Origin of the sequence: Sneathiella sp. (assembly GCF_029233945.1) — a bacterium.
Taxonomy (GTDB): Bacteria; Pseudomonadota; Alphaproteobacteria; order Sneathiellales; family Sneathiellaceae; genus Sneathiella.
This window is the reverse complement of record NZ_JARGOQ010000001.1, coordinates 9,115-66,086: the sequence shown is the minus strand read 5'-3', so window position 1 is coordinate 66,086 and position 56,972 is coordinate 9,115. Positions and strand designations below refer to the sequence as shown.

Below are 56,972 nucleotides of genomic sequence, written 5' to 3'. Positions count from 1 at the left end.
GATCTCGATATCCTGCTGGTCGCCATTGGCGGCGGGGGCCTTATTTCCGGCGTGGCATCGGCGGTCAAGGCCATCAAACCCGGCATCAGAGTGATCGGTGTCGAGGCTATTGGTGCCCCGACCTTGAAAACAAGCCTCGACGCGGGCGAACTAACCACATTGGAAAAAATCGAGACCCAGGCCGGCACCCTTGCTCCGCGCCGGTCGGAAGAGATCAACTACCGGACTATCTCCCGTCTCGTTGACGACATCGTCCTCGTTTCGGATGGGGAGATGAAGAAAGCTGCGGAATGGCTCTGGCAGAACGTCGGTCTCGGGCTTGAACTTTCCGCCGCCGCAGCCGTTGCGGCGCTGCAGTCCGAACGGTTCAGCACCGACCCTTCTGCGAAAATCGGTGTCATAATATGCGGCACCGGACCGGACGGGTTTGACCATTCCGGAAAGTGAATCTCCAGTGCACGGTTTCGATTGACCCCCCTCCCCTCGCGACGTAACCTGAGCTTAAACAGGGAAAATAATATGTTCTGGGGAGATGCATGTCTGAATTTGTATGGGAGAAGTCCTACCCAAAAGGGGTAAAGTGGGAAATCGAAATCGAGGAGAAGCCGGTCTACAGCCTTCTCGATGAAGCGGTTAAGAAATGGCCCAATCAATACGCCATTGATTTCATGGACAAGCGCATCACCTATGCGGAACTTGATGATATGGTCGATCGGGCCGCAAAGGGGTTTCGGGAACTCGGCGTGAAGAAGGGGGTCCATGTCGGCCTGTACCTGCCGAATACACCCCATTACATTGTCTGCTTCTTCGGTATCTTGAAGGCTGGCGGCACGGTGGTCAATTATTCGCCGCTCGATGCAAAGCGCGAATTGCTCCACAAGATTGAAGACAGCAATACGGATTTCATTGTCACGCTGGATTTGGAGGTTCTATATCCGAATATCGCGGCGATGCTGCAGGAGACGCGACTTAAAAAGATCATTGTCGGCTGTATCAAAGAAGTCCTTCCGTTTCCGAAAAACCTGCTCTATCCGCTGGTCAAATCGAAGGAGATTTCGAAAATCCCGAATGATGACCAGCATCTTACCTTCAAGCAGCTTCTGGCGAATGACGGCAGCGGCGAGGCGAGCCCTGTAAATGATCCAGCGGAACGAGTTGCTGTTCTGCAATATACCGGCGGCACCACAGGCCTTCCCAAGGGCGCCATGCTGACCCACAAGAACCTGATTGCGGCCTGTCAGCAACTCCGTGCAATGCAGCAGGGGGAGGATGCGGTTCTCGTCGACGGTACCGAGAAGGTTCTCGCTGTCCTGCCACTCTTTCATATCTATGCCCTGACAGTCATCATGAATTTCGGGATCGCGGGCGGCGCGGAGATTATCCTTCATCCGAAGTTCGAACTTGATGACGTGATGAAGGACATCAACAAGAAAAAGCCGACGATGTTTCCGGGTGTGCCCACCATGTATATGGCAATCGCGAATCATCCGGAAATTGCCAAATATGATCTGTCATCTCTGAAATTCTGCGCTTCCGGCGGTGCGCCCTTGCCGGTCGAGGTGCAAGATCTCTTCCAGAAGGTGACGGGATGCCGTCTGCTCGAAGGCTGGGGCATGACGGAAACCTCGCCGTCCGGTACGTCTACACCGATGACGGACAAACGAATTCCGGGCGCAGCGGGCGTGCCGGTTCCCGGCGTTGAAATCCGCATCCTTGATGTGGATGACAAAAGCAAGGTCATGCCCACAGGAGAAATCGGGGAAATCACGATCAAGGGTCCGAATATCATGAAGGGCTACTGGAACAAACCCGAGGCCACGGAGGCGAGCTTTATCGGCGACTTCTTCCTGACCGGCGATACCGGCTTTATCGATGAAGATGGCTATATGCATATCGTCGACCGGACCAAGGACATGATTACGTCCGGCGGCTTTAACGTTTATCCGCGCATCATTGAGGAAGCGATATTCGAGCATCCCTATGTGGCGGAAGTGACAGTTGTCGGCATTCCTGATGACTATCGGGGAGAGGCGGCCAAGGCCTTTATCAAACTGACGCCGAACGGCGAAGAATTCACCTTGGAAGAGTTGCGCGAGTATCTGAAGGACAAGCTTGGCAAGCATGAGCTGCCAACGGCGGTGGAATTCCGGCCCGAGCTGCCGAAAACCCTCGTCGGTAAGCTTTCCAAGAAGGAGCTTGTGGAAGAAGAAAAGCTGAAGTATGAGGCGCGTAAAAAGGCGGAAGCCTCTACCTGAGTAAGAGAGAAGGAGCGCAAGAGGCGTGTATGAGTAAATTTCTTGCGATTGACTTTGAGACGGCGAATAACGCACCCGATAGCGCCTGCGCCATCGGGCTCGTCCGGGGGGAAAACGGAAAGATTGTTCATGAGGAGGCTTTTCTGATCCGCCCGCCGAGCCCGGAGTTCTTTTTCACTCATATCCATGGCCTGACATGGGAACATGTAATGGATGCGCCGGACTTCGGGTTGCTCTGGCCCGATATCGAACCCCTTTTTGAGGACGTGGATTTTCTTGCCGCGCATAATTCGGGTTTTGATTCCCGTGTCCTCAAAAGCTGCTGCTCCCGCTATGGCCTCGGCATGCCGGAGCCGGAATTCACCTGCACGGTCAAGCTCGCCCGAGGGATGTGGGAAGTGCGCCCGACAAAGCTTCCCAATGTCGCTCATTTCTTAGGATTGGATCTTAATCACCATGACGCCCTGTCCGACAGCCGGGCCTGCGCGAATATCATTCTCGCTGCTGAGCGGGACGGCTGGTCATATGAGGCCGGATACGACAATGTAGGCGAGCGCTATATCGCCATTGATCAGCTCTAAATTGCCAAAATATATTGCGAATGATTCTTAATATCTATTGACGTGATCGTCTGGCTGTTATTTAATAATGCAAATCATTTGCAATATGGAAATGCCCAATGATCCGAATCAGATGCCTCTCCCCTGCTGCGATGGCCTCTCTTCTCATAAAGACCGCAGAAGAGCAACGTGCCACCAGCGGACAGCCCTGCAAACACTCATATGAGGGGTTTGGAGATCCGCATATTTTATATTTTGCCAAGGCACAAAAAGAAGGGCGGCCCCGGTAACACCGGAACCGCCCTGATCTTTTTACTGCATAATACTCAGGCCGCGGCGCGTGTCGCTGCCTGGACTTTCTTCAACTGACGCCGGGCCGCGTGACGACCATGGGCTTTCAGATTCATTTTACGGGCAGCGCGCTGCATATTGGACCGGCTGTTCTTCGTCAGGCCGCTCCCGCTTCCGCCGCCGCCTTTTTTACGGCTCTTGCCGCCCTGATTGCGGCCATTCCGTGCTGATCTCGCTGTCATGTGACTAGCTCCACTCGCTTCCAACTAAAATTCGAAGCGCCTTACATAATAGCTCATGGTCAAAAGGTACAGAAAAAATTTCACCTTCCGACGCAAAAAGCCGAATAATCAGGAAAAAACGCTCTGCAGCTTCATGGCGATCCCCATGTTACCGGCGATTTTCAACTTACCCATCATAAAGGCGGTCGTCGGGTCCAGCTCGCCGTTCGCAAGGGCTTCGAAATTCTCTTTTGTGATGGTAATGGTGCAATCGGCCTCTTCGTCTTCGTTAGAGACAGTGTTCGGCACGGACGCGGCATCGAGAAAAACAATCCCGTCATCCCCAAAATCAAATTTCAGCGTCGCATCAAGACCACTATCTTCCCCAACGCGCTCCCGCATCCCTTCGGTAATCTCTTCAAGCGTCGCCATCTCTCTTTTCCTTTCAGCATTAGACCAAAACTGTCTATAAATTAGGGTGGAAGGCCTATCGAAGCCCTCAGCAACTAAATTGACGTTAACGTAAACGTCAAGCAAAGGTCTGTCAAATACTGATCCTGCGCAACGTTGAATTGTCAGGAGCTGAGCGGGACCGCAATAAGAAGAAAAAGAAACGTGGGAGACATGAATGAGCTATCGATCCATTTATCGACCGGGACTGTTTGACGGACAATCCATAGTCATTACCGGCGGCGGCAGCGGGATTGGCCGCTGCACGGCGCATGAGCTTGTCTCACTCGGCGCGAAGGTCGCCCTCGTCGGCCGCTCACTGGAAAAGCTGGAGACGGTGCAGGCCGAATTGTCCGAGGCTGGCGGCAAGGCCACCATCCATACCTGCGACATCCGCGATGAAGACGCCGTAAAGGCAACGGTGGCCGAGATTATCACGCAACAGGGCGCCATTCACGGCCTGATCAATAACGCGGGCGGTCAGTTTCCGGCGCTGCTTGAGGAAATCACGCTCAAAGGCTGGGAAGCAGTGATCAAAACGAACCTCACCGGTGGATTTCTGTTTGCCCGGGAATGCTATGTCCAGTGGATGAAGGAAAATGGCGGTGGCCCGATCGTGAATATGATTGCGGACATGTGGAATTCCATGCCGGGCATGGGACATTCCGGTGCCGCCCGCAAAGGCATGGTGAGCTTTACCGAAACGGCGGCACTTGAATGGGCGGCGGCGGGTGTCCGGGTCAACGCCATCGCCCCCGGCATGATTGTCTCGTCGGGCATGGACACCTATCCGGATTGGTGGAAGGAACGAGTGACGGCCCGCATCGCCTCTCACCCCGTGAAACGAATGGGAACCGAATCGGAAGTTTCCGCGGGTATTGTCTTCCTGCTCTCGGAAGCGGCCACCTTCATAACCGGAAGCTGCCTGCGTATCGACGGCGGCGCCCCGAATATCCGCATGAACTGGGATATGCCAGATCACAAAAATAACAAAGCCTTTAACGGATTTCACCTGACAGAAGTACCTGCATTTTTACGGGAGGACGGGGAATGATTTATGGAGCCGAACATCGGGAGCTGATCCGCTCCCTCAGCAAATTCATTGATCAGGAGATCAACCCGCATGTCGACGAGTGGGAGAAAGACGGCGCCTTTCCCGCACATGAACTATTCAAAAAGCTGGGCGATCAGGGATTCCTGGGTGTCTGCAAGCCGGAGGAATATGGCGGGCTCGGTCTTGATTACTCCTACAGCCTTGCAATTTCGGAAACTCTCGGCCAAATCACTTGCGGCGGCGTCCCCATGGCGATCGGCGTGCAAACCGATATGGCAACGCCCGCACTTGCACGCTTCGGCTCAGACTATGTGCGGGAGACATACCTCAAACCCGCGATCGCTGGCGATTATGTGGCCTGTATTGGCGTTTCGGAACCCGGTGCGGGATCCGACGTTGCCGCGATTAAAAGCCACGCCCGCAAAGACGGCGATGACTACATCATCAATGGGCAGAAAATGTGGATCACCAATGGCGCGCAGGCCGACTTCATGTGCATGCTGGTCAACACCAGCGATGGCGCCATGCATGAGAGCAAGTCGCTAGTCGTTGTTCCGATGGACAGCCCCGGCATCACACTCGCGCGCAAGCTCGACAAGATGGGCATGCGGTCTTCTGATACGGCGCAGCTCTTTTTTGAGGATGTCCGCGTGCCGCAACGCAACCTGATCGGCGAAGAGGGCAAGGGCTTCGCCTATCAAATGCAGCAGTTCCAGGAGGAGCGTCTCTGGGCGGCGGGCGCAGGCCTGAAGCCACTAGAAAAAGCGATCAATGATGTCATCGACTATACCCGGACGCGCGAGGCATTCGGCAAGCCGCTGATCGACAACCAGTATATTCATTTTCGGCTGGCCGAGTTGCTGACTGAGGTGGAGCAGCTTCGGTCCCTCGCCTACCGCGCAGTGTATGACTATGTCCGCGGGGAGGATGTGACGATGCTCGCCTCCATGGCAAAGCTCAAAGTCGGACGCCTGACACGGGAGATTGCCGATGCCTGCCTGCAATATTATGGCGGCATGGGCTTCATGAACGAAACGCCGATCACGCGGCTCTATCGCGACGGACGGCTTTCGTCGATCGGCGGCGGCGCGGACGAGGTTATGCTCGGCATTATCTGCAAATATATGGATACCCTGCCCAAGCAGCGGCGGGGTTAACGCGGGAACATATAAAACGAAAGGCCCGCTCTTCCAATGGAGTAAAGAAAAGCGGGCCCCGGTTACGCGATGACAAGGTATCGCGTCTCAAAAATCAGCCTTTTTTCTCACCGTGCTTTTTCGGGCCCATTTGCTGAAGTTCATCGGCAGATAGAACGCCGTCGTTGTTGCCGTCAGCCGCGTCGAAGCGCTTGTCTGACGCGGCGGCGAACTCTTCCTTGGTCACCGTGCCATCTTTGTCCGTATCCAGAATTTCCAGCATCCGCGTAGCGTGGCGCTCTTTACGCTTCTCACGCTTCATTTCGTGAAAGGCACTGGCTTCTTCCTTGCTGATGGAGCCGCTGCCATCCGTATCGAGCTTATCGAAGAATTCCTGCTTGCGAACGGTCATTTCCTCGATACTGATCGTACCGTTACCGTCCTTATCAAGCTTGGAAAAGCGCTCTGTGGATTTCGCGGTCATCTCCTCCAAGGTAATTTCGCCATCCTTGTTGGTATCCAACCGTTCAAATATCCCGCCTTTATGCGGACCTTTCGGTGCACCGTCCGTTGCGGCATAGGCAAGGGCGGGAATCGCCAGGGCGGCAATCACCGACCCAATAATAATCTTCCGTTTCATTCCTCAAGTCTCCTTCACTGGTTTGACTTATCCATTCAACGAACCGGGGAAATTATTTCCGTCGCAAAAAACAAAATTATTTTTACAAGCTGATGGCAGAAATATATTGAACATTGTTCATTTATACAGATAATGTTTATTATCCGGAGACATACTTATGAATGACGGGCATAGAAAGCAAGGCCGCACAGAAAGTCTCGCAAAGTTCAAGCGGCAGCATATTCTTGCCGCAGCGCGCCGGATTTTCGATGCTGACGGGACGGACGGTCTCAATATGCGAGCCATCGCCGAGGAAGCCGGTTACTCACTGGGGGCGGCGTACAACTATTTCCGCACGAAAGAAGAGATCGAGATCGAATTGCTGGCGGGCATCCTCGGTGACTTAACGCGTCATATCAGGGTGGCTCTCCAGCAGGACGTTGCGACGGACAATCAAGGCGCGCGAGCCTTTTCAATATTTGCGTCCCATTTCCGGGACCATCCGGAAGAAAGGCGGCTCCTCCTCTTATCTCTTGCCGATCTCGGTGAAACATCAGGCGACGTCCCTGCGCCCGCACGGAAAGAACTGGATAGCCGTCTGCTTAACCTGATGGGCCTGCTGGCGAATGAGCTGCATCAACGAACCCCGGCCTCCGCCGCCGAAGCGCAGGAAGAAACGACGGACTTCACCGCCTCTCTCCTCGGGATGATGCTGCTGGAAAGCGGCGGCCGCCTTCAATTGCTCAATCAGGACAGTCAAGAAATGGTCGACCGCCACAGCAAACGAATGTTATTAAGGGTGGCGCAACAAGAAGATCAACAATAATTGCAAAACAGGAGTTCCCCGTACATGAGCGGTTATATGGAGAGCTATCGCGGTCAGGTGCTGATGCGAGAATGCGACCTTCTGGGACATATGAATATACAGTATTATGGCTCCCGTATCAGCCTGGCGATGTGCAACATGTTTCACATCATCGGCATGGACCCGGATGACTTGAAGAACGGCAAGCGAGGCCTTGCCGTTGTCCAGCAGGACTCCCGTTATGTCGCGGAGCTTCACGCAGGCGACATTATCCATATGGAAAGCGCGGTTGTCGGCAGCTCAAAGAAAACAGTGACCGTCGATCACCGCCTCTATAACAGTGTGGACGATGGGCTTGTCTTTGCCAGCAGGATGACCGCAGCTTATATGGACCTTGAAAGCCGCAAAGCCATTCCGTTGAGCGACGCCATTCGACTAAAGCTGGTTGATTTAATAACCGATGGGGAGGACGTAGCATGAACAAGCTCCTTCCTCTCTATCGCGGCGGGGTCGAGGCATGGGAATGCGATCAGATGCGCCATATGAACGTGCAGTTCTATATGTCGAAAGGCTCAGACGCCTTTGCCCACCTGCAGAACGCGCTCGGCCTGTCACCATCGACTATCCGCGCAACCCGCAAGGGCCTCCGCTTCAAGACCATCCGCACACAATATAAGTCGGAAGTCCATGCAGGTACCGCTCTTTATGGCATGGGCGGCATTCGGGAAGTATCCGGCGATATCCTCACGGGCTTTATTCATATCTTTGATGCCATTCATGGCAGGTTATCGGCTGTTTATGAATTTACCGCCGACTATGCGGATTATGATACGGATGCGTCACTCCCCCTGCCAGGGGATATAAGAGCCGCCGCCGAGGAATTGACCGACCCGCATCCGGATGTTTTCCACCCCGAGCCCTTTGCCGGAACGTTGATGCCGAACCGCCCACTCGATCACATGTTCGAAAGCACACGCGGGTCCGTCGATGTCTGGGAATGCGATCAGTTCGATCACATCGAAATGCGGCACGTGGTTGGCTATTTCTCCGATGCGGCGACGCATATTATTAATGCGGTCGGCCTGACGCGGGAAATTATCCGCAGCCGCAATTTAGGATCGGCGGCGCTCGATTACTATTCCGAATTTCATGCGCCAATCCGGAAATCCACCGCGATTTTGCTGAAAAGCGGTCTTATCGGCGCGGAGAAGAAGATTTTTCGTTTCGGCCATAACCTGATCAATATGGACACTGGCGAACTGGCGGTCACGACCACCGTTATCGGTGTTTATTTCGATATGACAACGCGGAAATCCGTTCCCTTGCCCAAGGAATTTACGGATTACCCCGCAGAAAAACTTCTCAAAGCACAGATGTGAATCACGACGGGCGGGGACTGAAAAGCAGCTTGATATAGGAGCGGAGCAGAATAACTTGAGCGGCAAGTTTTTCAGGCTCCCGCAGGGCCTTTGACATAATTATGCCGCCTTCGACAATGGTAGAGATCAGGTCGGCAACTTCCACCAGGTCAACATCGTCATTCGGCGGATAAATCTCGCTAATCTCCTCCAGCACCCTGACAAATCTCGCGCGCCAGGCAAGGGCCCCGCCCCGGGTCAGTTCATGGATATCCTTGTCGAACAGCCGCTCCTGATAACAAATCGTTGCAACGAGGCAGCCCGGATGTCCCTCCGGCAGGTCCGCCATCATTTCCGCCAGAAGTTTCAGGCCAATCAGGAGTGAATGGAGGGGATCGTCGTTTAATTCTCTGGCCCGCTTAAAAAGATCATCAAGCAGAACTTCATCAGCTTCGAGGTATCGGACTATGAGGGCCCGGGCGAGCTCCGTCTTATCCTTGAAATGATAGAAGAAGCCACTTTTGGTGATTTCGGCTTCAACAATCAATTCCTCGATAGAAGTCGCGCCAAAACCCTTTGCGAGAACTGCCGTCTCGGCAATGGAAAGCAGTCGCTCTCGTGTTTCAGCGCCTTTTCTCATTGTCCCCTCGAAATTCCATACTGCGAGTACTGTACCGCCAGTACAGTTTTGTCTATGTGGAGTGCCATTCTATCATAGTTTGTATTAGTTGGAAATAGCTTAACATCTTGAAATAAACGGCATTTCAACTTTTCCGCCCAACTGTACCATAGTCCTACTATTTCAAAGAGCGCGATATTCATATGTTCCTGCCATCTAACATGATGGAGAAACTTATGAGACAGGCAAAATACCGGCATCACCTGCCGCAGTCGAAAGACAAGATATATCTGACCGATGGCGGGCTGGAAACCACGCTGCTGTTTTTGGAAGGCTTTGACCTGCCACACTTCGCCGCCTTTGATCTTTTGCGCGATACTAAAGGCAAACAGGCGATTGAAAATTACCTGCTGAAATATGTCAGCATCGCCAAAGACAATGGCACGGGAATTATTCTCGATACACCGACATGGCGCGCCAGCCAGGATTGGGGCGATCTTCTCGGTTATAGTCCTGAAGCCCTGGATGTGATCAACAGAGAGTCTGTTGAAATGCTGCATGGCATTCGCGACGCCCATGAGACGGAGACAACGGCCTGCGTCCTTAATGGCGCCATCGGGCCACGCGGTGACGGCTATAACCCGGAGTTCCTTATGTCCGTGGAAGAGGCGACCGATTATCACCGGGCGCAAGTTACCTCCTTCGCGGAGGCCGGTGCAGATATGATCACGGCTGTTACCATGAACTATCTCAATGAAGCGATCGGCATCGCGCGGATCGGTGCCGATATCGGCATCCCGACGGTCATTTCCTTTACCGTCGAGACCGACGGCAGACTACCAACGGGAGAAACCCTGGAAGAAGCTGTCCGCAGAACGGATGATGCAAGCAGTAATAGCCCTGCCTATTACATGATCAACTGCGCCCATCCGACGCATTTTGTGGATGTCCTGAAATCGGGCGGCGACTGGCGGAGTCGGATTGGCGGGCTGAGAGCCAATGCATCGGCCCTGAGCCATGCGGAGCTGGATGAAGCGGAGGAGCTGGACGACGGCAACCCTTCGGAATTCGCCGCACAGCATGTGGATCTTGCGCAGTATCTGCCGAACCTCGCCGTAATCGGCGGATGCTGTGGTTCCGATCATCGGCATATCGCCGCCGTTCATCAGCATTTCCACTGATGAAGAATGTCAAGCCGGGAGCCTTTTCTTACAGGCTCCCGGTTAACTGGCAAGGCACAGAGCGATGTATTTCAGGTATGACTGGGCAGAACCGGGTGTTTCACATGAAACAATAAAACACCCGCATAAAGTGTCAGAAAGAGGGGTCCAGAGGCCGATATCACCAACCGACCCGGCCCATGCCAGGGCGCGCCATCAGCTGTTGACCATCCTTATGGCCCTTATAATCCTCGGGCGATAAGCTCTTTCATGATTTCATTGGTGCCGCCATAGATGCGCTGCACCCGGGCATCGGCATAAGAGCGCGCAACGCGGAATTCCCACATAAAGCCATAGCCGCCATGAAGCTGCAGGCATTCATCAATGACTTTGTTTTCAATCTCGGAGCACCAGTATTTCGCCATGGCCGCCGTATCGACCTTAAGCTCGCCCTTCAGCAGCTCCTCGATACATTTATCGACAAAGACGCGGGCAATCTGCACCTGGGTCTTTTGCTCAGCCAGCTTGAAGCGGGAGTTCTGAAACTCGATGATATTCTTGCCGAAGGCACTGCGGTCTTTCGTATATTCAATCGTCTCGTCGAGGACAGCTTCCATCGTCGCCGTGGCGCCGATAGCGATCTGCAACCGCTCCCAGGCAAGTTCCTGCATCAGGCAGAAGAAGCCTTTGCCTTCCCCGCCCAGCATGTTGCTCGCCGGGACGCGCACATCATCAAAGAAAAGCTCCGCCGTGTCCTGCGCCTTGAGGCCCAGCTTATCTAGATTGCGACCCTTCTCAAATCCAGGCGTATCCGCTTCCACCAGAAACAAGGACGTTCCCTTCGCGCCCGCCGTCGGATCCGTTTTGGTCACGACGATCACGAGATCGCACATATAGCCATTTGTGATAAAGGTTTTGGAGCCATTGATGATATAATCATCCCCGTCCTTCACGGCACGGGTTTTCACGCCCTGCAGGTCGGACCCTGCGCCCGGTTCCGTCATGGCAATCGCGCCAATCATCTCACCGGTTGCCAGTTTTGGGAGGTACTTTTTCTTCTGCTCTTCGGTGCCGTAGTTGAAAATATACGGGGCAACGATTTCAGAATGTAGGCCAAACCCCGGGCCCGTCGTGCCCGCGCGCGACTGCTCCTCCATCATGATGATGCTGTAGAGTTTATCGGCCCCGGCCCCACCATATTCCTCGGGGATCGGCATACAGAGAAGCCCCTGCTTGCCCGCCTCACGCCAGGCATCGCGGCTCACCTGGCCGTCCTTCTCCCATTGGGCGTGATGCGGAGTGATATGCTCCTCATAAAACCGGCGAACCGATTCCCGGAATATATTATGTTCTTCGCTGAAAATGCTTCTTTCGATCATCTCGCCACCTTTGTTTTTAGTTTTCGTGCGACTTTTTCCCTGCAATTGACAATTTGTCAATTTCTCCATGAAGTTTAGCGAACTGCCCTGTCAGATACCACTAAAAAGTAGATAGCCCACCGCGTTTCACACTTCACGAAATAAAGGCGGGAACAACGTCCCGCCTTCATATTATAGATCGTCGGCCCTAAAAGGCTTCCGCATCCAGTTCCATCATGGTTTTTGACCCCGCACTCATTTTCACAAGGAGAGAAGAGACGTCCGGAATCATGCGTTCAAAGAAGAAACGCGCTGTGACCAGTTTGGTCTTGTAGAACTCGGGATCGTCGGTTCCCTCGGCCAGTTTCGCTTTCGCAATCTTCGCCATCTGCGCCCACATAAAGCCGAGCGCGACGAGGCCGAACATCCGAAGATACTCGCTAGAGCCGGCACCTGCTTCGTCCGGATTTTTCATGCCTTTCTCGCCGAGCAATGCGGTGCCCTGTTGGAGCTTCGCAAAGGCTTTGGCGAGCGGCATGACAAATTCCTTCTGTTCCGGGTCCATCATATTCTCCTGAATGAAGGCGTCCACCGGATGGAAGAACTGACGGAGATTGCGGCCCAGATTCTGCGGTAGCTTACGCCCGACAAGGTCGAGAGCCTGAATACCGTTCGCCCCTTCATAAATCTGGGTAATGCGGGCATCGCGGACGAACTGCTCCATTCCCCATTCGTGGATATAGCCATGGCCGCCGTAGCATTGCATCGCAGTCGCGGCGAGTTCGAACCCCATATCGGTGAAATAAGCCTTGATCACTGGCGTAAGCAGACCAAGCGCCTCATCGGCGGCGCGGCGCCCCTCTTCTTCGGGGTGTTTTTCCACCATATCGACCTGCAGTCCCGCCCAAAGGCCGAGCGCCCGTGCGCCTTCGGTAAAGGCGCGGATCATCAGCAAGTTCCGGCGGATATCCGGATGCACGATAATCGGATCAGCCGCTTTTTCCGGTGCCTTAACGCCCGATATCGAGCGGCCCTGCAGCCGGTCTTTTGCATAGATGACCGCATTCTGATAAGCAACCTCGGCCTGAGAAAGCCCCTGGATACCCACACCGAGACGCGCGGCATTCATCATGGTGAACATGGCACGCATGCCCTTATGTTTCTCGCCCAAGAGCCAGCCCGTCGCGTCCTCATAGTTCATGACGCAAGAGGAGTTGCCGTGAATGCCCATCTTGTGCTCGATGGACCCGCAAGCGACACCATTACGTTCTGAAGGATTCCCATCGGCATCCAGCAGGAATTTCGGCACGATAAAGAGGGAGACGCCCTTGATTCCCTCCGGTCCGCCGGGAATTTTCGCCAGCACGAGATGAACGATATTGTCCGCCATGTCATGCTCACCGGCGGAGATAAAGATTTTCGTGCCCGTTACCTTGTAGCTGCCATCGTCCTGTGGCACTGCCTTGGTCCGCATAAGGCCGAGGTCCGTTCCGCAATGCGGCTCGGTCAGGTTCATGGTCCCGGTCCAGTCCCCGGTGACCATTTTCGGAAGCCAGGTCTGCTTCTGCTCATCCGTGCCATGCTTATGGATCGCCGCATAGGCACCGTGGGTCAGGCCCGGATACATGCCGAACGCCATGTTCGCCGCACTCATCATCTCGGCAAAGGCAATCCCGATAACATGGGGCAAGCCCTGCCCGCCATATTCCGGATCGGCATCAAGGCCCATCCAACCCGCGGCACGGTATTCGTCATAGGCGTCCTTGAAACCGGTCGGGGTTGTCACCTCGCCGTCCTTCCAGGTGCAGCCTTCCTTGTCGCCAACCAGATTGAGCGGCTGGATAACCTCGCTCATCAATTTACCGCCCTCTTCGAGGATGGCGTCAATCATATCGGGCGTCGCATCTTCGAACCCCGGCATGTTGGTCATCTTGTCGAGACCCAGAAGGTCGTTGAGGACAAATTTGAAGTCTTTTACCGGTGCGTTATAAACAGGCATCTCGATACTCCCTTCTAGTTTCTGAGCGGCTTGCCGGTGGTGAGCATATGCTCAATCCGGTCAAGCGTCTTATGATTATGGATCAGGGTCATGAAGCCTTCGCGCTCCAGCTGTAGCAGCTTCTTCTCGGTCACCGGCTGGGTGATGTCCGTATCCCCACCTGTGAGGACCCGGGCGACTTGCTCACTGACCACACCGTCATAGGCGGTTGCCTTACCCATGGTTACGAAGCCGGAGACCGCCATATCGAAAGCCGCCGCCGCCGTCGCGCCGGGAAGGTTGACGTCCACCGGTTCCGGTGCCGTATAGCCTTCCACCATACCCAGAGCACGCGCCTTCGCATCGGCGAGGACCCGCTTGCGGTTCATGGTCACCCGGTCACCGTCGCGCAAGATCATCATATCCCGCGCTTCCGCGGCGCTGGTGGCGACCTTGGCGGTGGAGATGGCTTCGAACACGCCAGAAATCGCAGGCATCGCACCACCCGGACGTTTCTTGTTCAGCATCGCGCGCATGACCAGTTCCTTGCAGCCGCCAAAGCCGGGGATCACCCCGACACCGACCTCGACAAGGCCCATGTAGCTTTCTGCATGCGCCTGAACAGCCGCTGCGGCGAGAACAATCTCGCAACCGCCGCCAAGGGCCATGCCAGCCGGCGCGGCAACCACCGGGAAGGGCGCGTATTTCAACTTCATCAGCGCATTTTGGCCTTCAGAGATCGAGTTTTCGATCACTGGCCACATCGCCGCGTTGGCGGCGAAAAGCGCAAGGCCGACATTCGCACCAACGGAGAAGTTGTCCGAGTCGTTGCCGATAACCAGCGCCTTGAAGCCTTTCTTGTCGATCTTGCCGGCTTCCACCAGCATGGTGACCACGTCCTGATCGATGGAATTCATCTTGGTGTGGAGTTCAAGGCAGGCAACACCATCCCCAAGGTCCCAGATGCTGGCGCCCTTGTTGGACATGACAGGCTCGCTGCCCCGCTTGATATCGGCAAGCATCCAGGCGCCTTCGGCAATTGGCACAACGGCATAGTCGCCATCCACCGTCATGAAGTAGGCATCCTTGCCCTCTTCCTTGTAAAGCGGGCGATCACCGACTTTTTTGAGGAACTCCGGCACCGGCAGACCTTCGGCTTCCAACCGGTCGATGAAATACTGGTTGCCGAGCTGATCAAGTTGTTCGAACGGACCATATTTCCAGGCATAGCCGGTTTTCATGGCCGTATCGATGGCGATGATATCGTCGGCAATCTCACCCACAAGTGATGCCGCGTAGGAAATCGTCTTTGAGAGGATCGCCCAAGCATACTCTGCGCCCTTATCCTCAAACTCAACGAGAGCACGCAGGCCTTTCTTCGCCGCCTTGACGGATCCGAGCTGCGGCTTTTCGGCCATGGCATATTCCCCGGTCCTGAGGTTACGAGCTTCCTTGACGAGCTTACCGCCCTCCTTATTCATGCGGTAGAAGCCACCCTTGCCTTTACGGCCTGTATAACCTTCCTCAATCATCTTGGCGGTCATGGCGACCAAAGGATGGTTGGGGTCATACTCTTTCGAGAAGGCATCGCTTGCAGGGAGTTCGGATAGCATAGAGGCAATGACTTTGGGGCCGAGATCAATCCCGGTCAGGTCGCCGAGACCGAATATCCCGGTGGAGGGAATGCCCATCGGCTTACCGCAGACCGCATCAGCTTCCTCAACCGTAAGGCCGAGGTCATAAGCTGAACTCGTGGCGACGGAAGACCAGTATATACCGATCCGGTTACCGACAAAACCCGGCGTGTCGTAACAGTCAACGACTTCCTTGCCGAGCGCAATATCCGCGAACTGCCGCAAATCCTCCAGCGCCTCTTTGCGGGTATGTGTACCCCCGACCAATTCAAACAGCCGCATATAGCGCGGCGGGTTGAAGAAATGGGTGATGGCAAAATCCTTCTGCAGGCTTTCCGGCAACCCCTCCATCAAAGTTTTAAGCGGAATGGTGGAGGTATTTGACGTGACGATAGAGCCCTCTTTGCGCACACCGTCGAGACGTTTGTAGAGATCCTGCTTGAGGCCGGTATTTTCGATAATCGCTTCGCAGATCCAGTCGCAATCGGCGACGAGGTCGAGGTTGTCTTCAAGGTTTCCGGTCGTGACAAGCCGCGCATTCTTTTTGTGCATAAAGGGCGCAGGCTTGGTTTTCAGCATGGCCGCGACCGCGCCTTCGGCCAGCATATTCCGGTTTTTCGCGTCCTTCGGAACGATATCCAGCAGCACGACCGGAACGCCCGCATTGGCGACATGGGCGGCAATCGCCGCACCCATGACGCCCGCGCCGATAACGGCAACTTTTTCAATAGCCATGATTAGCAGGCCTCCAGAACCGTGGCGATGCCCTGACCGCCGCCGATGCACTGGGTAGCCAAACCAAGCGCCTTGCCTTCCCGCTGCAACAGGCTGGCGACCTTGCCGGTAATGCGGGCACCTGTCGCGCCCATCGGGTGACCAAGCGCGATGGCGCCGCCATCAAGGTTGGTCTTGGCGAAATCCATGCCGGATTCCTTCAGGACTGCCAAGGCTTGCGCCGCGAACGCCTCATTCAGTTCAATGATATCAATATCTGCGAGGGTGACGCCCGCACGTTCCAGCGCCTTCTTGGTGGCCGGAACCGGGCCGATGCCCATCAATTCCGGCGCACAGCCTGCGACGGCAATCGACTTGATCCGGGCAAGCTTTTTAAGTCCGTTCGCATCGGCATATTCCTCGGAACAAACGAGCGTAGCAGAAGCACCGTCGGTGAGTGGTGAGGAGGTGGCTGCTGTTACGGTACCGCTCTCATCAAAGGCCGGTTTCAGACCCGCAAGGGTTTCCATCGTTGTTTCGGGGCGGATACAACCATCCTGCTCGACGCGCGTATTGCCATCGACAATCGGAATAATCTCGTCATTAAACTTGCCGGAATCACGAGCGGCGGAGGCGCGAGCATGGCTTTCAACAGCCATTTCCTCCTGTTCTTTACGGGAAATATTATATTGCTTGGCAAGGTTTTCCGCCGTAATGCCCATGGAGACGTAAGCTTCCGGGTAAGACTTGTATAGACCGGGGTGTGGTGCGGGATTAAAGCCCCCCATGGGAACGCGCGTCATGCTCTCGATCCCGCCGCAGACGAAAACCTCGCCCGCGCCCATCTGGATCGCCCCCGCCGCCATATGGATCGCCTGCATGGAAGAACCGCAGAAACGATTGACAGTCGTCGCCGCGGTTGCTTTCGGAATACCGGCAAGGAAGCTGATGATCCGCGCCACGTTCAGGCCCTGCTCCGCCTCCGGGAAGGCGCAGCCAATAATCACATCCTCAATATCCTCGACATTGACGCCAGTCGTGGCAATCAGGCCCTTTACCACCTGACCTGTCATTTCATCGGGGCGGATTTTGATCATCTCCCCTTTGTTCGCAAGAGTGAAGGGAGAGCGTGCATATCCCGCGATTACGACATTTTTCATTGTCTCGACATCCTTTCAGATCATATTGATGAACCGGCTACTCCCGGTCGTTTTTTGTAGTCCTGCCCCTGTATATAGAGCCTGAATTTTACGAAATTTACTGTGCCCGATCCTTTTTGCAGGATTTAGGCGATGGTTTTCTTGCAACCATCCGCGCCACCAGATGCCAAATGTCCCTTCAACTGGGAGATACCGTCTTCCAATTCCGCAATGGCTTCGTTGATATCGGCACGTTGCGTGATCAGCTTTTCCAGCTGCTCTTCGCATTTTTGCAAGGTGAAGGTGAGTTGATCCGTACCGCCGCTCTCCGGCGAGTACATATCCAGCATCTTTTTGATGTCCTGCAGACTGAAGCCGAGGCGACGCCCCCGCAGGATAATCTTTAACCGTCCGCGGTCCTTACGGGAATAAATACGTGTCGTTCCTTCCCGCGCGGGATTTACAAGCCCCTTGTCCTCATAGAAACGGATAGTGCGGGAGGTAACGCCGAATTCCTCAGCAAGCTCCGTGATGGAGAAGCTGATCCGGCCTTCTTTGTCAATTTCTGCTCTGGCATTCATTATATGTACTGAGTCCCAATCCTACTTTGCAGCACGTAATATACTTTACGTTTACGTAAACGTCAATCTATAGCCGACGCTTCGCAGATACTGGATTGAGCGGGTAAATATCTGCTATAATGTATATCGAATATAAGGAAAGAGGCAAGAAATGACGGCCAAAATCACTCAATATGCTGAATTCTGGCCTTATTATCTGCGCGAGCATTCAAATGCGAATTGCCGCCGCTTGCATTATATCGGCTCCACGCTCGCTCTGTTATGCCTGATCGCCGCCTTTATTTTCATGATGCCATGGTTGGTCCTTCTCGCGCTTGTCGCCGGATATGGCCCGGCCTGGATCGCGCATTTCTTTGTTCAAAAGAACCGCCCGGCTACCTTCACCTATCCGTTCTGGTCGCTCTATAGCGATTTCCGCATGTATTTCTACTGGCTGGGCGGCAAGTTGCCCGAAGAACTGAAGAAAGCAGGGATCTGACCGATCAAACCCGGTGCAACTCTGTCGGCCACTGATAGTCCTCACTCAGTTCCTGACGGAAGGTTACTTCGGTGATATATTGGGCGACAAGCCGCTCATTGAATATCTCGTGAGTACGCTGCCAACCATTTTTGGCAATCGTTCGCGCCTCATCATCATGCTCGTTGAAATAGGCAATTCTTTCAAGCAGTTGATCAAAATCGTCGTAAAAGGCCAGTTCATCCTCTTTGTAGATCTGGTCATACCCCGTCCGACGGTGGATTAGGGTCATCAGCCCGTTCCCGGTATACTGCGCCATCCGGTCCGAACTATAGAGAGGAAAAACCTCGCCACGGCTGAGATTAAGGCCCATCCGAGCACCCCCAATACGTCGCTGATAGCCTATTCCGCTTATCGGAGGATTTCCGGGCATCCCGAGAATTTCCATAGTCTCCTTACCAAAACGTTCGATGATCATTTCGGCGACCTGACGTCGTTCACTCCCTTCTTTCGCATTTCCCATCCCATAAAATAGCCTGGTTGCCGGATCGGGATTATCAAATGACCTTACAGTATCAATGCTGGAGTCAACCAAATTAGGAAAAAAGCTGACTACATTGCGCTTATTCGCAAATCTCCTAAGTTCATCTCCAGCTGTAGTAATAAAAGTCGCATCAGCCAACGCCGCATGCTTGGCAGTCCGCTCAACCGTCTGCTCCTGCCAGAGTGGGTCAAAGTCATAAACCGCAATCTTGATATGCGGCACGGCTTTTCTGATTTCCTTCAGCGTTTGTGCATATATTGGATCGGCATGCCCAATAAAGAGCAAATCCGGCCAGTAGGTTTTAGCTGTCTTAATGAGGCGCATATTTGCGGGCACAACGCCAAACTTGCGAGACCTGAACCAGGTTGAGGCACGCGCGATATCACGATCACTGAATTGATACACTTGATGACCGTTCCGGATAAACCCGTTGGCAAGCTTGCGATTAGAGTCATAGAAAGCACCGCCATCATGCTTTTCATTAAAGTTACCGACATAAAGGACCCGCATGTTCTCTCCTGAACTTCTTCGCCACAGATAGTTTGAGGATTTGATACCGTGGCAATCGCTACTTTCACAAGTGATTTCTCCCACCCGCACATATCAGGAACAGCCAGAATAAGCGACATAAGGTTTTTAAAAGGAAACTTGGCGCTGAACAAGAAGATTTCCTTAGCTCCCCTTCCCTTCCCCGGCCTTTTAATGTATAGCCAACAGAATCGGCGTCACTCCCGCCCGAACCACTCAAAAAAGAAGGCCAAAGCTGCCGAATGACTGTTTATCTGCCCATTGCCGAAATTTCAGTCAATCTGTTTCTGATCTTGGGCATGGGTGGTGCAATCGGTCTTCTCTCGGGAATGTTTGGCGTTGGCGGCGGCTTTCTCATGACACCGCTGCTGATATTTGTCGGCATCCCTCCGGCGGTGTCCGTTGCCACAGTTTCCAACCAGATTACGGCCGCGAGCGTGTCCGGTGTTCTCGCTCATTGGCGACGCGGAAATGTTGATTTCAAAATGGGCATGGTGCTCCTGATCGGCGGTATCGTCGGGTCTGTAGCAGGTGCCTGGATATTCACAATCCTTAATTCGGTCGGCCAGGTCGACCTGATGATTTCGCTGTCTTATGTTATTTTTCTGGGAACAATCGGTTTCTTGATGTTGTTTGAAAGCGTTAATGCGCTGATCAACACGCGGCGCGGCACGGTAAAGCGCAAGAAACTTCATCAACATTACTGGATTCATGGCCTCCCCTTCAAAATGCGGTTCCGAAAATCGAAGCTTTATATCAGCGCCCTGATGCCGCTTGGCATTGGCGCCCTGGTGGGCATCCTTTCGGCTATCATGGGTGTCGGCGGTGGTTTCGTTATGGTTCCGGCGATGATCTATCTCCTTGGTATGCCGACCAGCGTCGTGATCGGCACGTCCCTCTTCCAGATTATCTTCGTGACGGCAAACGTTACGTTGCTACATGCCATCAATACGCAGACGGTAGATGTCATGCTGGCCCTGCTCCTGATGAGCAGTTCCGTTGTCGGGGCCCAGATTGGCACTCGATTTGGCACCAAACTGCGCGGGGAACAACTTCGCAGCCTCCTTGCCCTGCTGGTCATCATTGTTTGCCTGAAACTGGCATTCGACCTCGTAATTACGCCGGACGATCTATATTCGCTCGGCGCAGGAGGGCATTGATCGAATGTTCTTTTCCATGCGTCCGCTATTAACAACCTTTGCCACCCTTTGTGCGCTTGTTTTGGCATGGGCACCCCACAGTCAGGCTCAGTCTTCACTGGTCACCGATATTTCCTCACATTTGGTCTCGGTAACGTCCGATTTCACAGGAACGGAGTTGCTTCTCTTTGGCGCTATTAATATTGATGATAAGGATGAAGGGCTAAACCGCGGTGACGTGCTGGTCGTTGTCCGAGGTCCGGAAAAAGATGTCATCGTCCGCCGTAAAGACCGGGTTGCCGGAATTTGGATCAATACAGAAGCGGTGGAATTTGCACGCGTGCCAAGCTTTTACGCTTTGGCGAGCAATCGGCCCGTGGAAGAGATCGCACCACCGGATGTTCTTAACCGCCTCCGTATCGGGCCTTCGCGCCTGCACTTTCGCCCGGTCGAACCTGAGCAGACAAGCCTTCCATTCGAGGAAGCCATCGTCCGACAGAAATCCCGCGCAAACCTCTATTCGGATCAGGAAACTGCGGTCTATTTTCTCGGCGATACTCTTTTCCGGACGACGATCGCTATCCCCGCGAATGTGCCGGTCGGCGACTATATTGCGGAATTCTATCTGTTCAAGGATGGGGAACTCTTGGGAGCCCAGTCATCGCCGCTGTTTATCAAGAAATCGGGGCTGGGACGACAAATTTATGATTTCGCCTATGCTTACCCTGCACTTTACGGCATTGCCGCAATCATTGTTGCGCTGTTCGCAGGCTGGCTCGCCTCTGCCATCTCCCGCAAGGATTAATGTCTTTATAAAGAAAGGGCATTCTATTTTAGGGGCAGGTCGATTAGAATGAATCTTAATTTAATCGATCTTCCCCATTTCCCGGAAAAATAAAAAGAATGGAGCGGGGCCTTTGAGCCAACCCAAAAAAACAGAATTTGTTCCGGTCGCAATTGGCGTTCTCCTGTTGTGTTTTCTGATGGGCTTGGCCGGACGATTTGCATTTGAAAATTTTCCGAACCTGGTCTCGCCGCTCGGCGACGAATTCCAATGGCCGCGCGGTACAGTTGCCTCCATTTACTCCTTTGGCGCGGTTATCACCGGATTGACCGGGCCCCTTGTCGGGGTCCTGTTTGACCGCCTTGGCCCACGCAGTGTTTACGGGATTGGTATTTTATCGGCCGGGGCTGGACTTATTTTCGCAAGCTTTGCCACAAATATCTGGCAATTCTACCTGACGATCAGCCTGCTCGTCGGGTTTTCCGCCTCCTGCTGCGGCAACGTGCCCAACGCCGCCATGGCCAGCCGCTGGTTCAGGGCCCAGATCCCGCTCGCCCTCGCCATCATCTACTCTTCGATGGGCGCCGGAACGCTCCTCGGTCTGTCTCTTTCGCAGATATTTATTGAGAATTATGGCTGGCGACAGGCGGAACTTCTTCTCGGATTTTGCGTCCTTAGTCTCTTGGTTGTGGTATTCCTCCCCTGGCGTCGCATTGCCGCAGGCAGCACGGAACTCAGCCGCCCTCAAGCTACTGATGTAAAGAGGCCGGAAATTGACTGGACCATGTCTAAGGCGATCCGCACATTGCCATTCTGGGGCCTGGCGTCCGTTTTCTTTTTTACCGGAAACGGAATGTTCTCCGTCGTTATCCAGGCGGTGACCTACCTGATTGAAGTCGGATTTACACCAATTGAGGCATCGGTGAATTACGGATTGTCGGGGCTGCTTATCCCCGTCGGCATGCTGGGTGCCGGATATATTGCCCTGAAAATTGGCCTCTTTAAAACAGCCATGATCAGCTATGTCATAACAATCGCGGCGGTTATCTTTATCTGGTTGCTGGACCGATCGGATCATTTACTGCCGCTTTACGGCTTTATCATTTGCTTCGGCCTTTCCATGGGGTCGCGCGGGCCGATGATCGGCTCCATCTCGTCCCTTCTTTTCCATGGTCGCAATTTCGGGACCATATATGGCGGAATTGCCGTCGGGGGCGGATTTGGTATGGCCAGCGGATCTTATTTTTCAGGCCTTATTTTTGACCTGACAGGTAGTTATGATGCGGTATTCACCTATTCAATTATTTGCCTTGTCATCGGCGCGGCGCCATTTATCCTTATAAAAGAAATACGTAACCAATCATGGTAAGATTGGACGGAGCAGAAGGAGCATAAAATGCCCATAGGCTTTGAAGACGGTTCCATCGATGAATTTGCGATGGCCATTCCGGATGGCGCGAAGGTTGCGATCCCGGCGGATTATGCCGGTGTTTCCATGGCGGCAACCCGCGCCCTGATCCGCCGTCGCGTGAAAAACCTCCATCTCGTCGGGGTGCCGACCAGCGGATTGCAGGCGGAATTGCTGATCGGCGCGGGCTGCGTCAAGACGTTCGAAAGTTCCGCCCTTACCCTTGGGGAGTATGGTCCCGCACCCCGCTTTACCAAAGCAGTGCGCGAAGGGACCATCCAACTTGTTGATGCCACCTGCCCCGCCATCCATGCCGGATTGCAGGCCTCTCAAAAGGGCATCCCCTTTATGCCGCTCCGTGGCATCCTGGGAAGCGATGTCCTCAAAAATCATCCAGGCTGGAAAGTAATTCAAAATCCATTCGCAAATAACAAGGATCCGATTGTCGCCATTCCGGCGATACAACCCGATATCGCACTTTTTCATGCGCCCCTTGCGGATCGGGAGGGCAATGTCTGGATTGGGCGAAAACGGGAATTGGTGAATATGTCTCATGCGGCCAAGACCGCGTTCGTCACTGTTGACGCCATATCGGAAACAAGCCTGTTCGAGACGGAGGAAAAGGCCGCCGGAGTTCTGCCTGCTCTCTATGTTGGCAAAATCTGCGTTGCGCCGAACGGGAGTTGGCCGCTGCCGTTCTGGAACGGCGCCGAAGTCGATGATGCCCATATGCGCCGCTATATGGAAATGGCCAAGAGTGACACCGGTTTTCAGAACTATCTCGATCAATTTGTCATGCAAGAAAGTGTTCCGGCATGACGGATATCGCGGATGACAAGAAGGCACTCATCTGCCTTATCGCAAACCTCTTGCGCGACTGCAATCATGTCGCAGTGGGGGCGGCCTCTCCAATCCCCGGCGCAGCGGCCTTGCTCGCGAAAGCGGCTTGGGGCACGCCTAGGTTCGTCAATATCCTGGGGTCCGTCGCCAATAATTTCTTCACCGGCGGCGGCGGGGAGCTGTTTGACTGCGCCGCGCAAGGGCGGATTGACGCCTTCTTCCTGGGCGGCGGCCAGATTGACGGACAGGCGAATATCAATCTCATGGGACGTGGCGATTACCCATCTTCAAACCCGAGATGGCCCGGTACCTTTGGGTCTGCTTATCTTTATTTTCTAATACCGAAAGTAATCCTCTTCCGGGAGGAACATTCTCGCCGCACGCTGGTGGAGAAAGTCGATTTTATCAGCGCACCCGGCCTTTCCGATAACAGCACATACCGCAAAGGCGGCCCCTTCGGTTTGTTGACCAGCAAGGCGTTCTTTCGTTTTGACAAGGATAAAAAGCGGTTCCGCCTAGAATCCATTCACCCGACCAGCTCGCTTGAGGATATTCTTGATAATACCGGCTTTTCTTTTGATTATTCGAAAGAGGCCCCCCTCACCGCCCCTCCGGACCCGGCCCTGCTGGAACTGCTCAATCAGGAGGTGCGAGAGAAAGTCGCCGAAGTCTATCCGAACTTTGCGGAGGCGATATTTCCGATGACTTCCTCCGCTGCGCACGCTAAATAACCCCTCATAAAAACGAAATAAGAAGTAGGACCGACATGTCTAGTAAAGGTGCCCTCTCGGGCTTGAAAGTGATTGATCTTTCCCGCGTTCTCGGGGGACCGTTCTGCACCCAGATTCTGGGGGATCACGGAGCTGAAGTTATCAAGATCGAGCCCCCGCAAGGCGATGAGACGAGAGGCTGGGGCCCGCCCTACAATGATGCCGGGATTGCCGCCTATTTCTCTGGCACCAACCGGAACAAGAGGTCGATTGCTCTCGATATCCGCCATGAAGAGGGAAAGAAAATTCTTCTCAAACTGCTTGAAGACGCGGACGTCATGGTCGAAAATTTCAAGACAGGCAGCCTTGAAAAATGGGGCCTGGGTTATGAGGATGTCCTTTGCAAAAAATTCCCTCGATTAATCCATTGCCGCGTTACCGGCTTTGGTGCCGACGGGCCGTTCGGCGGATTTCCGGGATATGACGCGGTTATTCAGGCCTGGACTGGCTTGATCAGCATTAATGGATCTCCAGATTCTGGTCAGGTCCGCATTGGCATTCCGCTCGTTGATCTGGGAACCGGGATGAATGCGGTTATCGGAATTCTGATGGCGGTGAATGAGCGGCATGTCTCCGGCAAGGGGCAATCAGTGGAAGCATCGCTTTACGATACGGGCATACAGCTACAGCATCCACATGCCCCGAACTATAATATGTCAGGGAACGCCCCAAAACTGACGGGCAATTCCCATCCGAATATCGCGCCATATGATCTTTATCCGACGCGAACAACTCCTGTCTTCCTGGGTGTCGGAAATCATGGACAGTTCACGAAGCTCTGCGCGTCACTGGGGGAACCTGAACTCGCGGACGATCCAAGATTTGCGGAAAATTCTCTTCGCGTGGCAAACCGCGATGCTCTCAACGAAGCTCTGAATAGGCTCTTTGCGGATAAAGACGGTGTGGAGGTAGCAACCCAGCTACTGGCGGCGGGCGTTCCTGCGGGCGCCGCAATGACGGTTCCCGAGGCGATCAATCATCCACATACCCGCCATCGGAACATGATCGTTGAAATGGATGGCTATAAAGGCACAGGCGTCGCCGTCAAGCTGAGCCGGACACCGGGGTCCGCAAAATCAATCCCGCCTGCTTTCGGTGCGCAAGGGCGCGACATTCTGAAGGAACATGGGTTCGATGACAGCGATATCGAAAATTTTGTCGAGGGCGGCGTTTTATGGGAACAACCAAAATGATGCTCTGACGGTCTAAATTTTCAAATCGGGGGTTGATGTCAGCCCTCCCCCGTCTGATAGTATAGAAAGAGAAACCCACGGTGGGCGCACCACATAAACGAAGGTGGACAACAAAATGGTGAAATTCGGTGTAAATCAGTCAGTGGAGCGTAAAGAGGATTTTCGTCTTATCACCGGAACAGGCGAATATACCGATGATATCACGCTGGACGGCCAGCTATACGGATATATGCTGCGATCCCCGGTTGCCCATGGGAAAATCCTCTCCATCGACATTGACGAGGCAAAGCAGGCCCCGGGCGTCATCGATATCATCCTCGGGAAAGAGCTGGCCGCGGATAAGGCGAACCAGCTGCCCTGCATGATCCCGCTTAAAAACCGGGATGGCAGTGATCGCGCAGACCCCGGCCATCCGGTTCTCGCCACGGAAAAGGTTCGCTATGTTGGCGATAATATCGCCTATGTCATCGCCGAAACCCTAGCCCAGGCCAAAGACGCCACGGAATTGATCTATGTCGATTTTGAGGAAGAAGACGTTATCGTCGATACAAAAACGGCAAATGCGACTGGCAAGCCGCTGGTCCATGCCAATGTCCCCAATAATGTTGCCTTTGACTGGGAACAAGGGGATGAAAAGAATATTCAGGACGTCTTTTCCAAGGCGAGCCATGTCACCGAGATTGAATTGGTCAATAACCGCGTTGTTGTGAATTCCATGGAACCGCGTGGCCTGATCGCAGACTGGAACGGCGATGCCGCGAAAATGACGATACGCATGGGAACGCAGGGCGGCTGGGTGCTTCGCTCCCTTCTCGCCAATGCTATTTTGCATGTGCCTGAAGAAGATATCCGGGTGATTACGCCAGATGTGGGCGGTGCCTTCGGCATGAAGCTTTTCTTCTATTCCGAATGCGCGGTGACGGTCTGGGCGTCCCGCAAGCTGGGCCGACCTATCAAATGGATTGGGGAGAGAAGCGACGCGTTTCTGTCGGATACCCAAGGGCGCGATCATGTCACACGCGCCAAGCTTGCCTTCGACGCCGATTACAAGATCACCGGCATGATGGTGGAAACCAACGCCAACCTCGGTGCCTATTTGTCCACATTTGGACCGCTGATCCCGACCATGGCGGCGGTGAAGGTCTTGCCCGGGGTTTATGACATTCCAAATTTCTACTACCGCAGCATCGGCGTCTTCACCAATACAGTACCGGTGGATGCCTATCGCGGCGCGGGCCGACCGGAAGCCATCTATGTGATCGAACGGTTGATGGATACGGCCGCACGGGAACTTGGTCTCGGACAGGAGGAAATCCGCCGTAAAAACTTCATTCCCGTTTCCGCCATTCCCTACACAACCTCTACCGGCTGCGTTTATGACAGCGGCGAATTCGAACGGATCATGGATCGGGCACTGGAAACATCGGACTGGGCTGGGTTTTCCGCCCGCCGGGCCACCTCGGCCGGAAAAGGGAAACGCCGGGGCATCGGCATGTGTTACTACATTGAGGCAACAGCCGGAAACCCGACAGAGACCGCAACCATCCGCTTCGAAGAAGATGACCGGGTAACCGTTGCGGTCGGCACCCAATCCTCTGGACAGGGCCATTCGACTGCCTATGCGCAGATCATCGCGGAACGTCTGGGAGTCCCTTTTGAGAATATCGAGATTGTTCAGGGCGATACGGAAAAGATAAAATCCGGTGGCGGTACAGGCGGCTCCCGCTCCCTCACAACGCAGGGGCCGGCCATCCACGCGGCCAGTGACGAGGTGATCAACAAGGGCAAGGAGCTGGCAGGCCATTTCCTTGAAGCCGCCGCTGTTGATATCGAGTTTTCCGCCGAGGAGGGAGAATTCGCAATCGCCGGAACGGATCGCAAGATCGGCATTCTTGAACTGGCGCATCGAGCCCGCGGTTTGGGACAGCTTCCTGAAAATCTGGCAGAGGGCCTCGATTCAGAAGCAAGCTTCACGGTTGAAGCCTTCACCTACCCCAACGGTTGTCATATTGCAGAGGTCGAGGTTGATGAACTCACCGGCGCAACCGATGTTGTCCGCTATGTCATCGTCGATGACTTCGGCACGATCGTTAATCCGGCTCTCGTCCGTAATCAAGTGATCGGCGGTGTCGGGCAGGGAATTGGCCAGGCACTCACTGAACATACGGTCTATAGCGACGATGGGCAGCTTCTCACCGGGTCCTTTATGGATTACGGCATGCCGCGCGCGGATAATATCCCGGTCGATCTTCTCTATGAGACGATCGAGGTACCCTGCACCATGAATCCTATGGGCGTTAAAGGCTGCGGGGAGGCTGGATGTATTGGTGCCCCGCCCGCCGTTATCAATGCGATTATCGACAGCCTTGAGGATCTCGGTGTCCGTCATGTTGACATGCCCGCAACGCCGCAGCGGGTCTGGGACATCATTCAGCAGGCTAGTTAGGCAGGTCGCCGCTTGACCAGAATTTTCATTGATGCCGATGCCTGCCCGGTAAAGGACGAGATTTATCGCGTCGCCGGGCGGCACCGGCTGATGACTTATGTGGTCAGCAATAGCTGGATGCGCATTCCGCAAAGCTTGCTTATTGAGCAGGTGGTCGTCGATGACGGCTTCGATGCGGCGGATAACTGGATCGCGGAGAATGCAACATCAGGCGATGTGGTAATTACATCAGATATACCGCTTGCCGACAGGGCACTCAAGAAACTCGCGATAGTCCTCGGTCCCTCAGGCAAAGCCTTTACCGAACAGTCCATCGGCCTATCGCTTGCCATGCGTGACCTCAACGCGCATTTGCGGGAGACCGGCGATATCTCCGGCGGCAACGCCCCGTTCAGCAAAAAAGACCGCAGCCAGTTCCTGAATGTGCTGGAGAACACGCTGCAGAAACTTCGGAAGGGATAGGGTTACGCCCCACTCATCCCCAAGGTCTTCTCTGCCGCCAAGAAAATAAGTATTGGCGGCAGAGAATAAAAGATTGTTCGCCTTTGAACTCTGCTTTCGAAACATCAGATCTGGGCGTACCCGCCGTCGACGAACACCTCGCTACCGGTCATGAAGCTGCTATCGCTGGAGGCGAGGAACGCCGCAACGGCCGCCGTTTCGGAAGGATCACCGATCCGGCCTAAGGGTGTTTTCTCAATGAAGCCGGCGACAATTTCGTCCTCCATACCCGTTGTCGCAAAAATATCCTTGAGCTTGTCTGTTTCCGTAGCTCCGGGGGAGAGAACGTTGACCCTGACGCCCGTACCCTTGAGATCAAGAGCCCAGCTTCGGGCAAAATTGCGAACTGCCGCTTTTGATGCGCTGTAAACGCTCATTGCGGGCGTACCCGTCACGCCTACAGTCGACCCCGTCAGGATGATCGATGCGCCCGGCGCAAGCAGCGGAAGCGCCTTTTGAACCGTGAATAGAGTACCTCTGACATTTATATCGAAGGTTTGAACGTAATGTTCCGGCGTGATTTCCCCGAGCGGGGAAAACTCACCAACCCCGGCATTGGCGAACAAGACATCGACGCTGCCCTTCTCGGTTTTCACCGCTTCGAACAGGTGATCGAGATGCTCCATATTTGTAATATCGCCACGGATCGCGCGCACATTTGTGCCAAGCTCGACCAACGCGGCGTCGAGTGCGTCCTGCCGCCTTCCGAAAATATAGACGAACGCGCCTTCGGCCAAAAACCGCTTGGCTGTCGCCAGACCAATCCCACTTGCGCCACCGGTGATGACAGCCGTTTTTCCTTCGAGTCTACCCATGATTTTATCTCCTTCATTGGAACTGATTTGGAGATATGGAATAGTTTCTTTTTGACAAGTATGCACCTTTTGGTAAGTATAAGGAATGAGCATAAAATCTACCGATCCGCCTCCCTTTATCTGCGGTCTCGACGCGACGCTACGCATCGTCGGCGGCAAGTGGAAGCCGTTGATTCTCTTCTTCCTCGGCCAGGGAACAAAGCGATACGGGGAATTGAAGCGCGACGTGCGCGGCGTCAGCCACAAGATGCTGATCCAGCAACTCAAGGAACTCGAATCCCATGGCGTCATCTTGCGCACGGATTACAAGGAGATTCCACCACGTGTCGACTATGCGCTGACACCATTCGGCGAGAGCCTGATCGAAGCTATGGTCCCGCTATGTGGCTGGGGCGAAAGAAACTCGGCGATGATCGAGAAGGTGCTATCTGAACGGAAAGAGAGGACATAATATTGTACCTGACCATTTTCGGTATTAATCATGATGTCCTTGATATCTCCAAGATTCTCACCTTGCGCATTTTTCACTGTGTCGCTGTTGAGGAATGACGCAGATATAATTGTGTTGTTTAGCGCCATGTCTTATTTCCTTTCCATTCATTAGGCAGTGTTCCTAACGATGGAGGAAAAAAATCATTGGGATTTTAATTTTCTGATGTTCATTGTCCAAAAGTCACGGAACTAAGTTCGCTTTTTCTCGTTGGAAGAAATAAATCCACTTAAGGAGAGAAATCGATGACGAAAGATCATGGCCCCCAAATCAAAAAAGACCGCGCCTACGAGGATTTAAGAGAACAAGGCTACAGCAAGGAAAAAGCGGCTCGCATTGCCAACGCACAAGCCAACCCTAACCAGAATCCTTCCCAAAAAGGGGGGAAAGCCTCCAAATATGAAGATCGGACGAAAGACGAGCTTTATAAGAAAGCCAAAGAGGTTGGAATTGAAGGCCGCTCGAACATGAGCAAAGATGATTTGATTGATGCTCTGCGCAATCACTAGGGTGGAAATGACCCTTACCCGCCAATAGACGACTTTGAAAAATGGCGCACCTTAGCGAAGTAAATTCGAACGATTTGTTCGAAACTCTTATGTAATGGAATCAGGTGCTTACAGCCCTCTTCAACCCTGCAAATACCTCCAATATGAATATTTGCGGGGTGGAGCGATGACGAAGACGCTGCCGCCCTTCTCACCCAGGAACCTATACCAGACGCAAGGTATTCGACGGCAAAATGTTCACTCAAATAGTCACGAAATGCTTAACGTTCAATATATTGTACATTTATTTGACAAATATGCTTATGCGCGATTAATATGTTCATTATGATGAACGTAATAGGCTATATGTTCATTTAAACAAACAAATGTGGAAATTGTATCATGGCGCGCAAAAGAAGCTATTCACGAGTAACACGCCAAGCCTTGTCGATACTTGGCAAGCTAATCCGTGTTGGGCGCACTGAGCGTGGCATGACAGCACAGGAGTTGGCCGATCGCGCCGGGATAAGTCGCACAACGCTCTATAATATTGAAAAAGGAGCTCCTGGTCCGGAAGTTGGTGTGGTCTTTGAGGTCGCCACACTCGTCGGTGTGAGGTTGTTTCAAGTCGATGACCGGACCCTTCAAATGCACAACGCCAGGCTCGATGAGAAACTGACACTACTACCGCAAAGCGTCCGGCCTGCGAGACGGGAGGTAGATGATGAGTTTTAATCTCAATGGGCCGCTTGAGGCCTATGTCTGGATTTGGTTGCCCGATGAAACGGAACCCGTTGTTGCGGGTCGCCTTACAAAAGATGGTGGCCGGTTGTTCTTTACCTATGGTGCTAGTTATCGCAACCGTCAGAATGCAATCCCGATTTACGAGCCGGAACTACCACTCCGTGCCGGGACCATTGAGCCGCTCAATGGGTTGCCGATGGCAAACTGTATTCGTGATGGATCGCCGGACGCATGGGGACGGCGTGTTATAATCAACAGGTTAACAGGTAAAAGGTCCCCTACAGACGATCCGCCGAATATCAGCGAACTCGCCTTTTTGCTGCAATCCGGTTCTGACCGGATCGGCGCATTGGATTTTCAGGTGTCGGCAACCAATTATAAACCACGTCTGGCCGCCGAAGCATCTTTGGACGATTTACTGACGGCAGCAGAGCGCGTTGAAAAAGGCTTGCCACTCACGCCTGCACTGGATTCTGCCTTAAACCACGGCACGTCCATTGGTGGTGCCCGGCCCAAAGCTTTGATCAATGATGGAGACAAGAAATTTATCGCCAAGTTCTCTTCAAGCAGCGATCTTTACAGTGTTGTGAAGGCCGAATTCATTGCAATGCGACTGGCGGCACACTGCGGTCTGAATACAGCCCCTGTTTCCTTGACACAGGCGGCCAATAAAGACGTACTGCTCATAGAGCGCTTCGACCGAACTAAAACCGACAACGGATGGACCCGCCGCGCAATGGTCTCGGCACTGACCATGCTCGAACTTGATGAGATGATGGCACGTTACGCCTCATACGAAGATCTTGCGGAAATCATTCGCCATCGCTTTTCCGACCCTAAGGGCACGCTCAAAGAGCTATATGGCAGGATTTGCTTTAATATCTTGTGTGGCAACACAGATGATCATGCACGCAATCACGCCGGATTCTGGGATGGAAAAATGCTGAGCCTTACGCCAGCCTATGACATTTGCCCGCAAGGCCGAACGGGCAACGAAGCAACACAAGCCATGCTGATCAAAGACGAGGCCAGATTCAGCACACTGGCGACCTGCGTTGCCGCTGCTCCTGATTACCATCTGAGCGAAAAGGAAGGGGCTTCAATCATTGAGCAACAAATAATAATCATCGCCGATCAATGGGCCGACACCTGTATTGAGGCCGAACTGAGTCCAACCGACAAATCGTTATTCGCCGGACGTCAGTTCCTGAATGCTTATTGTCTTGAAGGGCTGGGAGATCAGCACAAAGCCCTGAAAGATATATTCACTCAAGCCCGTGCGACAATCATGGCGTAAAGGCAAATGGTTATAGAAATACAATATAACCAGAAGAAACCGGAATGAATAGAAGCATGGTTTCCGCATTGTTGGCAAATGTTCTGACGACGGACAAAAATAAGAGTTATTGCTAAGCGTGTTCCCACCCAAGTCGGTGGCGGTTTTGCCTGCGACTCGCTTCCATTCGAAATAAATCGGTTGGGGGGAGTCAAAACTGAAACGATATTTTCTATTTTCGGTGGAGATACAAAGTATCTGGCGACGGAAGAAAGTCGAAGGATGGTATTCCAGCAACCGCTGATGACTGAAATGCAGAACTCCGACGGCATGAGCACCAGAATCTACAGTGCCGAAAAAGTGGCCGAATTCGAAAACCTATTCGTAAACACTGTCCTTATGGATCAATGGTTTGCAAAATTCATTGAACTGACAAAGGATTCCACAAGCTCAAAGGATATTGCCATTCACGCCTTCCTACGAAGCACTCCTGGACATGGAGACCGCATTTATCGAATGCCCTATTTAGCGCCGACCGCCGCACTTTTCGCAATGCGGTACGGGCCGGATGTTGATCCGAAGTCACCTTACAGTCAGGGGAAAGACATGGAGCTTGTCAAGAAAGTGCTCAAAGAAAATATGGAAAAGGAAGCTGCTATTATCGAAGCAATACAGAAAAAAATTGATGACGAAAAGCCCGGATCGGTAGTTGCGTCTTATTTTCGGAGTATGCTTGAATCTTTACAGGATGCGGCGGAGGTTTGGACGGCGACTGAAACCGGCCAATAACCTAAGCTTAAGAATTCACCAGAGCCTAAGGCAGTAAATACACCATCTCAGTCTACCGGTGATTCCAATAAAAAGGAACAATCTGTAGTCTATGATGAAGCAAAAGAGGAAGAAATAGAGTAACGGCCACCCCCGGAGAAATGAGGGAGGTCGTTACTTATTAACTTAGGATCTGTTGGCAAAGCTATTTAATATCCGCACCTATGAAACAGATACAGGTTAAGACATTTTCTTAAGGGATATTTGCTCATCATTGCTATCAAGGAGTAAGTGATGAAATAAAAACTGAGCGGCGTTGGGAAGCCGCAGATAGCATTTGAATTATATCGACAGTCATGTTAGTTGACTATATGTAAAGCTGAAACTTAAGGGCGGTCGTTTTTTATATAATGAACAGTCAAAATCAGTTGCGGATTGGCGCAAAGCTTAAGCACGCACGAAAAGTTAAAAAGCTGCGCCTCAAGGGCCTTGCGGAAGCTGTTGGGTGCTCGGAATCAATGCTTTCCAAAGTTGAGAACGATAAGATCAGCCCGTCTTTACAAATGCTGCACCGGATTGTCAGCGAGCTCGGAATCACCATCGGAGATCTCACCTATCGCGTTGATGATGAAGACCGTATTGTAATGCGGCACGATGAGCGCCCTGTCATCAATATGGCACCAGGTCGTGATAGCGACGGGACAGAGTTAGAATGGCTTATCCCGCAGGATCAGGCCGACCTTTTGGCTGCATCCATTCATTTCGTCAAACCCGGCGGTGGCAGTATGGGGACCATATCTCACGATGGTGAGGAAATGGGATATATTCTTGACGGTGAACTAGAACTTGAAGTGGACGGTAAGACCTATTTTTTAAAACAAGGGGATAGTTTTTACTTCGCATCTGACAGGCCTCATGGTTATCGAAATACGAAAGCTGCTGTTGCCAAAATCCTATGGGTAACAACCCCTCCGACTTTTTAATCTAATCAACTTTTTTAGATTTAGACGATTTCACGTCCCCTGATTCACGACATCAAGCTCTAAATGATGATTACGGCTATGTAAGCCCATTTTGGCGGGCAAAAAAGCACGAAGCCATCTTTGACGCATCTTTCCTTTAATCATTTCGGATCCGCCAAACTGCGCCGGAATTTGATTATACCTACCTCCCCATAACTAAAAAGAAAATCTCTACGGACAACGCCGCAGGAACAACGAGTAATTATACTATACTAGAAAGACATTTCATATATTTTTAATCAAGTATATTGACTATTAATCATTTTCATGAAAATAGTTTCCATCTTGGCAATTAACTTTAGTTGCAAGACATAGAAAAGACAGGCGACCCCAATGGTCATCTGTCGATTGGGAGCTTATTGGGAGCATTAAAATGAAACAGATTTTTAGGATCGCCTCTATTCTTGCACTAGGGGCGTTGGCCGTCACGGCGACGAATGGTATGGCAAACGCTAAAGATAAGGTAACGGTGGGCTACATCGGGCCCATTACAGGTAAGGTTAGTGCCCATGGGATTGCCGGACGTAATTCCGCGGATCTCGCTATCAACTTACGTAATCAGGACCCTAACTCAAAATATGAGTATGAGTTGGTGGCGCTGGATGACGAATGTAAGCCGAATATCGGTATTCAGGTCGCAACCAAGATGGCGACGGACAAGCATGTTTCGGGAGCTGTGACACATTTTTGCTCTGCTGTTGCGACCGGTGCAGTCAGGATCTACCACCAGTTTCATTTACCTGTCGTGGTCTGGGGAGCCATCTCTCCGTCAGTGACCTATGGCAATGACTATAAGGAAATTCATCGTACTATCGGCACCCTGACCAGCCAGAATAAGGTAGCTGTCGACTTTTTGACAGGACTTGGATACAAAAAATACGTCGTCATTTATGATACGACTGACTATGGCAAGGGCCATCTTGAAGCTTTCGCTAACGACTTGCTGGCCACCGACGGAGAATTGCTTGAAGCCTATGGTGTTGCTGCAGACCAGCAGGATTTCACGGCCGAGCTGACTAAGGCAAAATCACTCAATCCAGAAGTTATCTATTTTGCCGGATTGTCGGATTTGGGTATTCGTGTCCGCAATCAGATGGAAAAGCTCGGCATTGAAGCGCAATTTGCAGGCGTTTCTGGGATTATTTCTGACACCTTTATTGATGGCACCACCGCTAGCGAGGGCAGCCTCGCCATGCGTCAGGGCGCGCCGGTCGAAGTAATGCCAGGTGGGCCTGAGTTTATCAAGAAATATGCAGATGCCGACTATAAGGATCCGGCTGAAGCCTATGGTGTGTATGCCTATGCCGCCATGAACGTTTTGTTGGACGCGGTGGAAGAAGCGGGTCCGGATCGGCAGGCTATCACCAAAGCTCTGAATACGATGCCAGCAAAAGAATATTCTATTGGCATGGTTGAGTTTGACGACCACGGCCAGAACGTCAACTCACTGGTCACGCCGCTTGTCGTTCAGGATGGCGCCTGGGTTACCTGGGACGAGAGCGAATACGCATCAGGCAAACGTACACTGAAGGGTAAGTAAGCTCCATAATCATAATCGCATGGCCGACGACACTAGGGAATCGTCGGCCATCAATTCATTCTGGGAGGAATGCTCGTGGATATCGGATTTATTGGCCAGCATCTGGTAAATGGTCTCATGCAGGGGATGATATATTCGCTGGTCGCCGTTGGATTTACGCTCTTTTTCGGCGTTCTTGATGTTATTAAGTTTTCTCATGGTGACGTTTTGATGGTCGGCGTTTTCGCAGGGCTGACCGCTTTTTTTGGGTTGGACGCCTTGGGCATAGAAAACCCTTACATATTGGTTATTGCGATTATACTGTTTTCAACGGCCCTGATGGCGTTATTGGGTATTGTCATCGCGAAAATCCTTATTCTGCCTCTTAAAGGGGCGCCGCCACTCAACATTTTGCTAATAACCTTGATGTTGGGAACCCTGTTACGTGAATCAGTGCGGTTGTTTTATCCCAATGGTTCGAACTCCAAGGCTTTTCCAGCTATTCTACCTACGGATAGCTTTACATGGGGTAATTTCTCTCTCCGCCTTGACAGCGTAATGCTGTTTGTCGCCGGCGCGGCAGTTATTGTCGGAACTTACACACTGATTAATCGAACGAGGCTGGGGCTCGCCATTCGAGCGGTTGCGCAAGACGAAGAAACGGCCCGCACCATGGGCATAAATTTTGGCTTTATCGTTTTGTTCACCTTTGCCTTGGGATCCGCCATTGCTGCGTTTGCCGGTGTCATGAACGGGTTTTATTACAACGAGATTAATTTTTCCATGGGGCTGCTCCTTGGCGCCGTTGGTTTTAGCGCGGCTATTATTGGCGGCCTTGGAAACTTGTATGGGGCGATACTGGGCGGCTTTCTATTCGCAGGCTTGCAAACTTTGGCCGCCGCAGCTCTACCGTTTTCCAGTTCCTACAAAGATGTCTTTGCCTTCGCTGTTGTCATTGCGCTGATGGCTTGGCGGCCAACCGGTTTGATCGCCGAAAAAGCCTATGCACGCGTGTGAGGGGGAGAGAGCTGTGAATTCTATATCTATTTATCGCAATATATTTGTCTCTGTTTTACTCGGAACCCTGTTTGTTGTGGCTATGATGATGGCGGAATCGCAGGTTGCGGTTTTGAGCCTGATTGTGCTGGCGGCCGTTAGCTGCATTGTCCTGCAGAAAAAAGGTGTCATTCGTAAACTGGGCTCGGATTTTGCGTCGGCGGAAAAATTTGCCAACGGAACAATCATGATTGGGGCTCTGGCGACGGCAGTCGTTTTTGCAGGTGATCATTTTATCCTGCTGATGCTGACAACAGTTCTGATTTATGTAGTTGCCTGCCTCGGATTGAATATCCAGTTTGGCTATGCCGGCATGGTCAACTTTGCCGGTGCTGCATTCTTCGGGGCGGGGGGGTATGCGGCGGCGGTACTGACAATGCAGACCGGCTTGCCACATTTAGTTGTTCTTGTAATCGGCGGGCTGGTTGCTGTTATCGTTGGCTTTTTGTTGATCTTGCCAGTCCTTCGGACACGGGGCCATTATGCGGCCGTCGTAACAATTGCATTCAGCTTGTTGTTTCGCACCTTGGTGGAGGTCAGCCCGGTTCTTGGCGGTGCCCAGGGTTCCCCTGTCACGGGCATGGTGATATTTGGCTGGAACTTTAATGAAGGTTATCAGATCGCAGGGTTTGATGTTTCATTTTACATTAACTATTTCCTGTTTGCTTTGATCCTTACGGCGGTGACATTTACCATCGTCCGGCGGGTTGAACGCTCCTGGATTGGTCTTAATATGGATTCAATTCGGATTGATGAAACCGCTTCCGCCTGCTTTGGAATGAATGTCGCCCGGTGGAAAGTGACCGCCTTTACCATCGGTAATTTCTTTATGGGAATTATCGGGGCGTTCTACGCCATGATGCTCGGCTTCATCGCGCCCAATAACTTCACCTTTGGTGATTCTCTGATCATGGTCTCCATTATATTACTGGGCGGGATCGGTAGCATTTGGGGGATCATTCTTGCGACGGGCATCGTGATTATCCTGCCTGAAAAACTGCAGATCATTCAGGAATACCGCTTTCTGATTTTCTCGCTTGGCGTAATTCTCGTGCTTTTATATCGGCCGAATGGCTTGTTGAGTCGCGCGGCCCGTACTTATTTTCCCGGTCTATTGAGGGGCGCCAGATAATGGATATTCTAACGAGAAGCCAATCGGCGAAAATCAGGTCATCGGGGACTCCTCAAATCGTTCTGAAAGCTCGTAACGTAGTCCGCCGGTTCGGTGGGGTTGTGGCGTTGAACAATTTGGATCTTGATGTTGTGGAAGGGCAAATCCTTGGGCTGATCGGTCCCAACGGATCTGGCAAGACAACCTTTTTCAACGTCCTTACAGGCATCTATGCCGCTGATGAAGGTGCCATTTCTTTTCTGGAAAAAGAAATCACCAACTTGCCCGCCCCGCAGGTCTTCCGTTCGGGTATTGCTCGGACGTTTCAGCGAGCGCGGGTTTGTTTGTCACTTTCAGTGTTTGACAATATTGTTTTGGGGGACCACCCAAGGCTCCAGCAGGGATTGGTTTTCAACTTGTTCAGGCGATCAAGCTTTCGCCGTGAATATGAGGAATGTGTCGAACGTGTTCGCGAGCTATTGGAAATGTTCGCACCGCATCTGGTAGCCAAGATGTTTGAGCCTGTGGAAACTTTCCCCATGATCGATCGTCGTCGCATCGAAGTCTGCCGTGCCCTGTTCAGCTCTCCGCGATTATTGTTGCTTGATGAGCCTTCCGCAGGGATGACACACGAGGAAACACGTTTGCTCGTAGATGAGATTGTGGCCCTTCGAACCAAGCGCCATAAACTCAGCATTATTATTGTCGAGCATGAAATGGATCTGATCTCGCGCATTACGGATCGCTGTGTCGTTCTGAATTTCGGCAGCAAGATTTGCGAGGGAACCTACGATGAAATTGCCAGCGACAGGAATGTTCAAGAGGCTTATCTGGGAGTGGAAGCATGACCAACAGAACTGGATTAATCGTTGAGAATGCAACAACGGGATATGACAGTGCAGACGTTCTTTATGGTGTTTCCCTAAATGCGGAGCCGGGCAAGATAACCTGTCTGCTGGGATCAAACGGAGCGGGTAAAAGTACGTTGGTACGGCTTATTCTAGGCCTTACGCCCGCGCGGCTCGGTCGAGTGTCGTTTAATGGACGCGATATCACCCGAATGCAAACCCATAAGGTGATCTCGGAAGGAATCGCCTGCATCCCAGAAGGCCGTATGGTCTTCTCCAAATGTACAGTTGAGGAAAATCTGCTGCTTGGCGGATATGGCGAAAAAGATGACGCGCTTCTTACCAAGCGCATGAAGACAGTTTATGACCTTTTCCCACGGCTTGCAGAACGTAAACAACAGTTGGCAGGCACAATGTCTGGCGGGGAACAGGCAATGGTCTCTATCGGTCGCGGTTTAATGAGCGAACCGTCGCTGTTGATCATTGATGAACCGTCCCTGGGGCTTTCACCATTGTTGGTGAAAGAGAATTTCAAAATCATCAAGGAGATCAACGAGCGCGGAATATCTATCCTGCTTATTGAACAAAATGTTCGTCAAACCCTGGCCATTGCTCATTACGGTTATGTGCTCACGCAGGGGAAAGTGGTTGCGGCAGGCACTGCTCAGGAACTGTTGAAGGATGAAACCATGCACGCGGCATATTTCGGCTAATAGAATAGAGAGTTTGAGCAATGTTGACGCTTAACGCAACTGATCTGGCCAGACAATTGATCGGATTTGATACAATCAACCCGGTAGGAAATGAAAAACAAATTTCAGAGTTTCTTGGCGGATATCTTGAGGCGCGCGGATTTTCTGTTCGCCTCCTGCCGTTTGGCAATGATCGTTATAATCTGGTAGCTCGAAAAGGGGGACGCTCCGGGAAACTGCCTATTTGCTTTACCGGCCATATGGACACGGTTCCTTTGGGTGCGATGGAGTGGCGACATGATCCATTCGCGGGCGAAATTTCCCATGGCCGGCTCTATGGTCGTGGTGCCTGCGATATGAAAAGCGGCATTGCCGCTGTTACATCTGCCGCAATTGAGGTAGGGGACCAACTGGACAGCGGTCCAGGTGTGGTTTTGATCTTTACAGGCGGTGAAGAAACAGGTTGTGAAGGTGCACATCATTTGGTCCGTGATCTTGCATCCGTTGGGCCTGTTGGCGCCTTGGTCGTGGCGGAGCCAACGGGACTCAAACCCTTCGGTGGCCATAAGGGGGCTCTTTGGCTTCGGGGCGTTTGTCATGGGCGGACCGCGCATGGGTCGGCGCCGCATCTTGGTGAAAATGCTGTTTATAAGATTGCCCGTAAAGTAACTCGGCTCGAAGAGTTCAACTTCGGGAATCTCAAAGACGAAATCTTCGGCGTACCATCGCTGAATGTGGGGACTGTGGAGGGAGGGCAGAACCCTAACTCTGTTCCGGACAGGGCGGCCATCAGCATCGATATTCGATCGTTGCCGGGGCAGAGGCATCAACAGATCAAGCAACAGTTGATAACGCAGGTAGGTGAGGGAATTGATATTGAGATAGTTTCTGACTTGCCGAGTGTCTGGACAGAACCGGATAATTTTTGGCTCAAGTCTGTTGAACGGATTGCGGGTGAGGTTCAAGGGCTGCATTTTGAATCTGCAAGCGCCCCCTATTTCACTGACGCGTCAGTCCTAACTCCGTTTTTTGGGGGGGTTCCCACCGTTATATTGGGCCCCGGCGAAATTTCGGTGGCGCATAAGACGGATGAATATTGCGAGATACGGCAAATTGAACAGGCAGTGGAAATATACCGCGCCATTATATCAAGTTGGACTGGGAAATCGCCTGAGTAAAGAGAAATAGCCAGTCGGCAGGCCGGGCATTCATTTTTTTTCGGAGTTCCAGAGGCTGAATTTGTACCTTTCCGGTTCAGCTTCTCCTCCCTGGGGTGCGGCTTGAAAGTTGTGGCCAATCCCTTTCTTGCCAATGCTCATAGTCGCTCATACCGGCTACGGCATTGGCCTTTTTTTAGAGGTTTAGGATATATGACATCTGTCGCGGTAATAGGTGCTGGAGTAACGGGCGTGACGACGGCCTATGCCCTTCTTGAACACGGCTACGATGTAACAGTTATCGATCGGGAAAGATATGCGGCCATGGGCACGTCATTTGCCAACGGCGGGCAGCTATCGGCATCAAATGCCGAGGTCTGGACGCATCTGGGTACTATCGTCAAAGGGCTTTCCTGGATGTTCCGTGCGGATGCGCCGTTGCTCGTCAACCCATGGCCCAGTTGGCATAAATATTCTTGGTTTGTAGAGTTTCTGAAAAACACTTCTTCCTATCAACAGAATACCATAGAAACAGCGAAAATGGCGCTGGCCGCGAGAAAGCATTTACTTTCCATGGCTGAAGCAGAAGAAATAGAATTTGATCTAGTGGAAAAAGGAATTCTGCATATTTACTCCGATCGGAAATCTTTTGAACATGCGGCGGATGTGACAAAGATGCTAAATGAGGCCGGTTTGGAGCGAACTGCAGTAACTAATGAAGAGATACGCTGCCTTGAGCCAGCCCTATGTGGGGAGTTTTATGGTGGTTACTATACGCCTTCTGACTTTACGGGAGATATTCATAAATTTACGCGTGGGCTTGCGGAAGCTTGCGAGCGCAAGGGAGCTACATTCCTGTTTCAGTCGGATGTAGAGTCAGTGACGACCATGGGCGAAAAAGTAGAGCTTTGCATTCGCTCAAAGGGTGCAGATAAGGCGGCCCCTACTTTGTTTGACAAGGCAGTGGTTTGCGCTGGAACCGGCAGTAAACAGATGGCCGCCAAAGTAGGAGAGAAGATAAATATTTATCCGGTGAAGGGATACTCGATCACAGTAAATTTAAATTCTGAGGCTAGCCGGCAAAGCGCGCCATGGGTCAGTTTACTTGATGATGATGCCAAGATCGTTACAAGCCGGCTTGGGGAAAACCGGTTTCGTGTTGCGGGAACGGCGGAGTTTAACGGCTATAATCAGGACGTCCGCTCGGACCGTATTAATCCGCTAGTCGGCTGGGTCGAGCGGCATTTTCCAAATGTTGACACTGACGATGTAATCTCATGGAGCGGATTGCGCCCGATGATGCCGAATATGATGCCGCGAGTTGGTAAAGGGAAACAGCCGGGAATTTATTACAACACGGGTCATGGCCATCTTGGCTGGACTCTCTCCGCTTTTACCGCACAGATCATTTGTGGCATGATCAATCAGAAATAGATGCTTGTTGTGCGAATTCTTTGGTCTGCTGGTTACTAGTCGATCGGCTGGAAATACATATTGAGATCAATCCCAGAACGACAGTGAGGTAATGTCAATCTTGCAAACATAACTAATGTGCACCTGATTTCCGATCAAATCGAACCTTCTACATATAATCTCAACGGGATGAACGCAAAGTACCCGGTACCCGGCATCTGATATCTCGTCTACGCTACAACGATGGCTTAACCTTCCTACCCTCACTGCCTCAACTTAACTCGCCTCAAACAGGATTTTGTCACGGTTTACTTGAGTTGGTGACCTAGTCATTGACAATGGGAAATTCATCTTCAAGCCTTTTGAGGCGCGGCAATAGAAGCTCAAGTAGTTCATTGATCTGGATAAGCTTCCTTTCGTAGTCTTTCTTTTCGCCCGTAGCAAACGGACGGGTTTTCAATTTATTATCTCCCAAATACACGCCGTCCTGCGTATATTCCTCAATCCGCACACTGTTGGAATCTAAAGCTTCCTGAAGCCTGACTTTTGTGAAATAGGCTGCATTAAATTCTTTGACTTTCGGCATGATATCGAGATAGGCAGAAACTCCCTGTCTAATCACGCCCTGATACTTCTTCCAATTGCAGTCAACCTGATTGAGATCATCCACAAAATGCTGGAAAACAGTCTCGAAACTATGAACATCCCAGATATTACGTATTTCTTCGAAGAGTGGCACAGGAAAGTACGGGGAAAGACCATAAGTTATGTTTTGACATGCAGAGCTTGTACAATGCATTTTATCCACCCAATATCCTCCACGAGGGGTGTGGAATCCGGCAAAGGAAAAATATGACGGGACCAACTCCGCACCAGAACCGTCTTCGTTTGACAAAATAAACCGCCCAGACGTTTGCAGCGGGGCAATGAACAGTTGTTCGAGATCAATCCCGAACGGGATTGTGATTATCTTTTGGGCCTTACTACCGAATTGCAGGCAATCCCGAAGATACGGTGTGACGTAGTCATACTCCGTCAGGCCAAGGGGTCTTTGAAAACCCGAAGGATATTCCCGCTTATATTCTTTCTTTGTGACGGCCAACGCGGCCGGGTCCGCGATCCTTTCTACGTAAGAGTTTCTATCCTTCAAGCCATCATCCGTAAAAAATTGAGATAACTTATCTGTCTTTTTGGTATTAAAAGCTTGCCATTTTTCGATAATTTGGCCGTCAATAGTTTTTTGGTTTAATACTAACTTTTGATATCCTTCAAGCGATCTGCTGACGATAACCTTGTCAGTTTCACTTACAGCCATAGGTAATTTCATTTTGACCTTTTCGCGCACAATGGGGCGATTATGATCGGGCAAATAGCTTTGGTAGACATCCAATGTCGGATATTCTGAAAGCACTCCATCCTGTTTTTCGAAAAGGGTATCTTTTAAACTATAGCGGTATGCAACATGCCCCGCATTAATAAGGCTACCTTTTTTATATGGTCGCCAGAGATATACATCAACCGGTGCAGGGCGAATTTTCCCAAGCTTATATTGTTGCACGAGTGGAGCCACGCGCCATACACGATGCTCAGGGCTCATAATATAGCCGTCTAGTATTCTCTTTAGAATTCTATCCATGATTTTTCTTCTCGACTCTTCAATAGTGCGCATCGTCCACATAACGCCTGCCGTTCCGAAATCGTGATGAGAAAAATGAAAGTCAATGTCTAGGTTAGTGTGGGAATCCTAAGTCGTACTTATATTCAATTACGATTCAAGCTGCGGATTAACACGGATGAAACGGCATGAATTAAAGGGCAGATTTTAGAAGCTCGTTGCGTCACATTTCCCGATAAGGAAGGCCTATATGCTTATGTAACGGATGCTTGTTTTGTTCTTTCAGTATTTCGTTTGTGACAATCCGAACTTCTCATCATCGCTCAAATTGGCTTCTAATGCCTTCCGTATGACGGCGATGATCAAATCCATAAGAAATAAAATGGCTTTGAAAGTGGTTAACTAACTAATATTCAATGAAAAGATTGGCGCACCTCGACGGAGAAAGTTTGAACACTCTGTTTGAGGCGCTGGAGGAATGGGAAAACCATCTCGCACATGAGGACCTTGAAGGTTCGGGGTGCGGGAAAAATGACTTCAAGCCGTGAATTCAATAGGATAGCGGCGGGTAAGACAGCCAAATACCCGCCGCCATTTTCGCTCAGGCTCACTTATGAGGAACGCGCCAGACTGGAATGCGATGCCGCTGGCCGGACGTTGAGTGCCTATATCCGCGAAAAACTGTTCGGCGATACCGTTTCCCGACGCCGTGTAAAGGGCCGCAATCCGATCAAGGATCATGAGGCCCTGGGCCGTGTTCTTGGCGCTCTTGGCGGTTCGCGCCTGTCAAGCAACCTCAACCAGCTTGCAAAAGCCGTGAATTCAGGTTCCCTGCCAGTCACACCGGATACGGAAAAAGACCTTCAGGAAGCCTGCAAGGCTATCGAGGCAATCCGGATTGACCTGATGAGAGCGCTCGGAAACAGGCCGGAGCCCAAGCCATGATCCTGAAAGCCAAGGAACGCGGCGGCGGGGCGCAGCTTGCTCGGTATTTGCTGACCATGAACGAAAATGAACATGTTTCTCTGCATGAGTTGCGCGGCTTTGCCAGCGATACCCTTCTGGACGCATTCAGGGAAGTCGATGCCATTTCAAAAGGGACACGGTGCCAGAAATATCTCTTTTCCATGAGTCTCAATCCACCAGGTGACGCCGTCACCAATGAGGCCATGTTTGAAAAAACCGCAGACGCGATTGAAAGAAAACTTGGCCTTGAAGGGCAACCCCGTGCCATCGTTTTTCATGACAAGGATGGTCGGCGGCATGCCCATGTAGTCTGGTCCAGGATAGACAGCGAGAGGATGCGGGCGATCAATTTGCCGCACTATAAACGAAAACTGAAAGACGTATCCCGTGAGCTGTTCCTGGAGCATGGCTGGACCATGCCGCGCGGACTTGTAAAGACGCGCGAGCGTGATCCACTGAATTTCAGCCATGCGGAATGGCAACAGGCGAAACGGGTCAAGCTTGATCCTCGACATATAAAACAAATCTTTCAGGACTGCTGGAAACGTTCGGATTCCAAAGCGGCTTTCATGCATGCCCTCGAAGAAAACGGTTTCACGCTGGCAAGAGGTGACAGGAGAGGTTATGTCGCGATTGATTATCGGGGCGAAGTCTATTCCATCACGCGCTATGCTGGCGTCCGCACAAAAGAGGTTGCAAGCAAGCTTGGCAGTCATGGAGACCTGCTCCCTGCTCAGGAGAAAAAGTCGCAGATTGCCGCCCGAATGACGAACAAACTGCAAGAGTTTGTCCGTGAGGCCGAGCGCGAAGCTGAACGGGGCAGAAAGGTACTGGAATTCAAGCGTGGCGAGATGGTCGGTCGCCACCGTCAATCCCGCGCCTTGCTCAGGCAGAAACAGGAAAGGCGCTGGCAGGCCGAGGAGAATGCCAGGACAAGGCGGTTGCCCTCAGGCATTTCAGGCATCTGGCATCGTCTGACCGGACAATACGGCAAGGTGAAAGAACGCAATGAACTGGAAGCATGGCAGGCGCTCAAACGCGATTCAGCGGAGCGTGATACGCTGGTTCTCCATCAAGCTGAAGAACGGCGACAGTTGCAGCAACAAATTCGATCCCAGAACAACAGACTTTCAATGGACCTGCTGCGACTGCGCAAGGATATCAGCCATTACGACGATATGCGATTGCAGGGCCGTGAACCCTTGGCACAAGACCGAAAACGCCAAGCCAACAAAGCTGTCCATCAGCGTCAGAGACGATCTCACGGGCCGCAGCCTGACTAAGTATATCTTTAGTCAAAACGAGAATTAGTTGTCAGAGGAACCTTAACCCAATTTTCATAATTTACTCGTTATAGTATTATATCATATTATTTTATATCGTATTGAGGGATTTTGAGTATATTAGACAAAGAATTTCAAAGACTTGCCATACCGTCACAAGAGCTTCTGCTCAAATTGGCTGCCCTGTCGGATGGGGAAAACAGCCCTGTCATTTCCGCTCGTAAAAAATCCGAATTCGCTGAAGTTGATGATAGCGATATAGCCACAGATTTTGCCGCTTATCAAATGACACTGGAGTATGAAGAGCGTATTCAAGCTATCAACGAACGACTGAAAGAGCTGGATAGCCAGACACAATTTGAACTGGTGCAGGCCGAACAGCATTTACAGGAACTTCGGGAACAAGCCAATCAGAATAAAAAAGGGCAGCATATCTATCAGGATGAAGACGATGGAAGCATGCGCTATGAAGATGGCCAGATAGCGGAGCCGCAAGACGTTGATTATCATGCTTTGGATGCAGATGCGCCTTCATATCAAATGATCAGGGACGCGCGATCACGATTTGATAACGCCCAACATAATCGCGCTCGATACGAAGCCATCAGAGACCGTTCGGACAAGATTGAAAGCGTTGATGACCTCGACGCATTGGAACGTGAAATAAGCGCTTTGGAAGCTGACGTTGCAGATACGCCTGCGCCGCCGCAACTATCTGAAAATGGGGAGGAAATAAAAGGGTCCTTTTTGTCTAGTTTCGTTGTTGCACCTGTATTTTCAAAAAATGACCCCAAAGAGTTTGAATGAAAATTGGCTATGCCCGAGTCTCAACCGACGATCAGGATTTATCCTTGCAGATTGACGCCTTGAAGAAAGCCGGTTGCGAAAAGATATTTCAGGATGGCGGCATATCCGGAATAGTCAGAAACCGGAAGGCGCTGGGTGAAGCGCTGTCAACTCTTCAAGCCGGTGATGTACTTGTAACATGGCGTCTTGATCGGCTGGGCAGGTCGCTTGCGCATCTGATAGACATTATCGCAGACCTCGGTGAGCGTGAGATTGGCTTTCAATCATTGTGCGAGGTCGTAGATACAACGACACCTGGCGGAAAGCTAACCTTTCATATCATGGGCGCGCTTGCGGAATTTGAGCGCTCCCTGATCAGTGAAAGAACAAAGGCGGGCATGGCCTCGGCCAAGGCCAGAGGCAAAAAACTGGGCCGCCCGAGAAAACTTACCGACATTCAGCTAAGACATGCCCGTAAAAGGATAGAGACAGGCGGCACTACAATCAGGGCCCTCGCAGAAAAATTGGGAGTATCCCCCAAGACGCTGTCTAAGGCTTTGCGACGACTGGACTGAACGGCTTTACCTCCGAAGGGTCAAGAGCAGGTGTATCGGCGGCAAAAGAACCTTCTGCTGCGCAGCAAAAGGCATTATTGACCGCAGGAGCCTTTCCAAATCCTGTCTTGCCTAACAGGTCATCTTCAAGAGCATTCGCATCAGAAGAAAGGGACCCTTTTCGCTACTATTTTCATAATCATTTTATGAAAAGGACTTCATCATGAAGAAACTGGTTTTGATCATAGCTCTTTTGCTTTCCGCCTGTTCTTCACCATCCCAGGCGATGACGAACAAGGAATTGCTTGAGAATTTTTCTGACGATGAAAGGTTCGGTTACATCACCGGCACAATTGAAGCGTTGGCTTTTGTAGCCAAGGTTAATAAAAGGCAGGAAGCGGCAACTTGTCTGACAAACTGGTTTTTCGGTGAGGGTGATGGCATGACTGAAATTGTTAACCGGATTCATGATCTGCCCGACAAAGCTCCGCAAGCGACGATCTACGTCCTAGCACGCAAAAAATGCGGGAAATTTTGATATTTCAGGGGTCAATTAATCTAATTTGCATTTTAAAAACGCTGTATTGACCAACCTAGCTTGGGTCTCGCCCTGAATGTCCAAAGTCAAATCATCGGTTGCTTCGTTATTGTGATTGTTGCACCTACCGACTCCTCAAACCGAAGCTCAGAAACAAGAACAGTCTTCATATCTCGAATGTCATTATGTTTGACACCATGTGCATTTGGCACAATTCGTAGCAATCATGGAGAGTCGTCCGATGCCTGACGCGCTCCATCTCTGGCAATAAATCAGCGGTATTAGCGCGGACGATCCCACCCCATCCCGCAATGCAAAGCGGATCATGCGTCAATGGATGGCGAAAGAAATAATAACCCGCACCCACGTAGCTATGCTCCAATTGCAAGCGAAGGTATAGGAATGTGAATAAACCACCATGACCGGCTCAATCAGTAACAGAGCAAGCCTGCGCTAAGCTCGAACGTTTTCACCTGTGTCTACTATGAGGCGTCATCAAGCTTGCTTTTTTTGATCATTTCTTCTCTTAGAAGCACGATGCTTTGCTCCACAGAAGGCCCTTGATTGAATGGCGGATCGGGTCTTTCGCAAAATTCTCGCCAAACAAAGAATGTAAGTTCGACCCCATCAGTCCCATTAGCCCCCGGCGGAGAGGAAAAATTGCCAAGAACTCGATAGCGTTCATCTTTCCAGAATAATTCCTCAACCCAATTGAAAATTGGAATCAAATGAAGATGAAACGGTATTCCATCAGTGTGTCCATATCGACCAATATATATTCGTGCTGGGTTCAAAGCTGATTGCATAGCATGCTGCGTCATATTGATTAGTGGGCCTAGCGATGTCAGCGCATCCATAGGAATTCCAGAAAAATCAACTGCATCCGTTTTGGTGCCCAGCATCAAATACCCCGGCAAAGCAGAATTGATCCTATGGTTTATGAGCCAATGTTCAGTTTCATAGATGCGGTATTGGTTCGATATATACATAGCACGCTACTAATGATTGTAGATTTTTATAGGCTAACAGACACCCTCTTGACGGACAAGGGCTTCATTTCTGCCCCTCTTCCGGTTGCGCCAGCATTCACCCACTAGAATATTCTTCTAGAACGATGCAAGGGCGACTAAAGGCCGATGCCGAGGAGCGGGATTAAGGCATGATTTTGAGGCGCCTTATGCCCGAATGTAATCGTTTTTCAGGAACCATATAATATTTTCATTATTTTTCATTGAAAATAATCAATTTTCATGAGATGCTGTTTTTTGTGTAGTAAATTTCAACAAGAATAATCGGATATCAGAAAAAGCATGGAAAGTAAGAGATTTTCAGAGCCAGTAAGTGTTTTTCAGGAAAGCAGGCTTCCAGAGCGTGCTTTGCCGGTTGGCTATGCCGCCCTGATTGATGCCTACAATCTTCAAATTCCGCTACCACTCACATTGAGTGCAATTGGCAAACGTCACAAAATATATGAAGAAGGCGGCTGGCGAATATACACGCCTCGTCATGAACCGCCATCTACGCTTGAAGGCCATTTGGTTTTTGCCCTGAAATATGAAGGGCTCGATCTCGCAATCCTCAAGCGCCTGTTTCTCGCTATGGATGCCGACGAGCTCGCAGCAATTATAACCGCCAAGCCCACAAGTTCCTATATGCGCCGCCTCTGGTTTCTTTACGAATGGCTGCTTGATCGCCCCCTTGACATTCCTGACGCCAAAACCGGCACCTATGCCGATATTGTCGATCCGAAACAGCAATGGGCCGTTAAGGGAGAAACATCGACTCGCCACCGCGTGCGAAATAACCTGCCAGGCACGCCAAACTTCTGCCCGCTTGTCCGACGCACCGAAAAACTGGAAAGATTTGTAGACGCGAGGCTTGATGAACAGGCCCGCGCCGTAATAGGTAAAATTTCAGCGGGGATTCTGGCGCGCACGGCTGCCTTTCTGCTTCTGAAAGATTCCAAGTCCAGCTATGCGATCGAGGGCGAAGCACCCCCGCACGACCGTATCCAGCGTTGGGGCAAGGCCATTGGCGAAGCGGGCAAACAACCGCTCGACAAAGATGAATTTTTGCGCTTGCAACGCATCGTGATCGGAAAAGAACGATTTATCCGCCTTGGATTTCGTAACGAAGGCGGCTTTGTCGGTGAACATGAACAAGACACGCGCATTCCGCTCCCCGATCATATAAGTGCACGTCACGAGGCATTGCCAGCCCTTGTTCAAGGTATGATCGATTTTGACCGCAGCTATGCCAATGGTATTGATCCTGTGATTGCGGCTTCTGCGCTTGCCTTTGGCTTTGTCTACATCCACCCGTTTGAAGACGGCAACGGACGGATTCATCGCTATCTGATCCACCATGTTCTGACAGCTCGCGGATTCAATCCGGCTGGCATCGTATTTCCGGTTTCTTCGGCTATTCTGGAGCGAATAGACGACTATCGCCGCGTCCTTGAAAGCTACTCGCAACGGCTCTTACCAGTCATCGAATGGGAACCGACGGAGAGGATGAACGTACGCGTTCTCAATGACACCGACGATTTCTACAGGTATTTTGACGCCACACCACACGCGGAGTTTCTATTCGAATGCGTGCAGAAAACCATCGAAAACGACCTGCCGGAAGAGGCCGCCTTCTTGCAGCGATACGATCAGTTCAAAAGCCGTGTAGAAACTCTGGTTGAAATGCCTGCTTCAACCGTTGATCTGTTGTTCAACTTCCTGAAACAAAACAATGGCCGCTTGTCCAAGCGTGCGCGGGAAAAAGAGTTTTCGCCTCTTTCCGACGAAGAAACGGCGAAGTTCGAAGCCATTTATCAGGAACTATTCGAGGTTTGAGCAACTGTCCCTCGGCTACACCGCAAGCGACTCCCTTAATCGCACCGATAGGCCAAACGCTTTCCTGCAATTTCGGTCATGCTGTAATCGAATCCCAAATCGCGGGCGATGGCGTCATAGTCCAGATAATGAGCAATATTCTCGGGGATGTCGCCGAACAAACCTTCGTCTATAAACTGCTCGGCAAGTTCGCGCAGGCTGTCCACTTCGAACAGGTCGATATCAAGCGCATCAGGATCGTCCTGTTCCTGATCGAACATACATCCGCATTCACCAACTCCGACAATAAAACACCGCTTCTGCTGCTCGTCCCATTCATCTATGACATCAAGGAAGCGCTTAGCATTACACTGGTTTAGCTCCCAGGCTTTAGCAAGCGCGCAGTCTATTTCTTCGCCGTCTATAAACTGGAGTTCAAATTCCTCGACCGGCTCGCCGTATTCGCTTCGCGCGTTGTGTAGTTTCTGCTGGAATTCTTCTCTGTCGCTGAAATAAAAACCCTTAGCGCAAATGTCGTATGGCTGGGCGTAAAGGACTGTTTTCATTTATTTTCCTCCTTGAGGCTGTCTGGTTGCACATGCAACCGGAACGGCCCTCCGCCGAGGAGCGGGGGAGCAAAGGCAAGTGGCGCGCAAGCGGGACCGGAGCCACGCGGAGCTGCAACACCGTGAAGCGAGCATGGCGAGGCCCCACCCTTTGCCTGCGAGGGGGCGGCTGCCCCCTGACCCTTTTCTGATAGATGTCAGTGCTTGCGCTGGCTCAAGCAGCGCCATTTGGCGCGTTCTTCATTTCCTGTTTCTTCCTATCCCTTGTCGCTGTGTGTCCTGCCGACGCAGCGAAGCCTTCTATGGCCAATGATGATGGATGCGAGTGGCCGAAAGGCTCCGGTGGTCGGTGCCTCCCATAACAAGGGAGGATGACATGAAACTCATCACACACTTCGAACTGGCGCGCATGAGCAAACCAGAACTGCAAACACTGTTCAGAATGGTATCCGGCAGGGTCGCCACCTACCCGCAAGGCAGCATGGAGCGAATCAACGCCCTCGCCTCGCTCCAGAACATCCAGCGTGAATTGAGTATGCGGCCATCTGGCCCGTGACAGGCTTTGCCATCCGATGCGGTGAACCGGAAGGTTTGCCGCATTAGAAAAATGTTATAAAAACACGTAGACTTATCAAGCAGAGGTTGGGCTATACAACAAAATCGTTGCTGTTTCAGAATTGGCTTAGGGATATTTGATCCGAAAGAGACACACATATAAAAATCAAGAAAAACTTGTCAATGCATTGGATTAAATGGCAGCCTTATCCTGCTTAGACAAATATAAACCATGTGCACCTAATGATTGAAAAGATACATTTGGCGAGTGAGGGCTCTTATGATGCTGCCGGAACGACACTTGACGGCCTGAAAGTTCTTAACTTCATATTCGGGGCGAATGGTTCCGGAAAGACCACAATTTCCCGCGTAATTGAAAATGCTGCGGCCTATCCTGACTGCAACGTGACCTGGACCGCTGCGAGTCCGCTGGAAACTCGTGTCTACAATCGTGATTTTGTGGAGAAGCATTTCGATGCCGATAGTAATATCAAAGGTATTTACACATTCGGTGAAAATGTCGAGGTCGCCGCAAAGATCAAAGTGCTCAAGTCAGAAGCTAGTGAGCTTTCTGGTAAAATTGCTGGTTTGAAAACGGCCTTGCATGGTGAGGACGGAACAAGCGGCAAGCAAAAAGAACAAGAGGACCTAAATGCGCAACTTGTTGAAGATATATGGAACGCTAAACGGAACCTTGATGATCTCGACGACGCGTTTACGGGGTTGAATAACAATAAGAAAAAATTCTGCGCCAGATACAAGACAGAAGCCGAAAATAATTCAGCTGAGTTGCGCGACATTGGGGTTCTACGGAATGACGCCGTAACTGTTTTTTCGGATACTTTGAGTGAAGCGGCTGCCCTGCCAACACCAGACACAACCGAACTGCAAGAAAGTGAAACTGCGACAATTTTAGGCAAGAAGATTATTGGCAAGACGGATGTAGACATTGCTGCATTAATCGAAAAGCTAGGCAATAGCGACTGGGTTCAGCTGGGCAGACAGTACTTCGAAAAGCTCGACGACCAATGTCCATTCTGCCAGCAAAAGACCGATGTAGCGTTTCGCAAAAGCCTTGAAGAATATTTTGACGAAAGCTATATCGAGGACATTTCAACCATTGATAAATTATTAGGTGCGTATGAGTCTTGCGCACAAAAATCTGTTGCGGCGTATAATGCTTTGGCCACAAACGAGTCGCCGTTTCTAGACAGCGAGAACTTTAAAAAAGACTTTGCAACGTTACGGCTCGCACTAGAAGCTAATATCGAAATCATTAAAGGAAAGAAAAAAGAACCGAGTGCGCCGGTCACGCTGAAAGATACGAAGCCGCTCATTGCGACCTTGAATACCCACGTTGAAACCGCAAACGCTAAAGTAAAGGCGAACAACGATACAATTCACAACATTGAAGCAGCGAAAAAAAATCTATCATCACAAGTTTGGAAGCGTTTGATTGAAGATACCAAGGCAATCTTTGGGAAATTCAAAACTGAAAGCGGATCGCTCGGCAAAGCGATAACGGGTCTATCCGAACGAATCGCGAAATTTCAGGAGGAGTTTGATGCCAAGCAGGTCGAGCTAGAAGAAAACGAAAGTAAAATCACGAGTATCAAGCCGACGATTGACGCTATCAACAAACTGTTGAAGTCGTTTGGATTTACAAATTTCCACTTAGTTGAAAGTGGCGGCGGAGGTTTCTATGCAGTTGAACGCCCTGATGGCTCCGACGCAAAAGGCACATTGAGCGAGGGTGAGAAATCCTTTATTACGTTTCTGTACTTTTACCACTTTATCAGAGGCTCGTTCTCGTCCAGCGGGGCTACGACGGATCGTATTGTTGTCTTTGACGATCCTGTATCGAGTCTTGATGCTGATATCCTTTTTATTGTCTGCAATCTCATCAAGGGAATTATTGCCGAAATGCGTGAGGGAAGCGGCTCTATCAAGCAAGTCTTTGTCCTTACGCACAACATATATTTCCACAAAGAAATAACATTTAACAGAAAGCGCAGTGGAGCCGACGCACTTCATGATGAGACTTTCTGGATAATTCGGAAATCGACGGAGCGTTCCGAATTAGCGGCATCAGCCGAAAACCCAATCAAATCCAGCTATGAGCTTTTATGGCGGGAAGTTCGGCAAAAACCTCCATCCGATACCGCAATTCAAAATGTCATGCGGCGCATTTTGGAGCATTATTTCAAATTCTTTGGTGGCATCACGCTCGAAAAGGTCATCGAGAGGTTTGAGGGCCAAGACAAATTAATCTGTGGCTCGCTTCTCTCATGGGTCAACGACGGCTCTCACTTCGCGAATGACGATCTCTTCATGTCCTGTAATCCTGGCCAAGTGGATCGATATTTGACTGTGTTTCAACGCATCTTTGAAGAGTCAGAGCATGGGGGACACTACAAAATGATGATGGGCGACGCGTATGTTGCCATAGCTTCGACTGTAAATGAAGCCGCTCAAGAAATAGCTGTGCCCGTCCCCCAGATGGCTGAACATGAATCCGTTGAGCAAACAGACGGTGTAGCAGCAGCCAAATAAATTTATCGACCTTTGTTGTGAATATTACCACTCAAAAAAGATTGTAACTTTTCATTCAGTGCATCTCTCCACTCTGCAACCGTTTCACATTCCCATACTGTCAGCACATCCCAACCCCGATCCTGTAGAGCGGTTCGGTTCTATGCGTCGCGCTCAACGTTGCATTGAAGTTTGGGTTGCCAGTATTCAAGCCAGATATTGTATTTGGTTCATGGCGGCGGCGATATACTCGCTAATCGTGATCCAGCTTCGGGAAGATGGCGGTATCCAATCCAAGTAGTTGGTCGGGGACGCAAGGGATGTGACACACTCCTGCTCGATGGGATGGGTTCTAGGGTAAGGGTAGCGCGAAAGCTCCCTTCCATGGTCTCGATGAAGTCGTCTCCATGACATGGTCAGGATTTCACAAGGGCAGGAACGCCCTTTGATCGATGGGTGCAGGGAGAGCGAAGTCTCCTGCGAGTGGTCCAGAACGATAGGCTGGTCGTGATTAATCGGCGATACGATTAGATGGCTCAGAGGGGTTCGATACCCTGTCTGAGCCAAGGCGGGAGGGTCCACGGGAGGGCGCAGCACCTCTTTGGCAAGATCGGTTTTGTACTACAAAACACATCTTGCGCGCATTTACGTTTGTTCTTACTACGCCAGTTTAGTCGTACTACAAGGAAATATCGTATGCAGATAGCGGTTAAAATTATGGTAATTTCATGCTATTTATAGGAGATTTATATTGATTAAATGCTAAGGGAAAAACTATGAATATATTTCAGGCAGCTAATGGTGGCGCGACATTCTTGGTTGTAGGTGCGGTAGGCTTTGGGATTACTGGAGCAACCAAAAACATTGATATATCAATTTTCCATTATCTAAAAGATTCCCCCAGCATATTGCTATTGATGATCTTTATCCTACTATTCAAAATTAAGACTGCCTTTGACGATCACAAGCATTTTGGTGATGCCTATCAGCACAAGACCTTCTTCCGATATATTGGATTTATTCTTGCGATTTTTTCATGGTTGCTAATGGCTCAAGCTGGATGGTCCATTGGTCAACCGATAAGATCAGCAGAATGGCTGATATACTCAATTCTGGTTTCTACATTGTGGATTTTTGTACATCTCTTTGAGATTTGGGTAGATAAAGGTCGCCCTAGTACTGAGGCGATAGTAAAGCACCTACGCCAGAAATGGGTCTTGATAAACATTGTGTATATCTCCTGCCTCCTTGTTTTTCTTGGCTATTTAGCACCTGTCGTAAATGCAGAATCTGTATTACCTCTTTGTGTAATGATGGTTTTTTTTGCATTTGATTTTTTTACGAGCGATTCTTTTGATAATCTCGACGAATAAATTAAATTTTTACTTAAAAATTTGCATAAATATTTCTAATATGGTAGCTTATCACTATGAAAATGAGAAACGCATGGTATTGCTCATTATCGAATATTGGGCTTTTAGGATTAACATCTTTGACAGCTTTTAACGGAGCTGCCATAGCTACGTCAGCATTAGCAGCAACAGCAGTATTAAATGGGATTTATACTGGCCTATTGCTAAGCGGACAGGCGAAAAACAAACCATGACAAATTCAATATAGGTCATTCAGAATTATGCCCTCTTTGAATTTTTCGGTGTGGCCTGCATTTTTCCATATATTTTTACCATACTACTCGCTTGTACTACGTAGCCGCTTACGTACTACCTGCTCCTATCGATGCTTCAAGTTTCTGTAGTACAACCCCATACTGGGGTTGCTGAAGGCCCGTCGGTATGTCCACCGCGAGATATTCAAAAACTGACGGCATGATAAATGTCCCTATAAATCCGTTCTTTTGCCTTCGCAATACATACATATGGCTGAAGAGAAAATCCCGCATAAGCACCAGAAAGTCGTTCTTGCCGATAGGCAGGCATACGCCTGATTTATGCAATGTAACGGGACCGCCATCCGCCTTGCCATTTCCATGAAAGGGATATGTCTCTTTAGCAACGCCATATCTGTTTCCTTCACCTGGACCAATTGAAAGCCTGACAGGCGTGCTTTTTTCCTTGCTGCCGCTGACGGGAATGCCCCTGCCAACAGCTACAAATGTCTGTGCCAGGCCTCCCTGCGGAGCAATGCCGGTTGATTGTAAAGGATAGACCTTCAGAGAATATTCTCCTGCGAACTGTTCCCACATCTCCTTATAACCATGAAACTGACCGATGAAACGCATCATGGCCAGGCCCAGCTCTTCTTCGGGAGGCGTTTTCATTTCAACTTCCAGAAGTTTGACGCAGGCATTCAAGAAGAAGGTGCCGCGAATATTCTTGCCTTGTCTTAGCCTTTGAAGGTTCTTGATAGTTCCGCTCGTATCGCGGTCCTCCGGATAATAGATGCTCAAACGATCCGCCAGCTTCACGTCTCCAATCTTGTGATCGTTGCGGAAGGCAATGATAGCCCGCCTGATCCGCTCTATATGGTGATCCTCAAAATTCCTGATGAAGTCCATAACTGTCCAGCCTCTGTCCATTACGGCGGAGCTTTTCTCCATTAATTTCCGATCTATCGCCCAGCTGAGCCCAAAAGACAATCTTTCACTGCTCAGAAAGGGGTGAGACGCACCAGAAGCGCAATACAAAATCGAGGAGAAGACTATGAGTAACGACTACAAAAATGGTTACCAAGCTGGATTACAAGGCCGGACTGTCAACACGAACGGCATGTCTTCCCAGCAGAAAGAAAGCACCGATGCCGGTGTGAACCACGGCAAGAAAGACGCCGCGAAAGATAAATAATCATGTGGGTGGG

Annotated in this window: 56 protein-coding genes and 1 pseudogene (1 of these 57 running past the window's edge); 41 read left to right on the top strand and 16 right to left on the bottom strand. The window is 51.1% G+C overall.

All coding sequences use genetic code 11. From position 1 onward, the window contains the following. The 3 genes from P1U71_RS00335 to P1U71_RS00325 form a co-directional block, all read left to right on the top strand. A protein-coding gene (locus P1U71_RS00335) for a threonine/serine dehydratase (protein ID WP_301103548.1) crosses the window boundary here: on the top strand, positions 1-447 show its end. 498 nt of this gene lie to the left of the window's left edge; 447 of the gene's 945 nt are visible here — the last part of the coding sequence; its start codon lies beyond the left edge, outside the window; it ends in the stop codon at positions 445-447. An 89-nt stretch (positions 448-536) separates the two neighbouring features. Further along, entirely contained in the window at positions 537-2,255 is a 1,719-nt protein-coding gene (locus tag P1U71_RS00330; RefSeq protein ID WP_301103547.1) for a long-chain fatty acid--CoA ligase, read from the top strand. Positions 2,256-2,284: 29 nt separating this feature from the next. Then, positions 2,285-2,836 (top strand): 3'-5' exonuclease, encoded by a 552-nt coding sequence (locus P1U71_RS00325; RefSeq protein WP_301103546.1) that lies wholly within the window; start codon positions 2,285-2,287, stop codon positions 2,834-2,836. A gap of 305 nt (positions 2,837-3,141) precedes the next feature. On the opposite strand, the gene P1U71_RS00320 is transcribed toward P1U71_RS00325, so the two are convergent. Both P1U71_RS00320 and P1U71_RS00315 read right to left on the bottom strand, forming a co-directional pair. After that, the gene (locus tag P1U71_RS00320) at positions 3,142-3,348 is read right to left on the bottom strand and encodes a hypothetical protein (RefSeq protein WP_301103545.1); all 207 of its coding nucleotides are present in this window, start codon (positions 3,346-3,348) and stop codon (positions 3,142-3,144) included. A 108-nt stretch (positions 3,349-3,456) separates the two neighbouring features. Beyond that, positions 3,457-3,759, bottom strand: coding sequence for an SCP2 sterol-binding domain-containing protein (locus P1U71_RS00315; RefSeq protein WP_301103544.1), 303 nt, complete (start codon positions 3,757-3,759; stop codon positions 3,457-3,459). Positions 3,760-3,955: 196 nt separating this feature from the next. On the opposite strand from P1U71_RS00315, the gene P1U71_RS00310 reads away from it, so the two are divergent. Continuing rightward, positions 3,956-4,831, top strand: coding sequence for an SDR family oxidoreductase (locus tag P1U71_RS00310; protein ID WP_301103543.1), 876 nt, complete (start codon positions 3,956-3,958; stop codon positions 4,829-4,831). Then, a complete protein-coding gene (locus tag P1U71_RS00305; RefSeq protein WP_301103542.1) occupies positions 4,828-5,988 on the top strand; it encodes an acyl-CoA dehydrogenase family protein in 1,161 nt (386 codons plus the stop codon). The genes P1U71_RS00310 and P1U71_RS00305 overlap by 4 nt, the downstream gene beginning before the upstream one ends. 94 nt (positions 5,989-6,082) lie before the next feature. On the opposite strand, the gene P1U71_RS00300 is transcribed toward P1U71_RS00305, so the two are convergent. Next, positions 6,083-6,607 (bottom strand): EF-hand domain-containing protein, encoded by a 525-nt coding sequence (locus P1U71_RS00300; protein ID WP_301103541.1) that lies wholly within the window; start codon positions 6,605-6,607, stop codon positions 6,083-6,085. Between the two features lie 157 nt (positions 6,608-6,764). Here P1U71_RS00300 and P1U71_RS00295 point away from each other — a divergent pair, with 157 nt between their 5' ends. The 3 genes from P1U71_RS00295 to P1U71_RS00285 are packed head-to-tail and all read left to right on the top strand — an operon-like array spanning position 6,765 to position 8,770. After that, positions 6,765-7,412 (top strand): TetR/AcrR family transcriptional regulator, encoded by a 648-nt coding sequence (locus tag P1U71_RS00295; protein WP_301103540.1) that lies wholly within the window; start codon positions 6,765-6,767, stop codon positions 7,410-7,412. A gap of 24 nt (positions 7,413-7,436) precedes the next feature. After that, positions 7,437-7,871: a thioesterase family protein gene (locus P1U71_RS00290; RefSeq protein WP_301103539.1), complete on the top strand. Its 435-nt coding sequence runs from the start codon at positions 7,437-7,439 to the stop codon at positions 7,869-7,871. Continuing rightward, positions 7,868-8,770, top strand: coding sequence for a thioesterase family protein (locus P1U71_RS00285; protein WP_301103538.1), 903 nt, complete (start codon positions 7,868-7,870; stop codon positions 8,768-8,770). The genes P1U71_RS00290 and P1U71_RS00285 overlap by 4 nt, the downstream gene beginning before the upstream one ends. A gap of 1 nt (position 8,771) precedes the next feature. Here P1U71_RS00285 and P1U71_RS00280 read toward each other — a convergent pair whose 3' ends face one another. Then, positions 8,772-9,389 (bottom strand): TetR/AcrR family transcriptional regulator, encoded by a 618-nt coding sequence (locus P1U71_RS00280; RefSeq protein ID WP_301103537.1) that lies wholly within the window; start codon positions 9,387-9,389, stop codon positions 8,772-8,774. A gap of 215 nt (positions 9,390-9,604) precedes the next feature. Here P1U71_RS00280 and P1U71_RS00275 point away from each other — a divergent pair, with 215 nt between their 5' ends. Next, positions 9,605-10,549: a homocysteine S-methyltransferase family protein gene (locus P1U71_RS00275; protein WP_301103536.1), complete on the top strand. Its 945-nt coding sequence runs from the start codon at positions 9,605-9,607 to the stop codon at positions 10,547-10,549. Between the two features lie 221 nt (positions 10,550-10,770). Here the strand turns inward: P1U71_RS00275 and P1U71_RS00270 are convergent, their stop codons facing one another. The 5 genes from P1U71_RS00270 to P1U71_RS00250 all read right to left on the bottom strand — a co-directional run bounded on the left by P1U71_RS00270 (position 10,771) and on the right by P1U71_RS00250 (position 17,932). Beyond that, the gene (locus P1U71_RS00270; RefSeq protein ID WP_301103535.1) at positions 10,771-11,907 is read right to left on the bottom strand and encodes an acyl-CoA dehydrogenase family protein; all 1,137 of its coding nucleotides are present in this window, start codon (positions 11,905-11,907) and stop codon (positions 10,771-10,773) included. A gap of 187 nt (positions 11,908-12,094) precedes the next feature. Continuing rightward, positions 12,095-13,885: an acyl-CoA dehydrogenase C-terminal domain-containing protein gene (locus tag P1U71_RS00265; RefSeq protein WP_301103534.1), complete on the bottom strand. Its 1,791-nt coding sequence runs from the start codon at positions 13,883-13,885 to the stop codon at positions 12,095-12,097. 14 nt (positions 13,886-13,899) lie between these two features. Then, positions 13,900-16,233, bottom strand: coding sequence for a 3-hydroxyacyl-CoA dehydrogenase/enoyl-CoA hydratase family protein (locus P1U71_RS00260; protein ID WP_301103533.1), 2,334 nt, complete (start codon positions 16,231-16,233; stop codon positions 13,900-13,902). A 2-nt stretch (positions 16,234-16,235) separates the two neighbouring features. Further along, positions 16,236-17,372: a thiolase family protein gene (locus P1U71_RS00255; RefSeq protein ID WP_301103532.1), complete on the bottom strand. Its 1,137-nt coding sequence runs from the start codon at positions 17,370-17,372 to the stop codon at positions 16,236-16,238. A gap of 125 nt (positions 17,373-17,497) precedes the next feature. Continuing rightward, the gene (locus P1U71_RS00250; protein WP_301103531.1) at positions 17,498-17,932 is read right to left on the bottom strand and encodes a MerR family DNA-binding transcriptional regulator; all 435 of its coding nucleotides are present in this window, start codon (positions 17,930-17,932) and stop codon (positions 17,498-17,500) included. 151 nt (positions 17,933-18,083) lie between these two features. Between P1U71_RS00250 and P1U71_RS00245 the strand changes: the two genes are divergently transcribed. Further along, complete coding sequence (locus P1U71_RS00245; RefSeq protein ID WP_301103530.1) at positions 18,084-18,410, top strand: DUF962 domain-containing protein; 327 nt, start codon at positions 18,084-18,086, stop codon at positions 18,408-18,410. Positions 18,411-18,414: 4 nt separating this feature from the next. Here the strand turns inward: P1U71_RS00245 and P1U71_RS00240 are convergent, their stop codons facing one another. After that, on the bottom strand, positions 18,415-19,443 hold the full coding sequence (locus tag P1U71_RS00240; protein WP_301103529.1) for a glycosyltransferase: 1,029 nt from the start codon (positions 19,441-19,443) through the stop codon (positions 18,415-18,417). Positions 19,444-19,703: 260 nt separating this feature from the next. Between P1U71_RS00240 and P1U71_RS00235 the strand changes: the two genes are divergently transcribed. From P1U71_RS00235 to P1U71_RS00200, 8 genes are all read left to right on the top strand, one after another. Then, entirely contained in the window at positions 19,704-20,621 is a 918-nt protein-coding gene (locus tag P1U71_RS00235; RefSeq protein WP_301103528.1) for a sulfite exporter TauE/SafE family protein, read from the top strand. 4 nt (positions 20,622-20,625) lie between these two features. Then, the gene (locus tag P1U71_RS00230) at positions 20,626-21,405 is read left to right on the top strand and encodes a TIGR02186 family protein (RefSeq protein WP_301103527.1); all 780 of its coding nucleotides are present in this window, start codon (positions 20,626-20,628) and stop codon (positions 21,403-21,405) included. 112 nt (positions 21,406-21,517) lie between these two features. Continuing rightward, entirely contained in the window at positions 21,518-22,753 is a 1,236-nt protein-coding gene (locus P1U71_RS00225) for an MFS transporter (protein WP_301103526.1), read from the top strand. 27 nt (positions 22,754-22,780) lie between these two features. Continuing rightward, entirely contained in the window at positions 22,781-23,611 is an 831-nt protein-coding gene (locus tag P1U71_RS00220) for a CoA transferase subunit A (protein ID WP_301103525.1), read from the top strand. Beyond that, on the top strand, positions 23,608-24,363 hold the full coding sequence (locus P1U71_RS00215) for a CoA-transferase (RefSeq protein WP_301103524.1): 756 nt from the start codon (positions 23,608-23,610) through the stop codon (positions 24,361-24,363). Before P1U71_RS00220 ends, P1U71_RS00215 begins: the two co-directional genes overlap by 4 nt. A 35-nt stretch (positions 24,364-24,398) precedes the next feature. Beyond that, entirely contained in the window at positions 24,399-25,595 is a 1,197-nt protein-coding gene (locus P1U71_RS00210) for a CaiB/BaiF CoA-transferase family protein (RefSeq protein WP_301103523.1), read from the top strand. Positions 25,596-25,710: 115 nt separating this feature from the next. Next, positions 25,711-28,041 (top strand): xanthine dehydrogenase family protein molybdopterin-binding subunit, encoded by a 2,331-nt coding sequence (locus P1U71_RS00205; protein ID WP_301103522.1) that lies wholly within the window; start codon positions 25,711-25,713, stop codon positions 28,039-28,041. Positions 28,042-28,053: 12 nt separating this feature from the next. Continuing rightward, the gene (locus tag P1U71_RS00200) at positions 28,054-28,503 is read left to right on the top strand and encodes a YaiI/YqxD family protein (protein WP_301103521.1); all 450 of its coding nucleotides are present in this window, start codon (positions 28,054-28,056) and stop codon (positions 28,501-28,503) included. A 104-nt stretch (positions 28,504-28,607) separates the two neighbouring features. On the opposite strand, the gene P1U71_RS00195 is transcribed toward P1U71_RS00200, so the two are convergent. After that, on the bottom strand, positions 28,608-29,357 hold the full coding sequence (locus tag P1U71_RS00195) for an SDR family oxidoreductase (protein ID WP_301103520.1): 750 nt from the start codon (positions 29,355-29,357) through the stop codon (positions 28,608-28,610). A gap of 85 nt (positions 29,358-29,442) precedes the next feature. Between P1U71_RS00195 and P1U71_RS00190 the strand changes: the two genes are divergently transcribed. Beyond that, entirely contained in the window at positions 29,443-29,808 is a 366-nt protein-coding gene (locus P1U71_RS00190) for a helix-turn-helix domain-containing protein (protein WP_301103519.1), read from the top strand. A gap of 38 nt (positions 29,809-29,846) precedes the next feature. On the opposite strand, the pseudogene P1U71_RS17935 reads toward P1U71_RS00190, so the two are convergent. Then, positions 29,847-29,936, bottom strand: a pseudogene (locus P1U71_RS17935) (hypothetical protein); the annotation flags it as partial. A gap of 156 nt (positions 29,937-30,092) precedes the next feature. On the opposite strand from P1U71_RS17935, the gene P1U71_RS00185 reads away from it, so the two are divergent. The 12 genes from P1U71_RS00185 to P1U71_RS00130 all read left to right on the top strand — a co-directional run bounded on the left by P1U71_RS00185 (position 30,093) and on the right by P1U71_RS00130 (position 41,962). After that, the gene (locus P1U71_RS00185) at positions 30,093-30,356 is read left to right on the top strand and encodes a Rho termination factor N-terminal domain-containing protein (protein WP_301103518.1); all 264 of its coding nucleotides are present in this window, start codon (positions 30,093-30,095) and stop codon (positions 30,354-30,356) included. 381 nt (positions 30,357-30,737) lie between these two features. Further along, entirely contained in the window at positions 30,738-31,070 is a 333-nt protein-coding gene (locus P1U71_RS00180) for a helix-turn-helix domain-containing protein (RefSeq protein ID WP_301103517.1), read from the top strand. Beyond that, complete coding sequence (locus tag P1U71_RS00175; RefSeq protein WP_367281084.1) at positions 31,057-32,376, top strand: type II toxin-antitoxin system HipA family toxin; 1,320 nt, start codon at positions 31,057-31,059, stop codon at positions 32,374-32,376. The genes P1U71_RS00180 and P1U71_RS00175 overlap by 14 nt, the downstream gene beginning before the upstream one ends. A 282-nt stretch (positions 32,377-32,658) precedes the next feature. After that, entirely contained in the window at positions 32,659-33,144 is a 486-nt protein-coding gene (locus P1U71_RS00170; protein WP_301103515.1) for a hypothetical protein, read from the top strand. A gap of 389 nt (positions 33,145-33,533) precedes the next feature. After that, positions 33,534-34,106 carry a cupin domain-containing protein gene (locus tag P1U71_RS00165; protein WP_301103514.1) on the top strand — a complete coding sequence of 191 codons (573 nt, stop codon included), beginning with the start codon at positions 33,534-33,536 and terminating at the stop codon, positions 34,104-34,106. A 412-nt stretch (positions 34,107-34,518) separates the two neighbouring features. Next, positions 34,519-35,685, top strand: coding sequence for a branched-chain amino acid ABC transporter substrate-binding protein (locus tag P1U71_RS00160; protein WP_301103513.1), 1,167 nt, complete (start codon positions 34,519-34,521; stop codon positions 35,683-35,685). Positions 35,686-35,766: 81 nt separating this feature from the next. After that, positions 35,767-36,681, top strand: a complete 915-nt coding sequence (locus P1U71_RS00155) for a branched-chain amino acid ABC transporter permease (RefSeq protein WP_367281089.1) — start codon at positions 35,767-35,769, stop codon at positions 36,679-36,681. Between the two features lie 13 nt (positions 36,682-36,694). Then, complete coding sequence (locus P1U71_RS00150; protein ID WP_301103511.1) at positions 36,695-37,852, top strand: branched-chain amino acid ABC transporter permease; 1,158 nt, start codon at positions 36,695-36,697, stop codon at positions 37,850-37,852. Further along, entirely contained in the window at positions 37,852-38,679 is an 828-nt protein-coding gene (locus P1U71_RS00145) for an ABC transporter ATP-binding protein (RefSeq protein WP_301103510.1), read from the top strand. Before P1U71_RS00150 ends, P1U71_RS00145 begins: the two co-directional genes overlap by 1 nt. Next, a complete protein-coding gene (locus P1U71_RS00140; RefSeq protein ID WP_301103509.1) occupies positions 38,676-39,392 on the top strand; it encodes an ABC transporter ATP-binding protein in 717 nt (238 codons plus the stop codon). Before P1U71_RS00145 ends, P1U71_RS00140 begins: the two co-directional genes overlap by 4 nt. Before the next feature lie 20 nt (positions 39,393-39,412). Continuing rightward, entirely contained in the window at positions 39,413-40,549 is a 1,137-nt protein-coding gene (locus P1U71_RS00135; RefSeq protein WP_301103508.1) for a M20 family metallopeptidase, read from the top strand. A 192-nt stretch (positions 40,550-40,741) separates the two neighbouring features. Further along, positions 40,742-41,962, top strand: coding sequence for a D-amino acid dehydrogenase (locus P1U71_RS00130; RefSeq protein WP_301103507.1), 1,221 nt, complete (start codon positions 40,742-40,744; stop codon positions 41,960-41,962). A gap of 304 nt (positions 41,963-42,266) precedes the next feature. Here the strand turns inward: P1U71_RS00130 and P1U71_RS00125 are convergent, their stop codons facing one another. After that, positions 42,267-43,610, bottom strand: a complete 1,344-nt coding sequence (locus P1U71_RS00125) for a hypothetical protein (RefSeq protein WP_301103506.1) — start codon at positions 43,608-43,610, stop codon at positions 42,267-42,269. 477 nt (positions 43,611-44,087) lie between these two features. Here P1U71_RS00125 and P1U71_RS00120 point away from each other — a divergent pair, with 477 nt between their 5' ends. From P1U71_RS00120 to P1U71_RS00100, 5 genes are all read left to right on the top strand, one after another. Further along, positions 44,088-44,501, top strand: a complete 414-nt coding sequence (locus P1U71_RS00120; RefSeq protein WP_301103505.1) for a hypothetical protein — start codon at positions 44,088-44,090, stop codon at positions 44,499-44,501. Further along, positions 44,498-45,805, top strand: coding sequence for a relaxase/mobilization nuclease domain-containing protein (locus P1U71_RS00115; protein ID WP_301103504.1), 1,308 nt, complete (start codon positions 44,498-44,500; stop codon positions 45,803-45,805). The genes P1U71_RS00120 and P1U71_RS00115 overlap by 4 nt, the downstream gene beginning before the upstream one ends. Positions 45,806-45,916: 111 nt before the next feature. Further along, complete coding sequence (locus P1U71_RS00110; protein ID WP_301103503.1) at positions 45,917-46,612, top strand: hypothetical protein; 696 nt, start codon at positions 45,917-45,919, stop codon at positions 46,610-46,612. Next, a complete protein-coding gene (locus tag P1U71_RS00105) occupies positions 46,609-47,166 on the top strand; it encodes a recombinase family protein (RefSeq protein WP_301103502.1) in 558 nt (185 codons plus the stop codon). Before P1U71_RS00110 ends, P1U71_RS00105 begins: the two co-directional genes overlap by 4 nt. 202 nt (positions 47,167-47,368) lie before the next feature. Then, positions 47,369-47,683, top strand: a complete 315-nt coding sequence (locus P1U71_RS00100) for a hypothetical protein (protein WP_301103501.1) — start codon at positions 47,369-47,371, stop codon at positions 47,681-47,683. Between the two features lie 482 nt (positions 47,684-48,165). Here the strand turns inward: P1U71_RS00100 and P1U71_RS00095 are convergent, their stop codons facing one another. Then, positions 48,166-48,672, bottom strand: coding sequence for an HIT family protein (locus tag P1U71_RS00095; protein ID WP_367281083.1), 507 nt, complete (start codon positions 48,670-48,672; stop codon positions 48,166-48,168). A gap of 321 nt (positions 48,673-48,993) precedes the next feature. Here P1U71_RS00095 and P1U71_RS00090 point away from each other — a divergent pair, with 321 nt between their 5' ends. Continuing rightward, positions 48,994-50,526: a Fic family protein gene (locus P1U71_RS00090; RefSeq protein WP_301103499.1), complete on the top strand. Its 1,533-nt coding sequence runs from the start codon at positions 48,994-48,996 to the stop codon at positions 50,524-50,526. Positions 50,527-50,561: 35 nt separating this feature from the next. On the opposite strand, the gene P1U71_RS00085 is transcribed toward P1U71_RS00090, so the two are convergent. Continuing rightward, positions 50,562-51,071, bottom strand: coding sequence for an antirestriction protein ArdA (locus P1U71_RS00085; protein ID WP_301103498.1), 510 nt, complete (start codon positions 51,069-51,071; stop codon positions 50,562-50,564). Positions 51,072-51,447: 376 nt separating this feature from the next. Here P1U71_RS00085 and P1U71_RS00080 point away from each other — a divergent pair, with 376 nt between their 5' ends. From P1U71_RS00080 to P1U71_RS00070, 3 genes are all read left to right on the top strand, one after another. Continuing rightward, positions 51,448-51,627, top strand: coding sequence for a hypothetical protein (locus P1U71_RS00080; protein WP_301103497.1), 180 nt, complete (start codon positions 51,448-51,450; stop codon positions 51,625-51,627). A 242-nt stretch (positions 51,628-51,869) separates the two neighbouring features. Next, on the top strand, positions 51,870-54,179 hold the full coding sequence (locus P1U71_RS00075) for an AAA family ATPase (protein ID WP_301103496.1): 2,310 nt from the start codon (positions 51,870-51,872) through the stop codon (positions 54,177-54,179). A gap of 755 nt (positions 54,180-54,934) precedes the next feature. Beyond that, entirely contained in the window at positions 54,935-55,531 is a 597-nt protein-coding gene (locus tag P1U71_RS00070; protein ID WP_301103495.1) for a hypothetical protein, read from the top strand. 341 nt (positions 55,532-55,872) lie between these two features. Here the strand turns inward: P1U71_RS00070 and P1U71_RS00065 are convergent, their stop codons facing one another. Next, a complete protein-coding gene (locus P1U71_RS00065; protein ID WP_301103494.1) occupies positions 55,873-56,715 on the bottom strand; it encodes a hypothetical protein in 843 nt (280 codons plus the stop codon). 103 nt (positions 56,716-56,818) lie between these two features. Here P1U71_RS00065 and P1U71_RS00060 point away from each other — a divergent pair, with 103 nt between their 5' ends. After that, positions 56,819-56,959, top strand: coding sequence for a hypothetical protein (locus P1U71_RS00060; RefSeq protein ID WP_301103493.1), 141 nt, complete (start codon positions 56,819-56,821; stop codon positions 56,957-56,959). Positions 56,960-56,972: the final 13 nt, after the last annotated feature.

What these genes read in the sequence shown, in the direction of transcription:
- P1U71_RS00265 (WP_301103534.1), bottom strand. Translation starts at nt 13,885, where the DNA reads ATGCCTGTTTATAACGCACCGGTAAAAGACTTCAAATTTGTCCTCAAC.
- P1U71_RS00320 (WP_301103545.1), bottom strand. Translation starts at nt 3,348, where the DNA reads ATGACAGCGAGATCAGCACGGAATGGCCGCAATCAGGGCGGCAAGAGC.
- P1U71_RS00230 (WP_301103527.1), top strand. Translation starts at nt 20,626, where the DNA reads ATGTTCTTTTCCATGCGTCCGCTATTAACAACCTTTGCCACCCTTTGT.
- P1U71_RS00195 (WP_301103520.1), bottom strand. Translation starts at nt 29,357, where the DNA reads ATGGGTAGACTCGAAGGAAAAACGGCTGTCATCACCGGTGGCGCAAGT.
- P1U71_RS00290 (WP_301103539.1), top strand. Translation starts at nt 7,437, where the DNA reads ATGAGCGGTTATATGGAGAGCTATCGCGGTCAGGTGCTGATGCGAGAA.
- P1U71_RS00300 (WP_301103541.1), bottom strand. Translation starts at nt 6,607, where the DNA reads ATGAAACGGAAGATTATTATTGGGTCGGTGATTGCCGCCCTGGCGATT.
- P1U71_RS00305 (WP_301103542.1), top strand. Translation starts at nt 4,828, where the DNA reads ATGATTTATGGAGCCGAACATCGGGAGCTGATCCGCTCCCTCAGCAAA.
- P1U71_RS00325 (WP_301103546.1), top strand. Translation starts at nt 2,285, where the DNA reads ATGAGTAAATTTCTTGCGATTGACTTTGAGACGGCGAATAACGCACCC.
- P1U71_RS00065 (WP_301103494.1), bottom strand. Translation starts at nt 56,715, where the DNA reads ATGGAGAAAAGCTCCGCCGTAATGGACAGAGGCTGGACAGTTATGGAC.
- P1U71_RS00115 (WP_301103504.1), top strand. Translation starts at nt 44,498, where the DNA reads ATGATCCTGAAAGCCAAGGAACGCGGCGGCGGGGCGCAGCTTGCTCGG.
- P1U71_RS00285 (WP_301103538.1), top strand. Translation starts at nt 7,868, where the DNA reads ATGAACAAGCTCCTTCCTCTCTATCGCGGCGGGGTCGAGGCATGGGAA.
- P1U71_RS00070 (WP_301103495.1), top strand. Translation starts at nt 54,935, where the DNA reads ATGAATATATTTCAGGCAGCTAATGGTGGCGCGACATTCTTGGTTGTA.
- P1U71_RS00190 (WP_301103519.1), top strand. Translation starts at nt 29,443, where the DNA reads ATGAGCATAAAATCTACCGATCCGCCTCCCTTTATCTGCGGTCTCGAC.
- P1U71_RS00180 (WP_301103517.1), top strand. Translation starts at nt 30,738, where the DNA reads ATGGCGCGCAAAAGAAGCTATTCACGAGTAACACGCCAAGCCTTGTCG.
- P1U71_RS00205 (WP_301103522.1), top strand. Translation starts at nt 25,711, where the DNA reads ATGGTGAAATTCGGTGTAAATCAGTCAGTGGAGCGTAAAGAGGATTTT.
- P1U71_RS00080 (WP_301103497.1), top strand. Translation starts at nt 51,448, where the DNA reads ATGAAACTCATCACACACTTCGAACTGGCGCGCATGAGCAAACCAGAA.
- P1U71_RS00125 (WP_301103506.1), bottom strand. Translation starts at nt 43,610, where the DNA reads ATGCGCACTATTGAAGAGTCGAGAAGAAAAATCATGGATAGAATTCTA.
- P1U71_RS00280 (WP_301103537.1), bottom strand. Translation starts at nt 9,389, where the DNA reads ATGAGAAAAGGCGCTGAAACACGAGAGCGACTGCTTTCCATTGCCGAG.
- P1U71_RS00270 (WP_301103535.1), bottom strand. Translation starts at nt 11,907, where the DNA reads ATGATCGAAAGAAGCATTTTCAGCGAAGAACATAATATATTCCGGGAA.
- P1U71_RS00235 (WP_301103528.1), top strand. Translation starts at nt 19,704, where the DNA reads ATGACTGTTTATCTGCCCATTGCCGAAATTTCAGTCAATCTGTTTCTG.
- P1U71_RS00255 (WP_301103532.1), bottom strand. Translation starts at nt 17,372, where the DNA reads ATGAAAAATGTCGTAATCGCGGGATATGCACGCTCTCCCTTCACTCTT.
- P1U71_RS00250 (WP_301103531.1), bottom strand. Translation starts at nt 17,932, where the DNA reads ATGAATGCCAGAGCAGAAATTGACAAAGAAGGCCGGATCAGCTTCTCC.
- P1U71_RS00310 (WP_301103543.1), top strand. Translation starts at nt 3,956, where the DNA reads ATGAGCTATCGATCCATTTATCGACCGGGACTGTTTGACGGACAATCC.
- P1U71_RS00170 (WP_301103515.1), top strand. Translation starts at nt 32,659, where the DNA reads ATGACTGAAATGCAGAACTCCGACGGCATGAGCACCAGAATCTACAGT.
- P1U71_RS00090 (WP_301103499.1), top strand. Translation starts at nt 48,994, where the DNA reads ATGGAAAGTAAGAGATTTTCAGAGCCAGTAAGTGTTTTTCAGGAAAGC.
- P1U71_RS00185 (WP_301103518.1), top strand. Translation starts at nt 30,093, where the DNA reads ATGACGAAAGATCATGGCCCCCAAATCAAAAAAGACCGCGCCTACGAG.
- P1U71_RS00075 (WP_301103496.1), top strand. Translation starts at nt 51,870, where the DNA reads ATGATTGAAAAGATACATTTGGCGAGTGAGGGCTCTTATGATGCTGCC.
- P1U71_RS00160 (WP_301103513.1), top strand. Translation starts at nt 34,519, where the DNA reads ATGAAACAGATTTTTAGGATCGCCTCTATTCTTGCACTAGGGGCGTTG.
- P1U71_RS00135 (WP_301103508.1), top strand. Translation starts at nt 39,413, where the DNA reads ATGTTGACGCTTAACGCAACTGATCTGGCCAGACAATTGATCGGATTT.
- P1U71_RS00100 (WP_301103501.1), top strand. Translation starts at nt 47,369, where the DNA reads ATGAAGAAACTGGTTTTGATCATAGCTCTTTTGCTTTCCGCCTGTTCT.
- P1U71_RS00245 (WP_301103530.1), top strand. Translation starts at nt 18,084, where the DNA reads ATGACGGCCAAAATCACTCAATATGCTGAATTCTGGCCTTATTATCTG.
- P1U71_RS00240 (WP_301103529.1), bottom strand. Translation starts at nt 19,443, where the DNA reads ATGCGGGTCCTTTATGTCGGTAACTTTAATGAAAAGCATGATGGCGGT.
- P1U71_RS00060 (WP_301103493.1), top strand. Translation starts at nt 56,819, where the DNA reads ATGAGTAACGACTACAAAAATGGTTACCAAGCTGGATTACAAGGCCGG.
- P1U71_RS00165 (WP_301103514.1), top strand. Translation starts at nt 33,534, where the DNA reads ATGAACAGTCAAAATCAGTTGCGGATTGGCGCAAAGCTTAAGCACGCA.
- P1U71_RS00215 (WP_301103524.1), top strand. Translation starts at nt 23,608, where the DNA reads ATGACGGATATCGCGGATGACAAGAAGGCACTCATCTGCCTTATCGCA.
- P1U71_RS00130 (WP_301103507.1), top strand. Translation starts at nt 40,742, where the DNA reads ATGACATCTGTCGCGGTAATAGGTGCTGGAGTAACGGGCGTGACGACG.
- P1U71_RS00330 (WP_301103547.1), top strand. Translation starts at nt 537, where the DNA reads ATGTCTGAATTTGTATGGGAGAAGTCCTACCCAAAAGGGGTAAAGTGG.
- P1U71_RS00275 (WP_301103536.1), top strand. Translation starts at nt 9,605, where the DNA reads ATGAGACAGGCAAAATACCGGCATCACCTGCCGCAGTCGAAAGACAAG.
- P1U71_RS00120 (WP_301103505.1), top strand. Translation starts at nt 44,088, where the DNA reads ATGACTTCAAGCCGTGAATTCAATAGGATAGCGGCGGGTAAGACAGCC.
- P1U71_RS00085 (WP_301103498.1), bottom strand. Translation starts at nt 51,071, where the DNA reads ATGAAAACAGTCCTTTACGCCCAGCCATACGACATTTGCGCTAAGGGT.
- P1U71_RS00105 (WP_301103502.1), top strand. Translation starts at nt 46,609, where the DNA reads ATGAAAATTGGCTATGCCCGAGTCTCAACCGACGATCAGGATTTATCC.
- P1U71_RS00145 (WP_301103510.1), top strand. Translation starts at nt 37,852, where the DNA reads ATGGATATTCTAACGAGAAGCCAATCGGCGAAAATCAGGTCATCGGGG.
- P1U71_RS00095 (WP_367281083.1), bottom strand. Translation starts at nt 48,672, where the DNA reads ATGTATATATCGAACCAATACCGCATCTATGAAACTGAACATTGGCTC.
- P1U71_RS00220 (WP_301103525.1), top strand. Translation starts at nt 22,781, where the DNA reads ATGCCCATAGGCTTTGAAGACGGTTCCATCGATGAATTTGCGATGGCC.
- P1U71_RS00260 (WP_301103533.1), bottom strand. Translation starts at nt 16,233, where the DNA reads ATGGCTATTGAAAAAGTTGCCGTTATCGGCGCGGGCGTCATGGGTGCG.
- P1U71_RS00210 (WP_301103523.1), top strand. Translation starts at nt 24,399, where the DNA reads ATGTCTAGTAAAGGTGCCCTCTCGGGCTTGAAAGTGATTGATCTTTCC.
- P1U71_RS00295 (WP_301103540.1), top strand. Translation starts at nt 6,765, where the DNA reads ATGAATGACGGGCATAGAAAGCAAGGCCGCACAGAAAGTCTCGCAAAG.
- P1U71_RS00175 (WP_367281084.1), top strand. Translation starts at nt 31,057, where the DNA reads ATGATGAGTTTTAATCTCAATGGGCCGCTTGAGGCCTATGTCTGGATT.
- P1U71_RS00315 (WP_301103544.1), bottom strand. Translation starts at nt 3,759, where the DNA reads ATGGCGACGCTTGAAGAGATTACCGAAGGGATGCGGGAGCGCGTTGGG.
- P1U71_RS00140 (WP_301103509.1), top strand. Translation starts at nt 38,676, where the DNA reads ATGACCAACAGAACTGGATTAATCGTTGAGAATGCAACAACGGGATAT.